53 protein-coding genes and 2 other RNA genes (2 of these 55 only partly in view) are annotated in these 57,671 nt (G+C 35.0%); 28 read left to right on the top strand and 27 right to left on the bottom strand.

The window, feature by feature from the left end; translation table 11 throughout:
- Positions 1 to 14: the 5' portion of a hypothetical protein gene (locus G551_RS0105705; RefSeq protein WP_027884650.1), read on the bottom strand. It extends 1,522 nt beyond the left edge of the window; the window shows 14 of its 1,536 coding nt (coding positions 1-14); it begins with the start codon at positions 12 to 14; its stop codon lies off the left edge, out of view.
- A gap of 5 nt (positions 15 to 19) precedes the next feature.
- The gene (locus G551_RS0105700; protein ID WP_027884649.1) at positions 20 to 1,072 is read right to left on the bottom strand and encodes a glutaminyl-peptide cyclotransferase; all 1,053 of its coding nucleotides are present in this window, start codon (positions 1,070 to 1,072) and stop codon (positions 20 to 22) included.
- Between the two features lie 87 nt (positions 1,073 to 1,159).
- Here G551_RS0105700 and ffs point away from each other — a divergent pair.
- The 3 genes from ffs to fsa all read left to right on the top strand — a co-directional run bounded on the left by ffs (position 1,160) and on the right by fsa (position 2,851).
- Positions 1,160 to 1,259: signal recognition particle sRNA small type (gene ffs, locus G551_RS16400), an RNA gene on the top strand.
- 99 nt (positions 1,260 to 1,358) lie between these two features.
- Positions 1,359 to 2,165 carry an SDR family oxidoreductase gene (locus G551_RS0105695; protein ID WP_036243374.1) on the top strand — a complete coding sequence of 269 codons (807 nt, stop codon included), beginning with the start codon at positions 1,359 to 1,361 and terminating at the stop codon, positions 2,163 to 2,165.
- Positions 2,166 to 2,194: 29 nt separating this feature from the next.
- The gene (fsa, locus tag G551_RS0105690; protein WP_027884647.1) at positions 2,195 to 2,851 is read left to right on the top strand and encodes a fructose-6-phosphate aldolase; all 657 of its coding nucleotides are present in this window, start codon (positions 2,195 to 2,197) and stop codon (positions 2,849 to 2,851) included.
- Between the two features lie 75 nt (positions 2,852 to 2,926).
- Here fsa and G551_RS0105685 read toward each other — a convergent pair whose 3' ends face one another.
- Positions 2,927 to 4,345: a hypothetical protein gene (locus G551_RS0105685; protein ID WP_027884646.1), complete on the bottom strand. Its 1,419-nt coding sequence runs from the start codon at positions 4,343 to 4,345 to the stop codon at positions 2,927 to 2,929.
- A 144-nt stretch (positions 4,346 to 4,489) separates the two neighbouring features.
- Between G551_RS0105685 and G551_RS0105680 the strand changes: the two genes are divergently transcribed.
- The 3 genes from G551_RS0105680 to G551_RS0105670 all read left to right on the top strand — a co-directional run bounded on the left by G551_RS0105680 (position 4,490) and on the right by G551_RS0105670 (position 9,041).
- Positions 4,490 to 6,115, top strand: a complete 1,626-nt coding sequence (locus tag G551_RS0105680) for an ABC-F family ATP-binding cassette domain-containing protein (protein WP_027884645.1) — start codon at positions 4,490 to 4,492, stop codon at positions 6,113 to 6,115.
- 201 nt (positions 6,116 to 6,316) lie between these two features.
- Positions 6,317 to 7,636, top strand: coding sequence for an MFS transporter (locus G551_RS0105675; RefSeq protein ID WP_027884644.1), 1,320 nt, complete (start codon positions 6,317 to 6,319; stop codon positions 7,634 to 7,636).
- 49 nt (positions 7,637 to 7,685) lie between these two features.
- Positions 7,686 to 9,041, top strand: coding sequence for a DUF6252 family protein (locus G551_RS0105670; RefSeq protein ID WP_027884643.1), 1,356 nt, complete (start codon positions 7,686 to 7,688; stop codon positions 9,039 to 9,041).
- A gap of 69 nt (positions 9,042 to 9,110) precedes the next feature.
- Here the strand turns inward: G551_RS0105670 and G551_RS0105665 are convergent, their stop codons facing one another.
- Together G551_RS0105665 and lysA are read right to left on the bottom strand one after the other, a co-directional pair.
- A complete protein-coding gene (locus tag G551_RS0105665; RefSeq protein WP_027884642.1) occupies positions 9,111 to 9,347 on the bottom strand; it encodes a putative signal transducing protein in 237 nt (78 codons plus the stop codon).
- Positions 9,348 to 9,413: 66 nt separating this feature from the next.
- The gene (gene lysA, locus G551_RS0105660; RefSeq protein WP_027884641.1) at positions 9,414 to 10,619 is read right to left on the bottom strand and encodes a diaminopimelate decarboxylase; all 1,206 of its coding nucleotides are present in this window, start codon (positions 10,617 to 10,619) and stop codon (positions 9,414 to 9,416) included.
- Between the two features lie 279 nt (positions 10,620 to 10,898).
- On the opposite strand from lysA, the gene G551_RS0105655 reads away from it, so the two are divergent.
- Entirely contained in the window at positions 10,899 to 11,426 is a 528-nt protein-coding gene (locus G551_RS0105655) for a fasciclin domain-containing protein (RefSeq protein ID WP_027884640.1), read from the top strand.
- Between the two features lie 155 nt (positions 11,427 to 11,581).
- Here G551_RS0105655 and pheT read toward each other — a convergent pair whose 3' ends face one another.
- Entirely contained in the window at positions 11,582 to 14,008 is a 2,427-nt protein-coding gene (pheT, locus tag G551_RS0105650; protein WP_027884639.1) for a phenylalanine--tRNA ligase subunit beta, read from the bottom strand.
- Between the two features lie 177 nt (positions 14,009 to 14,185).
- Between pheT and G551_RS16540 the strand changes: the two genes are divergently transcribed.
- Positions 14,186 to 14,353, top strand: a complete 168-nt coding sequence (locus G551_RS16540) for a hypothetical protein (RefSeq protein ID WP_156876759.1) — start codon at positions 14,186 to 14,188, stop codon at positions 14,351 to 14,353.
- Between the two features lie 54 nt (positions 14,354 to 14,407).
- Positions 14,408 to 14,647: a hypothetical protein gene (locus tag G551_RS0105640; RefSeq protein WP_156876758.1), complete on the top strand. Its 240-nt coding sequence runs from the start codon at positions 14,408 to 14,410 to the stop codon at positions 14,645 to 14,647.
- Here the strand turns inward: G551_RS0105640 and G551_RS0105635 are convergent.
- From G551_RS0105635 to G551_RS0105620, 3 genes are all read right to left on the bottom strand, one after another.
- Positions 14,631 to 15,533: an AEC family transporter gene (locus tag G551_RS0105635; protein ID WP_027884637.1), complete on the bottom strand. Its 903-nt coding sequence runs from the start codon at positions 15,531 to 15,533 to the stop codon at positions 14,631 to 14,633. The genes G551_RS0105640 and G551_RS0105635 overlap by 17 nt on opposite strands.
- Entirely contained in the window at positions 15,533 to 17,638 is a 2,106-nt protein-coding gene (gene recG, locus G551_RS0105630) for an ATP-dependent DNA helicase RecG (RefSeq protein WP_027884636.1), read from the bottom strand. Before recG ends, G551_RS0105635 begins: the two co-directional genes overlap by 1 nt.
- 449 nt (positions 17,639 to 18,087) lie before the next feature.
- Positions 18,088 to 18,525, bottom strand: coding sequence for a hypothetical protein (locus tag G551_RS0105620; protein ID WP_027884634.1), 438 nt, complete (start codon positions 18,523 to 18,525; stop codon positions 18,088 to 18,090).
- A 94-nt stretch (positions 18,526 to 18,619) separates the two neighbouring features.
- Here G551_RS0105620 and G551_RS0105615 point away from each other — a divergent pair, with 94 nt between their 5' ends.
- Both G551_RS0105615 and G551_RS0105610 read left to right on the top strand, forming a co-directional pair.
- Positions 18,620 to 20,704 (top strand): M1 family metallopeptidase, encoded by a 2,085-nt coding sequence (locus G551_RS0105615; RefSeq protein ID WP_027884633.1) that lies wholly within the window; start codon positions 18,620 to 18,622, stop codon positions 20,702 to 20,704.
- A complete protein-coding gene (locus G551_RS0105610; RefSeq protein WP_027884632.1) occupies positions 20,701 to 21,612 on the top strand; it encodes a patatin-like phospholipase family protein in 912 nt (303 codons plus the stop codon). Before G551_RS0105615 ends, G551_RS0105610 begins: the two co-directional genes overlap by 4 nt.
- Positions 21,613 to 21,632: 20 nt before the next feature.
- Here G551_RS0105610 and G551_RS0105605 read toward each other — a convergent pair whose 3' ends face one another.
- A complete protein-coding gene (locus G551_RS0105605; protein ID WP_027884631.1) occupies positions 21,633 to 22,154 on the bottom strand; it encodes a DUF7935 family protein in 522 nt (173 codons plus the stop codon).
- A 6-nt stretch (positions 22,155 to 22,160) separates the two neighbouring features.
- Positions 22,161 to 23,765, bottom strand: coding sequence for an FMN-binding glutamate synthase family protein (locus G551_RS0105600; RefSeq protein ID WP_027884630.1), 1,605 nt, complete (start codon positions 23,763 to 23,765; stop codon positions 22,161 to 22,163).
- Positions 23,766 to 23,918: 153 nt separating this feature from the next.
- On the opposite strand from G551_RS0105600, the gene G551_RS0105595 reads away from it, so the two are divergent.
- The 7 genes from G551_RS0105595 to G551_RS0105565 all read left to right on the top strand — a co-directional run bounded on the left by G551_RS0105595 (position 23,919) and on the right by G551_RS0105565 (position 32,392).
- Positions 23,919 to 26,240, top strand: coding sequence for an ATP-dependent helicase (locus G551_RS0105595; RefSeq protein WP_027884629.1), 2,322 nt, complete (start codon positions 23,919 to 23,921; stop codon positions 26,238 to 26,240).
- A 67-nt stretch (positions 26,241 to 26,307) separates the two neighbouring features.
- Positions 26,308 to 26,517: a hypervirulence associated TUDOR domain-containing protein gene (locus G551_RS0105590; protein WP_027884628.1), complete on the top strand. Its 210-nt coding sequence runs from the start codon at positions 26,308 to 26,310 to the stop codon at positions 26,515 to 26,517.
- A 119-nt stretch (positions 26,518 to 26,636) separates the two neighbouring features.
- Positions 26,637 to 27,314 (top strand): TetR/AcrR family transcriptional regulator, encoded by a 678-nt coding sequence (locus G551_RS0105585; protein ID WP_027884627.1) that lies wholly within the window; start codon positions 26,637 to 26,639, stop codon positions 27,312 to 27,314.
- A gap of 5 nt (positions 27,315 to 27,319) precedes the next feature.
- Positions 27,320 to 28,921, top strand: coding sequence for an ABC transporter transmembrane domain-containing protein (locus tag G551_RS15485; protein ID WP_036243369.1), 1,602 nt, complete (start codon positions 27,320 to 27,322; stop codon positions 28,919 to 28,921).
- A 9-nt stretch (positions 28,922 to 28,930) separates the two neighbouring features.
- Positions 28,931 to 30,289 carry an HlyD family secretion protein gene (locus tag G551_RS0105575; RefSeq protein WP_027884626.1) on the top strand — a complete coding sequence of 453 codons (1,359 nt, stop codon included), beginning with the start codon at positions 28,931 to 28,933 and terminating at the stop codon, positions 30,287 to 30,289.
- A 2-nt stretch (positions 30,290 to 30,291) separates the two neighbouring features.
- Positions 30,292 to 31,716: a TolC family protein gene (locus G551_RS0105570; protein ID WP_027884625.1), complete on the top strand. Its 1,425-nt coding sequence runs from the start codon at positions 30,292 to 30,294 to the stop codon at positions 31,714 to 31,716.
- Positions 31,717 to 31,774: 58 nt separating this feature from the next.
- A complete protein-coding gene (locus tag G551_RS0105565) occupies positions 31,775 to 32,392 on the top strand; it encodes an L-threonylcarbamoyladenylate synthase (protein ID WP_027884624.1) in 618 nt (205 codons plus the stop codon).
- Between the two features lie 13 nt (positions 32,393 to 32,405).
- Here G551_RS0105565 and G551_RS0105560 read toward each other — a convergent pair whose 3' ends face one another.
- From G551_RS0105560 to G551_RS0105550, 3 genes are all read right to left on the bottom strand, one after another.
- Positions 32,406 to 33,446 carry a serine hydrolase domain-containing protein gene (locus tag G551_RS0105560; RefSeq protein ID WP_027884623.1) on the bottom strand — a complete coding sequence of 347 codons (1,041 nt, stop codon included), beginning with the start codon at positions 33,444 to 33,446 and terminating at the stop codon, positions 32,406 to 32,408.
- Positions 33,447 to 33,500: 54 nt separating this feature from the next.
- The gene (gene acs / locus G551_RS0105555; RefSeq protein WP_262492853.1) at positions 33,501 to 35,453 is read right to left on the bottom strand and encodes an acetate--CoA ligase; all 1,953 of its coding nucleotides are present in this window, start codon (positions 35,451 to 35,453) and stop codon (positions 33,501 to 33,503) included.
- A 110-nt stretch (positions 35,454 to 35,563) separates the two neighbouring features.
- Entirely contained in the window at positions 35,564 to 36,478 is a 915-nt protein-coding gene (locus G551_RS0105550; protein ID WP_027884621.1) for a tryptophan 2,3-dioxygenase family protein, read from the bottom strand.
- Between the two features lie 181 nt (positions 36,479 to 36,659).
- Here G551_RS0105550 and trxB point away from each other — a divergent pair, with 181 nt between their 5' ends.
- Positions 36,660 to 37,631, top strand: a complete 972-nt coding sequence (gene trxB, locus G551_RS0105545) for a thioredoxin-disulfide reductase (RefSeq protein WP_027884620.1) — start codon at positions 36,660 to 36,662, stop codon at positions 37,629 to 37,631.
- 87 nt (positions 37,632 to 37,718) lie between these two features.
- Here trxB and G551_RS0105540 read toward each other — a convergent pair whose 3' ends face one another.
- The 3 genes from G551_RS0105540 to G551_RS0105530 are packed head-to-tail and all read right to left on the bottom strand — an operon-like array spanning position 37,719 to position 39,551.
- Positions 37,719 to 38,147 (bottom strand): DUF4268 domain-containing protein, encoded by a 429-nt coding sequence (locus G551_RS0105540; protein WP_027884619.1) that lies wholly within the window; start codon positions 38,145 to 38,147, stop codon positions 37,719 to 37,721.
- Positions 38,148 to 38,149: 2 nt separating this feature from the next.
- The gene (locus tag G551_RS0105535; RefSeq protein WP_027884618.1) at positions 38,150 to 38,815 is read right to left on the bottom strand and encodes a ZIP family metal transporter; all 666 of its coding nucleotides are present in this window, start codon (positions 38,813 to 38,815) and stop codon (positions 38,150 to 38,152) included.
- Positions 38,816 to 38,819: 4 nt separating this feature from the next.
- Positions 38,820 to 39,551 (bottom strand): class I SAM-dependent methyltransferase, encoded by a 732-nt coding sequence (locus G551_RS0105530; protein ID WP_027884617.1) that lies wholly within the window; start codon positions 39,549 to 39,551, stop codon positions 38,820 to 38,822.
- Positions 39,552 to 39,596: 45 nt separating this feature from the next.
- Here G551_RS0105530 and G551_RS0105525 point away from each other — a divergent pair, with 45 nt between their 5' ends.
- Positions 39,597 to 40,757 (top strand): THUMP domain-containing class I SAM-dependent RNA methyltransferase, encoded by a 1,161-nt coding sequence (locus G551_RS0105525; RefSeq protein WP_027884616.1) that lies wholly within the window; start codon positions 39,597 to 39,599, stop codon positions 40,755 to 40,757.
- 3 nt (positions 40,758 to 40,760) lie between these two features.
- On the opposite strand, the gene G551_RS0105520 is transcribed toward G551_RS0105525, so the two are convergent.
- Genes G551_RS0105520 through rlmD form a run of 3 tightly spaced genes read right to left on the bottom strand, consistent with a single transcriptional unit; the run spans position 40,761 to position 43,387 of the window.
- On the bottom strand, positions 40,761 to 41,495 hold the full coding sequence (locus tag G551_RS0105520) for a DUF6048 family protein (protein WP_027884615.1): 735 nt from the start codon (positions 41,493 to 41,495) through the stop codon (positions 40,761 to 40,763).
- The gene (locus G551_RS0105515) at positions 41,461 to 41,973 is read right to left on the bottom strand and encodes a DUF6452 family protein (RefSeq protein WP_027884614.1); all 513 of its coding nucleotides are present in this window, start codon (positions 41,971 to 41,973) and stop codon (positions 41,461 to 41,463) included. The genes G551_RS0105520 and G551_RS0105515 overlap by 35 nt, the downstream gene beginning before the upstream one ends.
- 4 nt (positions 41,974 to 41,977) lie before the next feature.
- On the bottom strand, positions 41,978 to 43,387 hold the full coding sequence (gene rlmD / locus G551_RS0105510) for a 23S rRNA (uracil(1939)-C(5))-methyltransferase RlmD (protein WP_027884613.1): 1,410 nt from the start codon (positions 43,385 to 43,387) through the stop codon (positions 41,978 to 41,980).
- A gap of 144 nt (positions 43,388 to 43,531) precedes the next feature.
- Here rlmD and rocD point away from each other — a divergent pair, with 144 nt between their 5' ends.
- Complete coding sequence (gene rocD / locus G551_RS0105505; RefSeq protein WP_027884612.1) at positions 43,532 to 44,782, top strand: ornithine--oxo-acid transaminase; 1,251 nt, start codon at positions 43,532 to 43,534, stop codon at positions 44,780 to 44,782.
- A gap of 78 nt (positions 44,783 to 44,860) precedes the next feature.
- On the opposite strand, the gene G551_RS0105500 is transcribed toward rocD, so the two are convergent.
- The 3 genes from G551_RS0105500 to G551_RS0105490 are packed head-to-tail and all read right to left on the bottom strand — an operon-like array spanning position 44,861 to position 47,481.
- A complete protein-coding gene (locus G551_RS0105500) occupies positions 44,861 to 45,208 on the bottom strand; it encodes a CCC motif membrane protein (RefSeq protein ID WP_027884611.1) in 348 nt (115 codons plus the stop codon).
- A gap of 40 nt (positions 45,209 to 45,248) precedes the next feature.
- Positions 45,249 to 45,527 (bottom strand): DUF2752 domain-containing protein, encoded by a 279-nt coding sequence (locus G551_RS0105495; protein WP_027884610.1) that lies wholly within the window; start codon positions 45,525 to 45,527, stop codon positions 45,249 to 45,251.
- 1 nt (position 45,528) lies between these two features.
- A complete protein-coding gene (locus G551_RS0105490; protein ID WP_027884609.1) occupies positions 45,529 to 47,481 on the bottom strand; it encodes a T9SS type A sorting domain-containing protein in 1,953 nt (650 codons plus the stop codon).
- A 98-nt stretch (positions 47,482 to 47,579) separates the two neighbouring features.
- Between G551_RS0105490 and G551_RS0105485 the strand changes: the two genes are divergently transcribed.
- Both G551_RS0105485 and G551_RS0105480 read left to right on the top strand, forming a co-directional pair.
- Positions 47,580 to 47,771, top strand: a complete 192-nt coding sequence (locus G551_RS0105485; RefSeq protein WP_027884608.1) for a hypothetical protein — start codon at positions 47,580 to 47,582, stop codon at positions 47,769 to 47,771.
- Positions 47,764 to 48,309, top strand: coding sequence for a Smr/MutS family protein (locus G551_RS0105480; RefSeq protein WP_373294457.1), 546 nt, complete (start codon positions 47,764 to 47,766; stop codon positions 48,307 to 48,309). The genes G551_RS0105485 and G551_RS0105480 overlap by 8 nt, the downstream gene beginning before the upstream one ends.
- Positions 48,310 to 48,311: 2 nt before the next feature.
- On the opposite strand, the gene G551_RS0105475 is transcribed toward G551_RS0105480, so the two are convergent.
- The gene (locus G551_RS0105475; protein WP_027884606.1) at positions 48,312 to 49,322 is read right to left on the bottom strand and encodes a hypothetical protein; all 1,011 of its coding nucleotides are present in this window, start codon (positions 49,320 to 49,322) and stop codon (positions 48,312 to 48,314) included.
- 106 nt (positions 49,323 to 49,428) lie between these two features.
- On the opposite strand from G551_RS0105475, the gene G551_RS0105470 reads away from it, so the two are divergent.
- Positions 49,429 to 50,574, top strand: coding sequence for a cysteine desulfurase family protein (locus tag G551_RS0105470; RefSeq protein WP_027884605.1), 1,146 nt, complete (start codon positions 49,429 to 49,431; stop codon positions 50,572 to 50,574).
- 135 nt (positions 50,575 to 50,709) lie between these two features.
- On the opposite strand, the gene G551_RS0105465 is transcribed toward G551_RS0105470, so the two are convergent.
- Together G551_RS0105465 and G551_RS0105460 are read right to left on the bottom strand one after the other, a co-directional pair.
- Positions 50,710 to 53,175 (bottom strand): TonB-dependent receptor, encoded by a 2,466-nt coding sequence (locus tag G551_RS0105465; RefSeq protein WP_027884604.1) that lies wholly within the window; start codon positions 53,173 to 53,175, stop codon positions 50,710 to 50,712.
- An 11-nt stretch (positions 53,176 to 53,186) separates the two neighbouring features.
- A complete protein-coding gene (locus G551_RS0105460) occupies positions 53,187 to 54,890 on the bottom strand; it encodes a M23 family metallopeptidase (RefSeq protein ID WP_027884603.1) in 1,704 nt (567 codons plus the stop codon).
- Between the two features lie 167 nt (positions 54,891 to 55,057).
- Between G551_RS0105460 and G551_RS0105455 the strand changes: the two genes are divergently transcribed.
- The 4 genes from G551_RS0105455 to rny all read left to right on the top strand — a co-directional run bounded on the left by G551_RS0105455 (position 55,058) and on the right by rny (position 57,453).
- Positions 55,058 to 55,348, top strand: coding sequence for a hypothetical protein (locus G551_RS0105455; protein WP_027884602.1), 291 nt, complete (start codon positions 55,058 to 55,060; stop codon positions 55,346 to 55,348).
- Between the two features lie 9 nt (positions 55,349 to 55,357).
- On the top strand, positions 55,358 to 55,654 hold the full coding sequence (locus G551_RS0105450) for a cell division protein ZapA (protein WP_027884601.1): 297 nt from the start codon (positions 55,358 to 55,360) through the stop codon (positions 55,652 to 55,654).
- Between the two features lie 64 nt (positions 55,655 to 55,718).
- Positions 55,719 to 55,827, top strand: a non-coding RNA gene (gene ssrS / locus G551_RS16395) — 6S RNA.
- Positions 55,828 to 55,881: 54 nt separating this feature from the next.
- A complete protein-coding gene (gene rny, locus G551_RS0105445; protein WP_027884600.1) occupies positions 55,882 to 57,453 on the top strand; it encodes a ribonuclease Y in 1,572 nt (523 codons plus the stop codon).
- A gap of 54 nt (positions 57,454 to 57,507) precedes the next feature.
- Here rny and G551_RS0105440 read toward each other — a convergent pair whose 3' ends face one another.
- On the bottom strand, positions 57,508 to 57,671 hold the final stretch of the coding sequence (locus G551_RS0105440) for an AAA family ATPase (protein WP_027884599.1). Its footprint extends 2,857 nt past the window's final position; the window shows 164 of its 3,021 coding nt (coding positions 2,858-3,021); its start codon lies off the right edge, out of view; the stop codon is at positions 57,508 to 57,510.

Genomic DNA, 57,671 nt, shown 5'->3' with positions numbered 1-57,671 from the left:
TATAAATATCTCATTTAAATTATCTTTCTATGATTTTTACTTCAAAAAGTTTATCCCAGTTTTTACCGGTTACGTAGAGCTTTTTATTGTTTGGGTTGTAGGCAATACCGTTTAGAACGTGATTACTTTTTACTAATTCGTCGTTATTGGTCAGCTTTTCTCGTAAACCACGAAAATCGATTAAACCTTCTACGGCTCCGGTTTTAGGATCGATAATTACCACGCCATCTTTTTGCCAAGTATTAGCGTAGATTTTACCGTCTACCCATTCTAACTCGTTAAGTTTGGTAAGCGTTGTTTTGTGAGTTGCCGGTTGAATAAAACTTTCTTCTGCTAAAGTTTCCGGGTTTAAGATCCAGATTTTTTCGGTACCGTCACTTTTATAGAATTTTTCGCCGTCGTTGCAAAGTCCCCAACCTTCTTTACTTTCGTTATAATTAAAGATCTCTTTTTTCTCGAAGGTGTTCAGGTCATAAATAATTCCGTCGCCGGATCTCCAAGTAAGTTGATAGATTTTATTATTGTAAATCGTTAAACCTTCAGCAAAATAAGTATCGATCAAATCTATTTTTTTAATCACTTTTCCGCTTTCCAAATCTACTTTTCTTAAAGTCGATTGTCCTCTTAAACCGGTACTTTCGTAAAGAGTATCGTTGTAAAACTCTAAACCTTGCGTAAAAGCATTAGGGTCGTGTGGATAAGTATTTATGACCTCATAATTATAAATTTTTGGTTTTACATTACTATGTACGCTAACTTCTTCGGTAAGCGTAGTTTTATCGCCTTCGCTATAAATGTTAGCTTCTAACTTATTTTTACCTAACGGAAGGTTAAACGTAATGCTATTATTTTCAACATTGATCTTTTCACCGTTATAGAAATAGGTAACCGAATCAATTTCTTGTGCTTCTTTTTGATGAAGTTGAATTTTTACTGCTTTTCCTTGCTGAATATTTTCATCTTTCTCACCAATTTGAAGTGAAAAATTAGCTGAATTTTTCTGATTTGGATTTCCGCAAGAAATTACAAAAAAGCCTAAAATAAAAAGGCTCAATAAGTTATAAACTTTCATTTAAATAATTTTAAATTCTTTGGCTAATTTAGGTATTTCATGCTAAAAAATGCTTGCAGAAATAGATAAACCTTGTATATTTGCACCCGGCAAGTCCCACACAACCAGCTCCTGTCGAATTCCCCCAGGGCGGGAACGCAGCAAGGGTAGATGGTCGTAGCGGTGTGATGTGGGTAGCTTGCCTTTTTTTATGCACTTTTCCCACGTATTACTTCCTGTAAATCTTAACGTTTAATTTTATTCTTTCTTATAAATAATCGACATTTGCCTTTCAATTTTTTTAGATATGGCAAATCAAGTAGTCTTAATTACCGGAGCTTCTTCGGGAATAGGCAAATCTATAGGCGAGTTTTTAGCTCAAAAAGGATATAAAGTTTACGGTACCAGTAGAAACCCGAAAACCACTGAATCTAACGGAATTCATTTTGTAGCTTTAGACGTTACTCAAGTAGAAACGATTACAGCTGCTGTTGAACAAGTAATTACTGCTGAAGGAAAAATTGACTTCTTGATTAACAACGCTGGAATGGGAATTACAGGTCCTATTGAAGAAATTCCGGATGCTGAAATTAGAAAGGTTTTTGATACCAATTATTTTGGGGTAATTAATGTGATCAAAGCCGTTTTACCATTTATGCGTAAACAAGGCGATGGTTTTATTATCAATATCACTTCAATTGCCGGTTATATGGGATTACCATATCGCGGAATTTATTCAGCAACTAAAGGAGCGTTAGAACTTACCACGGAAGCTTTTAGAATGGAGCTGAAAGAATTCAATATAAAAATGACCAATATCGCTCCGGGAGATTTTGCGACCAATATTGCTGCCGGAAGATATCACGCTCCGGTAAAAGAAAATTCACCTTATAAGAAAAATTACGGCAACACCTTGAAGCTGATGGATGAGCACGTAGACAAAGGTCAAGATCCTATAAAAATGGCTGAAAAAGTGTTTGCGGTCATGCAAGAAAAAAATCCGACGATACATTATAAAGTAGGAGAGGCGTTACAAAAATTTAGCATTGCCTTAAAGCATATTTTACCTGATAAAGTTTACGAAAAAATGCTTATGAAACATTATAAACTGTAACTTTACTGTATAACTAAAAATTAAATTCTATGAAATTTTTTATCGATACAGCAAACTTAGATCAGATTAAAGAAGCGCAGGATTTAGGCGTCTTAGATGGGGTGACTACCAATCCTTCTTTAATGGCTAAGGAAGGGATTACAGGAAAAGAAAATATTATTGATCATTACAAGAAAATTTGTGAGATCGTTGAAGGCGATGTAAGTGCAGAAGTGATCGCTACAAATTATGATGATATTATAAAAGAAGGAGAAGAATTAGCAAAATTGCACAGCCAGATTGTGGTGAAAGTACCGATGATCAAAGATGGGGTCAAGGCAATTAAATATTTTAGTGATAAAGGAATTAAAACGAATTGTACCTTAGTTTTTTCTGCCGGACAAGCAATTTTAGCGGCTAAAGCAGGAGCTACTTATGTTTCACCATTTATTGGTCGATTAGACGATATTTCTACCGACGGATTAAATCTTATTGCTGAAATAAGACATATTTACGATAACTATCATTTTTCAACAGAAATTTTAGCAGCTTCGGTTAGACACACGATGCATGTGATCGATTGTGCAAAAATTGGAGCCGACGTAATGACGGGACCTTTAAGTTCTATTGAAGGTTTATTAAAACACCCATTAACCGATATAGGTTTAGAAAAATTCTTAGCAGATTACCGAAAAGGAAACAGTTAATAAAACTTTTTCAGTAGAAAATAAAGAAGGCTTTTCAAGATATTGAAAAGCCTTTTTTTGAGGTTGAGTAATTATTTACTGATTTAAATATTCCAGTAATTCATTTTCAAAATTAGGATCGAATAGATTGAGGTTAGCTTTCTCGATCGTTCCTTTTTTGTTGATGAGTAAAACCTTATTTAAAAAGTTTTTGTAAAGTGAAATATCGTTGCCTCGAGCTCTAATTTTAACTTCAAAATTTTTATTGTAGTCAAAATTCTCGAGTGCCTTCATCCATAAATCGTGGTTGCTTTCTTCATCGATATTTACGCCAAGAAAATTAATTTCAGGATAGCGGTTTCTTAATTCATTTACACGTTCGTGCAATTTGGTGTGATTAGAAACATAAACAGACCAAGTGATTGTAATGGTAGGCTGGTCTAAAATATCGATAAGAAAGATTTTCTCTTTTTCAGTCGTTAATAATTTTGATTGAGAAACATCTTTACCAACAAAATAATTTTTCTGTAATCGCCCTAATTTTTTTAGTTCGTTATATTTTTCATTCGGAAAATTGAAACTTTTTAATAATTGTAAAGTAGAGTCGATTTGTTGCGTGTTGGTAGCAGTATTAATTTGTTTTCTCGCAAATCTAGTGAGGTAAAGGTTTCTTAAGTTTTTAATCTTAAAAATACTATCAGAGATGATTAATCGGTTTTTTAAATTAGTTACCGAATTAGCATCAAAGCAATCCTTGGTGTTTTCTATATTTATACAGCGCTCAATAGCTCTGTTTTTTAAGTAATTGTCTAAAAAACGTTGGTAAACGTAATACGATTGTAAGCTTTTATCGTTAAAATCGATGTCTTTACGGTAATGGAAAAAATCTTCAGGAATTTTATTTCTAAACTGATTAAAATAGGTGTTTATTAAAAAAGCGTAGCGTTCGCGTAAATCGTAATATTCGTAATCGATGGTTTTATCAGCAAGTTCAATAAACGCATCAGAAAAATTATTCTCACTTTTAAGTTCAGCTAACTTTTCTTTACGTTTAGCTTTAATAGAATCTGTTTTTGAAATAAATTTTTCTGGACTCACCTTATAATAAGAAAGGATCACATCGTTATCCTTTTCATTCAGCAAATACATTTCCATTAAAAAATTATTCTCTACAGATTTATCGCCGGTAAACATTAACGATTCATCAAATTCTTTCGTGTTTACTCTAAATAATAAACTATCGCCTTCTTCAATAAAAAAAACTTGCCCTTCAGGATTGTGTCGAAAGGTGTAAAGTCCCGGTTCAAAATTATCTTCTTCAAAATTGTAAGTAAAAGTTCCGTCTTCTTCAATAGAAATAGAATCGACAAGCTTACCATTTCTTTCGAGTGTTAAATAAGGAGTATTACTATTTACAATTTCGCCACCCACAGAAGTAGAGGCATTAGCATTAGGATCTTTTTGGCAAGAACACAAAATCAAACTAATAATAGACAAGATGTAGAGTTGCCTCATTGGTGGTTTTATTCATTTAGCTCTCAAAATTAAACCAAAGCTTAGGTTACGCTTGTTAACCTCACGTTAAATAGAAAACTTAAAAAGTTAATGTTTCATGTTATCATTTTAATTAACTATTTTCGCAAAAATTTTTTATAGCCTATGTTATCAGTTTCAAATTTATCGGTACAATTTGGTAAAAGAGTTCTTTTTGATGAGGTAAACACGACCTTTACTCAAGGAAATTGCTACGGAATTATCGGTGCAAACGGAGCAGGAAAATCTACTTTTCTAAGAATTTTATCAGGAAAAATAGACCCAACTTCAGGTCACGTTCATTTAGAGCCGGGCAAACGTATGTCGGTTTTAGAACAAAACCACAACTTGTACGACGAGAGTACAGTTTTAGAAACCGTATTAAAAGGTAACAAGCCGCTTTTTGATGTAAAAGCAGAAATGGATGCGCTTTATGCCGACTATTCAGATGAAAATGCCGATAGAATTGGAGAGCTGCAAGTAATTTTTGAAGAAATGAACGGGTGGAATGCCGATAGCGATGCCGCATCGTTACTTTCTAACTTAGGTATAAAAGAAGAGCACCACTATTCGTTAATGAAAGATCTAGATGGTAAGCAAAAAGTACGTGTGTTATTAGCACAAGCACTTTTCGGCAATCCTGATGTGTTAATTATGGATGAGCCTACCAACGACTTAGATTACGAAACGATCTCTTGGTTAGAGCATTTCTTAGCAAATTATGACAATACCGTAATTGTGGTATCTCACGACCGTCACTTTTTAGACGCGGTTTGTACACATATCTCAGATATCGATTTTGGAAAGATCAATCACTTTAGTGGTAACTACTCTTTCTGGTACGAGTCTTCGCAATTAGCAGCAAGACAACGTGCGCAACAAAATAAGAAGGCTGAAGAAAAGAAGAAAGAACTACAAGAATTTATTCAACGTTTTAGTGCGAACGTAGCAAAATCTAAACAAGCTACTTCTCGTAAAAAAATGATTGAAAAATTGAATATCGACGAGATTAAACCTTCTAGCCGTCGTTACCCGGCTATTATTTTCGAAAGAGAGCGTGAGGCAGGAGATCAAATTTTAAATATTGAAGGTTTGGAAGCTTCGATCGATGGTGAAACACTTTTCAAAAATATTCATTTAAATTTAGCTAAAGGCGATAAAGTAGTAGTGTTCTCAAGAGATTCTCGTGCTACGACTGCTTTTTACGAAATTATTAATGGTAAGCAAGAAGCTGCTGCCGGTAAGTACGAATGGGGTATTACTACCAATCAATCTTATCTTCCGTTAGATAATTCAGAATATTTCGATAAAGACCTAACCTTAGTCGATTGGTTACGTCAATATGCAAAAACCGAAGAAGAGCGCGAAGAAGTTTACATTCGTGGTTTCTTAGGTAAAATGTTATTTAGTGGTGAAGATGCTTTAAAAACTGCAGAAGTACTTTCTGGAGGAGAAAAAGTGCGTTGTATGCTAAGTAGAATGATGATGATGCGTGCTAATGTAGTAATGTTAGACGAGCCAACCAACCACTTAGATTTAGAGTCGATCACGGCATTTAATAACAGTTTGAAAAACTTTAAAGGAACGGTTATGTTAACCACGCACGATCACGAATTTTCTCAAACCGTAGGTAATCGTATTGTAGAGCTTACACCAAACGGAGTGATTGATCGTTACTTATCTTTTGACGAATATATGAGCGATCCAAAAGTAAAAGAACAGCGCGAAAAAATGTACACGGTTAATGCTTAGGGCGTTTCCCTGCGGGTCGGGCTGTACGCTATAACTTTTTTAATTATCGCTATCGCAAAAATTAAAAAAGGGAGAGTTTATCCTGAGCTTAGTCGAAGGGCTGTCATCCCTAACGCAAAAGAATAAACAATTCATAAAAAACCTTTCTAATTATTTAGAAAGGTTTTTCTATTTTTAGACCATCTAATCAAAAGCTTAACCATGCAAGCATTACCAAAAGGAAGTAAAAAGTTACTCAACGCTTGGGCATTTTACGACTGGGCAAATTCGGTTTACAGTTTAGTTATTTCTTCAGCGATCTTTCCTATTTTTTATGGCGCATTAACTATTGTAAAAGAAGATGGAGTAGTAGTAAGCGATACAATCGATTTTTTAGGCTTTGAAGGTATTAATAACGACACGCTTATTAGTTATGTAACCGGAGCAGCTTTTTTAATGGTTTCGATCTTAAGTCCGTTTTTAAGTGGAATCGCCGATTATGTGGGGAACAAGAAAAACTTTATGAAGTTTTTCTGTTATTTGGGAGCAATTTCTTGTATTGGTTTATTTTGGTTCGACCTTGATTATTTATGGTTTGGGTTGCTTTGTTATTTTTTAGCACTCATCGGGTTCTGGGGTAGTTTGGTATTCTACAATTCTTATTTACCGGATATTGCCTTCCCAGAGCAGCAAGATAAAATTAGTGCCAAAGGCTTCTCGTTAGGCTATATTGGTAGTGTGATCTTATTGCTCATTTGTTTATCAATGATTCTATTTTATGAAACTTTCGGGTTTAAAGATGAAGCTTTCCCAACAAGATTATCTTTTATTTTAACCGGAGTTTGGTGGATTGGCTTTAGTCAGTACACTTACTATTACTTGCCTAAAGGAAACAAAACAAATGCTAAAGTTACTAAAGATGTTATGTTTAATGGCTTTCGAGAACTTCGAAAAATTTGGGCTCGCATTCAAGAAAATATTCAACTGAAGCGCTACCTGTATTCTTTCTTTTTATATAGTATGGCGGTACAAACGATTATGCTTATAGCAACTTATTTTGGAATTAAAGAATTAGATTGGGGCGAGCAAGATTCAACCACCGGATTAATTGTAAGTATTTTACTTATACAATTAGTGGCGGTTTTAGGAGCTTTTTTAACTTCTAAAGCTTCTGCTAAATTTGGGAATATTCAAACATTAATCGTCATTAATCTATTGTGGGTTGGTATTTGTATTTATGCCTATTTTATTACGACTCCGTTTCAGTTTTATGGTGCTGCAGCTTTAGTAGGTTTGGTGATGGGAGGTATTCAGTCTTTATCGCGTTCAACCTATTCAAAATTATTACCTAAAGATGCGATCGATACGGCTTCCTATTTCAGTTTTTACGACGTTTCAGAGAAAATCGGAATTGTCATTGGGATGTTCTCCTACGGTTATATTGCTCAGAAATATGATAGTAGAACCGCAATTTTATGTTTTATGACATTTTTTATTTTAGGAGTAATTTTATTATTGCGAGTACCAAAAACAAAATTTTAGTTTAACATAAATTTAATTAAGTTTGTGTGACCCAAATAAATATATCTTTATGAAAAAAATCTTATACCCTATTTTTTTAGCGCTATTCACGTTAATGGCGGTTTCTTGTGATAACGAACCTTTAGAAGGAGAGTTTGGTGATCCTAATGGTGGCGGTTCTGGAGGAGGAAACCAAACACCGGGTGGTAACTTTACTGCTACTATCGATGGTAACTCGTTTGTTGCAGATGGAGCTTTATCGATTACTATTTATAATGGAGATATCGTGCAAACTTCGATTTCTGGAGCAAATGTTTCAGGAAATTCAATTTCTTTACAAATTGAAGCCGAAGGTACAGGATCTTACGTATTATCTAATCCCGTTGATTTTGATAATCCCGGAGATGGCACGGCGATGTACGCGCAATTAGGAACTGAAGGATTTCCTTATACAACTACCGTGAATTCTACAGGAACGTTAGAAATTACAGAATGGGATACTCAAAATATGATAGTTTCAGGAACTTTTTCATTTGAAGCAGAAAGAGAAGTAGATAATGAAGATGGTAGTGTTACTGTTGAAACTGTTAATATTACTGAAGGAGAATTCTCTAATGTTCCATTACAAATAGAAGGAGGAGAAGAACCTACAGACCCTGAACCAGAAGATCCTGAATCTCTATTTGAGGTAGAATTAGATGGAGAACTTTATACAGGTACTACGCAAGCAAATATTAATGAAGATGGTTTAGCAATTGCTGCAAGTTCTGGGGAGCAGGTCTTCGTATTACAGGTATTTGATCCGGCTGTGGGAAGTTTTGATTTAGGTTCTGAATATGAAGCACTAATTTTATACGATTTAGATAATTCAAATGAAGAAAGCGAAGTGTATATTCCTATAGAGGGAACCATTAATATTTCATCTATAGATTATACAAATAACTTGGTTTCAGGTACATTTTCTGGAACTTTAGTAGAAATTATCAGTCAAGAAGAGTTAGTGATGACAAATGGTGTATTTACCAATATTCCTTTTGAAAATCAAGCTCCTGTAGATAATGCTAGTGCTTTAGTAGATGGTGAAGAATTTGTAGCAAATACTTTTGCAGAAGGATCTTTAGTAGGTAGTGATGAAGTGAGTTTAAATTTTATTTCAGATTTAGATAATAGTATTGTATTAAATATACCTCAGAATCCTGAAGTGGGTACGTATTCAATCAGTGAGAATCCACCGTATTCAGCAAGTTATATTGCAGATGTAGATACAGCGAATGAGGTGGTTTATGATGCTCAAGCAGATTCTGGTGAGATCACAATTACTTCTTTTGAGAACAATACAGTAGTCGGTACATTTAGCTTTGTTGGTGAAGCCGATAACGGAGATACAATTAACATTACTCAAGGAGAATTTAGTTATCAGTTTTAATATAAAACTAAACGATAAAAAAAGCCACGATTTTAATCGTGGCTTTTTTTTATTGAAAAATTTTTAATCTTATTCCTGCGGAAATGTAGCTTTAATAATTTTCACCGCTTCATCGTAATGAGAGGTTTGTACTTGCAATTGTACCTGTCCCGGTAAACCGCCACCAAAACCTGCTCTCAAACCGGATTCAAAATTATTTTTTACAATAGAATCAATTCCTGCTTTGTGAAACAGTTCTTGCAAATATTGAACATTTACATCAGAACCGGTATATACGTTTTTATAAGTTGAATTTTCTGTACTCATCATTTTAGTTTTTATCTAAGATAATCGAATCACAAATTATTTCAACTTAATTTAAGCTGAAATTAACTAAAGTTCAACTTCTACTTGATTAGCAATTAAATCCTCAAAAGTTTCTCTTTTTCGAATCAATTTAGCTTCTCCGTTATGCCATAAAATTTCAGCAGGACGATAGCGAGAATTGTAATTACTAGCCATCGAAAAACAATAAGCTCCGGCATTTTTAAAAGCTAGAATATCACCTTCACTAATCTCTGCAATTTGTTTATTGGTGGCAAATGTATCAGTTTCACAAATATAACCTACAACAGAATAAAAACGCTTATTTTTGGTAGGATGACTAATGTTTACCACTTCGTGTTTAGAACCGTAAAGCATTGGTCTTATCAAATGATTAAAACCAGAATCCACTTGAGCGAAAACTGTTGAGGTGGTTTGTTTTATAGAGTTTACTTTTACTAAAAAGAAACCAGATTCACTTACTAAAAATTTACCCGGTTCAAAGGCTAGCGTAAGTTCTTTGCCGTAATCTTTACAAAACTCGTTAAAGCGTTTGCTTAGTTTTTTTCCGAATTCTTCAATATTGGTTTCAATATCATTATCATGATAAGGAACTTTAAAACCACTTCCGAAGTCTAAAAACTCTAGCTCTTTAAAATTTTTAGCGGCATCAAAAAGAATTTCTGAAGCGTATAAGAAAACCTCAATATCCAAAATATCACTTCCGGTATGCATATGTATACCGTTAATATTCATTTTAGTATTTTCAACAATTCTTAATAAATGTGGCATTTGGTGAATAGAAATACCAAATTTAGAATCGATATGTCCTACCGAAATGTTCGTATTTCCTCCTGCCATCACATGCGGATTAATACGAATACAAACAGGAACTTCTGGATGCGTTGTTCCGAATTGTTCTAAGACCGATAAATTATCTATATTAATTTGAACCCCTAACTTTACAGCTTCTTCAATTTCTTCGATAGAAACTCCGTTAGGCGTGAAAATAATTTTCTCTGGTGCAATTCCGGTTCTTAAGCCCAGTTTTACTTCCTGTATAGAAACCGTATCTAAACCGCTTCCGCAGTTAGTAAGTAATTTAAGCACGTTAATGTTAGAAAGCGCTTTTACTGCATAATTGATCTTTAGCTTTTTAACCTGTTTAAATGCGTTGGTTAAGCGTTTAAATTGTGCTACAATTTTTTCACTATCATACACATAAACTGGACTGCCAAAGTCTTCTGCAATTTGTAAAAGGTCTTTGTTTTTCATTATTCAACTTGCTTTAAATTATAAAGCCGCAAAATACTGACTTTTTCTGTAATTGTATACTTAATTTATTTTTCAGTTTGAGTTGCTGCTGAATAATTTTGTGCTATTATTATTAATGGAGTGAGATTTAGTATAAAGTTGAAGAGTAATAATTTTTAAATATTATTTTAAAGTTGAAAATGATTTTAATATAATGATTATCGGTAAGTTATTTAGATTTATAAAAGAAACTTCATAATAATTTATTAAATTCGTTACTTAATAACCCAAAATCCAATTATGAGAACATTAAATTACCTTTCTAAATTATCGTTAGTTGCTTTTTTATTTTTAGGATTAAATGCCTTTGCTCAAGATAGCTCTAAAACTTTAACAGCTAACATTTCTTCAGCTAGTGACCTATCAGAATTTTATGGTTTGCTAGAAACTACTAAAACAGTTAATCTGCTTAATGACGGTAATTCTTACACAATTTTTGCTCCTGTGAATGATGCTTTTGAAAGCTTAATACAAGAAAAGTACGTAAATATGCCTTCTGGTGAAAATAAACTAAGAGCAATAACAACTTATCATATTTTGGAAGGAAGTTGGACATTAGAAAAAATCCAGAATAAAATTAAAGAAAAAGGAGGTAGAACAATGGTGAAAACTGTAGAGGGAACTCCTTTAACGTTTTCTGACAATGAAGAAGGAAATTTAATTGTTGTTGATCATTTAGGTAGAGCAAATGTTGTAATTTCCTCAGAAAATCAATCTTCAAACGGACTAATTTACAAAACGAAATCTATACTTTTACCGGCTAGATAGTCAATTTTTATATATAGTATTAAAAAAAAATCCGGATTCTTATAGATCCGGATTTTTTTTAATTGAATATCTATTAAATCATAATGAGTCGCCGTCACTCAGAAATTGATTCAGGATATTATTTTTAAATATTTTGGTTTTAGTACTGTGAAAAATTATCGTAAACTAGCGCCCAATTGTTTTTCAAATTGCTGCTGAAGTTTATTCATCATTTTATCTACTTGCTTATCGGTTAAAGTTTTGTATTCATCTAAAAAGCTGAAGCTTACCGCATAACTTTTTTTGCCTTCCGGAAGGTTTTCTCCTTGATAAACGTCGAACAATTCTACATTCTTCAACATCTTACGTTCACTTTTAGTAGCGATATCGTAAATGTCACTAAAGCTTACTTTTTCATCTAAAAGTAATGCAAAATCTCTTCTTACGGAAGGATATTTAGGGATCGCTCTAAACGTAGTTTTATGATGCTGAACCAATTCAATAATGGTATCCCAATTAAAATCTGCAAAGATCACTTCTTGATCTATACCAAATTTCTTTAAGATCGATTTTTTAACTACCCCAAAATCGACTACTTTCTTTTTACGAGTAGAAATACTTAATCCTTCAGAAAAAATATCGCTTGTTGTTGGTGTATATTTAAGCTGATTTAAACCTAGTTTTTCTAAAACAGCAACAATGCTTCCTTTGCTAAAGAAAAAGTCGCTTTTCGCAGGAAGCGCATTCCAACGTTCTGCACTTCTATTACCACTAATTAATAGTGATAGATGTTTATGTTCTTCTCTTCCCGATGGGAAATCGTGATACGTCTTTCCGAATTCGAAAAACTTCAGATTATTATTTCTACGATTTAAGTTGTAAGCAATCGCTTCTAAACCGCTAAATAATAAAGACTGACGCATTACCGCTAAATCTTGACTTAACGGATTAAGCATTTCAACGTTATGCGTTTCTTGCAAACCATCACTCAACTCCACATATTCTTTTGTGGTTAACGAGTTCGCCATCGTTTCGTAAAAACCTTGACCAACTAATTGATCGGCAATGATGTTTTGTAAACGATAATCTTCAAACCTGCTTGAGTTTGAAATTGAGGCGTTTAATTTTTCATTGAATTCAACATTATTATAGCCATAAACACGAAGAATTTCTTCAATTACATCTACTTCGCGTTGAACGTCTACACGATAAGCCGGAATGGTAAGTCCCATACCGCTTTCGGTTACGTTGTTTACACGAATGTCTAAAGAAGCCAAAATAGACTTAATAATTTCTGGCTGAATTTCTTGCCCAATAAGACTGTTAATTCGATCGAAAGTTAGAAATACCTGAAAATCTTCAATTTTCTTCGGGTAGATATCGTCGATATCGCTCGTTACAATTCCGCCTGCCGTTTTCTGAATTAACAAAGCCGCTCTGCGTAATGCATATTTTGTAATATTTGGATCGATACCTCTTTCAAATCTAAAAGAAGCATCGGTATTTAAACCGTGACGTTTTGCAGTTTTACGAACACTCACGGGATTAAAGTAAGCACTCTCTAAGAAAACCGTGTTAGTTTTTTCAGTCACTCCAGAATTGAGTCCGCCAAAAACACCGGCTATACAAAGCGGTTTTTCAGCATCACAAATCATGAGATCTTCTTCGTGTAACTCACGTTCCACTTCATCTAAGGTGGTAAACTTAGTTCCTGCAGGAAGTGTTTTCACCTTTATTTTATTGTCGCTAATATAATCAGCATCGAAAGCGTGTAAGGGTTGTCCTAACTCGTGTAAAACATAATTTGTGACATCTACAACATTATTTTTCGGCGTAATCCCGATTGCTTTTAATCGGTTTTGAAGCCAAGCCGGAGAAGTAGTTACTTTTACGCCAGAAATGGTAACGCCACAATAACGCGGAGCCAGATCGTAATTATCAACTTCGATAGCAATTCTTCGACTTCTGTTTTCTACGTGAAAATTACTTACCGATGGCGTATCTAATGGAGTGTTTATTTCTTGCTGAAGTAATCCTGCTTTTAGATCACGTGCAACACCATAATGACTCATCGCGTCGGCACGGTTTGGCGTTAAACCAATTTCGAAAACTTGATCGGTTTCTACTTCAAAAACTTCTTTAAGCGGAGTTCCCGGTTTTAGATCTTCTGCTAAAACCATAATCCCGTCGTGACTTTTACCTAGACCTAATTCATCTTCAGCGCAAATCATCCCATTACTAACTTCACCACGAATTTTACCTTTCTTAATTTTCCAAGGTTCTTGTTTATCATCGTAAAGCGTTGTTCCTACGGTTGCCACAGGTACTTTTTGACCCGCAGCAACATTAGGTGCACCACAAACAATTTGTACAGGTTCTGCTTCACCAATATCAACAGTGGTCACTCTTAATCGATCTGCATTATGGTGTGGTTCACACGTGAGAACGTGCCCAACAACAATTCCTTCTAAACCACCTTTTACCGACTCAAAAGTATCGATACCTTCAACTTCTAAACCTAGATCAGTTAAAAGTTCTCCGGTTTTTTCTGCGTCCCAATCGGTTTTAATAAACTGTTTTACCCAGTTGTAAGAAATCTTCATTTACATGTAATTTTTCAGTAGAAAAATAATTATTTTCTTAATTCTAACGTACTCCAAAGAAGCACTAAATTTTTTTATAAAGTGGCAAAGATACTATTAATTTTGGCAAAATCTAAGATTCTATAACGAGTTACTTATCAAGTTTTTCTTGTAAATTTCAATTATAAAATCTACTTCATGAAAAAAAGTTTTTTAGCAGTATTCTTAAGTTGTATTTTGTTGAATGCTTGTCAGCGATCATCAGTTAATTTCGATTGGTTAGTCGGCAATTGGATAAGAACCAACGGAGATGATTTAGAGCAAACTTACGAGCAATGGCAACAAGTTTCTTCTGAAGAATATTGAGGTTTAGGATTTACTTTGGTTGAAAATGATACCATTTTTAAAGAAAAATTACGTTTGCTGAAAATAAATGAAAATTGGGTTTACCGCGTAGTAGGAGTTCATGAAGATGAAGTCGATTTTCTTATTACTGAAATAAATTCAACTAGCTTTTCAGCAGAGAATAAACAAAACGATTTTCCGAAAGTGATTACTTATAAATTGAAAGCTGAATTTCTGAAAGCTACCATCGCAGACGATAAAAATGCTATCGATTTTATCTTTGAAAGAGAAGGTCGAATTACAAAAACTGAATAATTTCAGACCAAATAAAGGTTGAAAAGAAGCCAATAATAATCCCAACACTTAAAATTAAATTCGCCAATTTCGGGTTTAAGCCGTACTGAGTGGCAATAATTGCGGGAGTAACCATAGGCGACATCGAAGCTTCAAAAACAGCTACTTTTCCGGTGAGGGAGTTGATATTCAATACATATAAAATGCTGAAAATAACCAACGGTGCTAATACTAATTTGTAAATCAACGATAAACTTAACAGCTTTACATCGCTTTTCCATTTTTTAAGCTGAAGTTGCAAACCGACAGAAAACAATGCCATCGGAACTAATGTCGCACCCAACGCTTCTAATAAAGGATCTAGCGGACTCAAATCTAAAAAATGCGGAAGTACAAAAGCAGCGATAAATGCTAAAAAAGGAGGGAAGCTAAATACTTTTTTTAGAATTGAAGAAATCTGAAATTTACCTTGAGCACTTGCTTTTACAGCCGTGATCACACCAAGTGTTGAAACGATAAGAAAGCAACTTTGGTCGCAAAGAATCGCAATTTCTAATCCGTCTTTACCATAATAAGCTTCGGTTAACGGAAAACCCAAAAATGAAGTATTCCCTAAACCGCTTAATAAAATCAATACCGCTTTGGTAGCTTGATTTAGTTGAATAAATCGCGAAATAATTTCAATAAAAATAAAACTGAGCGCAAAAACTACGAGCGGCATTACAAAAGGAATCACCAATTCTGTACTCCATTCTATTTGCGGAATGTATTTTAAAGCAATTGCCGGCAGCGCAATATAAATCACCCAGAAATTGACCGCTACGTAACTATTTTCGGGTAGCTTCTTAAATTTTCGGGCAGCAACTCCGGCAAGAATAGCAATCGCAATAAGAATAAAGTTATTCATTAGCTAATGTAATTCCAGATGGTTTTATTTTTCGCAATTTGTTGGTAGGTGTAATTTACGATTCTGTTTTCTTCTTTTTGCAGTTGCGGATCGTCTTTTAAAAGTTGCATCGCATAATAGCGTGCCGATTTTAAAATTTGATTGTCTTTTACAATATCGGCAATTTGTAAATTAAGCACACCACTTTGTTGCGTACCCATTAAATCTCCAGGTCCACGAAGTTTCAGATCTACTTCGGCAATTTCAAAACCGTCGTTGGTTTGCGTCATCGTTTCCAACCTCGTTTTACTATCGTTAGAAAGTTTATGGCCGGTCATTAAAATACAAAAACTTTGCTCGGCGCCACGACCTACGCGACCTCGTAATTGGTGTAATTGCGAAAGCCCAAAACGTTCGGCACTTTCAATAATCATCACACTGGCGTTGGGTACGTTTACACCCACTTCAATCACTGTGGTAGCTACCATAATTTGTGTTTCGCCATTGGCAAAACGGTTCATTTCATAATCTTTATCGGCAGGTTTCATTTGTCCGTGAACGATCGAGATCTGATATTCTGGCTGCGGAAATTCTCTAGCAATACTTTCGTAACCGTCCATCAAATCTTTATAATCCATCTTTTCTGATTCCTGAATTAACGGGTAAACCACATAAATTTGTCGGCCTTTTTTTATTTCATCTCGAATAAAAGCAAAAACCTTTAATCGGTTATTGTCATAACGATGTACAGTTTTTATAGCTTTTCTGCCCGGTGGTAATTCATCAATTACAGAAATATCTAGATCGCCATATAAACTCATTGCCAAAGTTCTGGGTATCGGCGTCGCCGTCATGACTAGAATGTGAGGCGGATTAATGTTTTTCTTCCACAATTTAGCACGTTGGGCAACACCAAAACGATGTTGCTCATCGATAATTGCCAAACCTAGATTTTTAAATTTCACTTTATCTTCCAGCAAAGCGTGCGTTCCGATAAGAATATCGAGTTTGCCATTTTCTAATTTTTCGTGAATTATTCGACGTTCAGCGGTTTTACTCGAACCGGTGAGCAAAGCAATTTCAATATTCATTTCAGCACAAAGTTCAGACAACCCCTGAAAATGCTGTGTAGCCAGAATTTCGGTTGGTGCCATTAAGCTGGCTTGAAAACCATTATCTAAAGCGAGCAAGCAACTCATGAGCGCCACGATGGTTTTACCAGAGCCTACATCACCTTGTAGTAAACGATTCATTTGCGCACCGGTACCTAAATCGTTTCTAATTTCTTTGATCACTCGTTTTTGAGCGTTGGTAAGTTCAAAAGGAAGGTGTTTTGTGTAAAATTCATTAAAATATTTACCAACTTCCTCAAACGGAAAACCTTTAATTTTTCGTTTATGGAGCAAGTTCTTCATTAATAATTGAAGCTGAACATAAAACAATTCTTCGAACTTCAATCGAAATTGTGCGCGTGCTAATTTTTCTTGCGACTGCGGAAAATGAATGTTGAATAAAGCTTCACTTTTAGAAATAAGCTTTAATTCTTTCCGCAGGTAATCGGGCAAAGTTTCTGCAAAACCCTTTTTGTTTTCTATAAAAACCTGCTGAATCATTTTAATAATTACCCGATTGGTCACGCCACGTTTTGCCAGCGTTTCGGTGGAAGGATAGAGCGGTTGCATCGCAATTTTCATTTGCTTTTGATGCTCTTTGAGCAATTCCATCTCGGGATGCGGCATCGAGAAAATACCGTTGTAGTAATTTACTTTACCGAAAATCACATAAGGTTCGTTGATCTTCAGATTTTCCCGTATCCATTTATGGCCGCGAAACCAAACCAATTCTATTTTTCCGGTTTCATCGATAAAATCGGCAACGAGGCGTTTTCCTCTTTTTTGAGCGACACTTTTTATATGAACAATTTTCCCTACAATTTGAATTTCTGCTGAATTCCGTTGAATTTCATTGATCTTATAATACCGAGTTTTATCGATATATCGGTTCGGGAAAAAATTGAGTAAATCTTGAAAAGTATGAATTCCCACTTCTTTACGAAGCAAATCGGCCCGATTGGGACCAACGCCTTTTAGATAATCGATGGGAGTTTGCAGCGTATTCGCATTCATAAAAACGAAGATAGGATTTTTTGTAAATTCTGTCTTCTAATTTTTATAAATGTAACTCTATCCTGTACTATTTGACTTTAATTCCGTAATGTATTTTTTTTATAAATCCATTTTTGTTAAAACTTATAATAATTGGTAATTTATTATCCTTTAGAATGCTATCTGTTGGAGTAATTTCTACATGAAAAGTATTCCTGTATGACTCGATCCCGAGCGGATTTATACTTGGGCCATAAACAGAATAGTTTAAGCTGTCTGATGTTAAAAAGAAAACATGATTTGTTTTATCTTTAAGAATAAAATCTTTTCCATCTAAAGTGTGGAATGAAATTCTTATGTCTTGATCTTTATAAATTATATTAGAATGATATTTTTTTTCTTCTTTGCAACTAATTAGTGTAAATATTGAGAAGGAAAAAAATAATAGGATTAAATTTTTTTGTACCATTTTACTTGATCCAACTTTTTCGATAAGCAAATTTTGAAAACCAAACTTCAAAAATAGCAATGATGATGACTAAAACAGGCATTACGTAAGTTGCATTGCCGTAAACTTCAGCAGCACTCGTTAAAAATAAATTTTGAAACATTTGTATAAGAATCGCAATCAATGAAATTAGAAATAATGTGATCGCCGATTTTTTCTTTGCTAGTAAAAGAATATTTGCCAATAAAGCTCCGATCGTAGCGACACCAAACGCAATATGCGTCCATAACGGATATTCACCATAAAGTGCGCGTTCATTCTCCGGTAAACCTGCCAAAGCTTCACCTTTCATCACAAGTGAATGAAATACAAAAGAGCCGATGCCCATTAAATTCCAAAGTAAAAGAACAATAGAAATTATCCAAAACCAAGTCGGGATTTTTTGTGAAGAAGTAGTCATTTTGGTACGTATTGGTTAGTTTTTAAAAGTATAAAAATATATAGAATGTAAAAACAAGTAAGTTTCGTATTTTCGAAACAAGAATAAAACACTTATGCAAAAAATAGTTTGGCTGCTTTTATTGGCGAGTCCTTTTTTTATAAACGCGCAACAAACCGAAGTTTTAGATGTTGAAAAAATTTCGGGAACGATTCATTTACTACCGGAAACTGAAAGTGTTGAAGGTAAACTTCAAGTGAAATTTAAAGTTTTACAAGCGACCGATTCTATTTATTTAGACGCGGTAAAGATGAATGCTGAAATCACTAAAAAGTCGAGTTCTAAACCGAAGCTTTTTTTCGCAGAAAAGAAAATTTATTTTATCGATCAATTTGAAGCGGGCAAAACTTATGAAGTTGAATTTTCTTACCAAGCAACTCCTCAACAAACCTTATATTTTGTAGGTTGGGATAATGACGGTAGTAACCAGATCTGGTCGCAAGGACAAGGAAAATACACTTCGCATTGGCTGCCAAGTTTAGATGATATGAATGATAAAATTGAGTTTGATCTTTCGTATCAAGTTCCGCAGGATTATGAAGTTGCCGCCAATGGGAAATTGGTAAATAAAGAAAAAAAGGGAAAAGAGCAGCTTTGGCATTTTGATATGCAACACCCGATGAGTAGTTATCTCGTGGCAGTGGCCGTCGGAAAATTCGAAGCAAAAGAAATTACATCAACAAGCGGAATTCCTATAAAATTATATTACGAAGCTCAAGATGAAGAAAAAGTAGAGTGGACATACAAGCATTCAAAAAAGATTTTCGATTTTTTTGAAGAAGAAATTGGCGTGGCGTATCCGTGGCAAAATTATAAGCAAATTCCTGTTCGAGATTTTCTTTATGCCGGGATGGAAAATACGACGGCGACCATTTTTTCAGATATGTTTATGGTCGATCAAATTGGTTTTATCGATAGAAATTATGTGAATGTAAATGCACACGAATTGGCACACCAGTGGTTTGGCGATTTGGTGACGGAAAAGTCGGGAACGCATCATTGGCTGCAAGAAGGTTTTGCTACATATTATGCGTTATTGACCGAACGTGAAATTTTTGGAGACAACTATTTTTACTTCAAACTTTATCAAAATGCAGAAAAATTAAAAGAATTAAGCGATTCAGGTAAAGGCGAAGCGCTTAAAAATGCCAAAGCCAGCTCGCTTACATTTTACCAAAAAGGAGCTTGGGCGTTGCATATACTTCGTGAAAAAGTAGGAGATGAAGCTTTTAAAAGTGGAGTAAAAAACTATTTAAATAAATATGCTTTTCAAAATGTAAAAACTGAAGATTTTATTGCTGAAATCGAAAAAACCAGCGGAATGGACTTAACTCAGTTTGAAGAAGATTGGTTAGCGCAATCGGCATTTAAATCTTCACAAGCTTTAGCATCACTTCGTAAATCTGAATTTATGGAAGAATACCTTTCATTAATCGCATTGCGGACCATCTCGATGGAAGAAAAATATGAAAGCTTAAATAAAGCTTTAGATTTCCCTGTAAACGATTATTTAGGGCAAGAAGTCGTTGCGCAATTGGCGCAGGAAAATGCCGGAGATGTTATTCAACTTTATCGAAAAGCGTTTGACACGAACGATGTGTTGGTTCGGCAAGCAATTTCAACATATTTACAGAAAATTCCGCAGTCATTGCAGAAAAAATATGAGGGTTTACTCAACGATCGTTCTTACTTAACTTTAGAGCAAGCGTTATTCAACTTGTGGCAAAACTTTCCCGAAAATAGAAGTCAGTATCTAACAGAACTGCAAAACGTAGAAGGCTTCAGCAATAAAAATGTTCGTTTACTTTGGCTAACTTTAAGTTTAGTGACTCCTGAATTTCAACCGGAAAATAACAGCAAGTTTTACCAAGAGCTTTCAGGTTATACGAGTGCAAAATACGCTTATGAAATTCGGCAAAATGCATTTGGATTTCTTTACCAGATTGAATCGTTTACCGGGCAAAATTATTTAGATCTAATGCAAGGTTCGGTACATCCTGTTTGGCGTTTCAGAAACTTTTGTAGAGAACTGTTAACGCAATTGTCAACGAAAGAAAAACACCGCGCGATGTTATTCAGTTTAAAAGAAAAAGCTTCAGCAAAACAAGAAAAAGTATTGACTAAAATTATAGAAGAATGAGAGCTTTAGTGATTTCTGGCGGCGGTAGTAAAGGAGCGTTTGCCGGTGGAGTAGCGGCTCATTTAATGAAGGTGCAACATCGTAATTACGATATTTTTGTAGGTTCTTCAACAGGGAGTTTGTTGCTTACGCATTTGGCCATTGGCGAGATCGATAAATTGCATGAAGTTTATACGAACGTTAACCAGAAAAGTATTTTCAGCTTAAATCCGTTTAAGATCAAGAAGAAAGATAATCGGGAATATGTGAGTATAAATTACCTGAATACGATTCTTCAGTTTATGAAAAAACGAAGAACTTTTGGTGAGAGTAAAAACTTAAGAAAACTAATTAGCCGAAAAATTACAAAAGAAGATTTTTTAAAGGCGAAAAGCACCCATAAAGATGTTGTGGTAACGGTTTCTAATCTTACCAAGAATAACATCGAATATAAATCGATAAAAGATTTTAGTTATGAGGAATTCTGCGATTGGATCTGGATTTCTTGCAATTACATCCCGTTTATGAGTTTGGTGAAGAAAAACGATTTTGAATATGCCGATGGCGGTTTCGGAAGTATGGTTCCTATTCGTGAGGCAATTCGACGAGGCGCTACCGAAGTTGATGCTATCATTCTAGAATCTGAAAATATGGAGCACAACAAAGTTTTAGGTAAAAATCCGTTCTCATTAATGGTGAATTTATTTGGTTTTGTACTCGATCAAGTAGAACGTAGTAATATAATTGAAGGAAAACTTGCGGCAAGTAATAAAAATGTATTGCTGAATCTTTATTACACGCCAAGCCAACTCACCGAAAACTCATTGATTTTTGATAAAAAACTCATGAAAACTTGGTGGGATCAAGGTTTTAAATACGCTAACGATAAAGCCATTAATGTAAAAGAAAATGAACTAAAAGACCGATAGTTTTTAGTTTTGAAGAAAACTTACCAAAGCTCTTTCACTTCATTCTTTAAAAATGCTAATCCGGTTTCACTCGGAGCTTTTTTATCGACAAGATCAGACAAAATAACTTCTCTCAATTTATCGGGAGAATCTACTTTATCGCTCATATTGGTTTGTCTAATTAAAGAAATCGTTGCGTTTTTGGTCGCTTTAATTGCTCCCCAACATTTATCGCTTACATAAATTTGTTGCGCAAGATTATGCTCAAATTCACTTTCGATCTGCTGAATAAGTAAATTCTCGTAATCGTGTTTACTATCGTTATAAGGCTTTACTCGAATTAATAAACTGCCCGGATTTATACGTTCTAAAAAAAGCGTCATACGCTCCAAAGCTTGTAAACGTTGAGGCATCGCACTTTTAGCACTTTCTCTTTTAAGTTCGTAAATACGACGATTATTTTCATTAGTAAGATAGCTACTATAGAAGTAGAAAGAAATTAAACCAATAATTAACGCCGGTAAAAGGTTAAAAAAGATCTGTAAAAAATTTATATCCTGCATAATTCGTTAATAGCGAACGTCATCTTGCTCGAAAGAGTCTTTAGACGCTTGTTTGTTATAATTTCCGCCAAGATACTCACAATTTTGCAAAGAAGAAACTCCTTTAAAAGGAACTTCAACTTTATTGTACGCATAAGAAGCTGCTAAGGTTTTGGTGAAATCTTGATCACTTAAATTAATATCGACATCATCCATCGTGAATTGACAAGGATGCTCGTAACCTGCAGAATGGGTTACTTCAATAAATTCTTTTCTAAAATTTTTGAAGTAATAATTCACTCGTTCAGCTTTATCTTTTACATTAATTCCGGCTTGTAACCATTTACTTTGTGTAGCAATTCCTGTTGGGCAAGTGTTCGTATGGCAAGATTTAGCCTGAATACATCCTACGCTCAACATCGCTTCTCGAGCCACATTAATACAATCAACTCCCATGGCAAATGCCATTGCCGCTTTAGAGGGAAAACCTAACTTTCCGCTACCAATAAATACAATTTGATCGGTTAATTCTTCTTGCTTGAATATTTTATAAATATTTCTGAAAGCATACACCCAAGGTACAGAAACGTGATCGGCAAAACTTGGTGGCGCTGCTCCGGTTCCGCCTTCGCCGCCATCAACGGTAATAAAATCGGGTCCTTTATTTTGTTTTTTCATTAAGCGCGCAAGATCTTTCCAACCGTCTAATTTACCGATCGCAGCTTTAACACCAACCGGTAAACCTGTTTTTGCAGCGATTTCTTCAATAAAATCGATGAGACCTTGATTGCCTTCAAAAGCCGTATGATAAGGAGGAGAAACCACATCTTTCCCTAACGGAACTTTTCTAATTTCAGCAATTTCTTTCGTGATTTTAGATCCCGGTAAAACGCCGCCTTTTCCCGGTTTTGCTCCTTGCGAAAGTTTTATTTCAATCGCCCGAATACAAGGGTTTTCTTCTACTAATTTTACGAGATGATCCATCGAGAAATTCCCTTCTTCATCTCGAATACCAAAATAACCGGTACCTATTTGAAAAATAATATCTCCGCCGTGTTTGTGATAAGGTGATAAACCACCTTCACCGGTATTGTGATAGGCATAAGCTTTTTTTACGCCTTCATTTAACGATGAAATTGCTCTTGCCGATAGACTCCCAAAACTCATCGCAGAAACATTAATTACCGAAGCCGGACGATAAGGTTTTTTGCGTTTATGATGCAGACCCATCACTTTAGCGCAAGGTAAAAAATAAGGATCGTCGGTATTGGGATGCTTTTTGGGCAATTTAAAAGGCATCATTGCATTATTTACAAAAATATAATTGGTTTGATATAGATCTTGATCAGTACCAAAACCTTCATAATTGTTTTCATTTTTTGCTGAAGCGTAAATCCACCCGCGTTCAATTCGGTTAAAAGGAAGTTCTTCGCGGTTATTGGCAACGATGTACTGCCGTAATTCCGGACCGATACTCTCTAGCATATATCTAAAATTACCAACCACCGGAAAGTTATGTTTAATAGTATGTTTTTTGTTGAAAAAAATGTCTTTGATCGCCACTAAAACAATCACGAGAAGAAGCCATTGCCACCAAGAAACTGCTGACAAGAATTGAAGAAAAGCATCCATAAAATTCTAAAATCGATTTTTGAAACACTAATTTATTCAATTAAAAAATTACACTCTACATTTTTATAGACTTTTGTTTATAATTAACCTTTACCAAGCACCTCAGTTTTTGTGTATTTTTGGTAAATTCACGCCCTTAAAATTGTAGAAGATTTGGAAAATTATTTAGCTGAATTGAATGACGCCCAACGAGCTCCTGTTTTGCAAAAAGACGGGCCAATGATTGTAATTGCCGGTGCGGGCTCCGGTAAAACCAGAGTACTTACTTATCGTATTGCTTATTTAATGAGCAAAGGCGTAGATCCTTTTAATATCTTATCGCTAACTTTTACCAACAAAGCGGCGAGAGAGATGAAGCATCGTATCTCTAGTATTGTAGGAAGCAGCGAAGCTAAAAATTTATGGATGGGAACTTTCCATTCTATATTTGCCAAAATTCTTCGAATGGAAGCCGATAAATTAGGTTATCCTTCTAACTTCACCATTTACGACACACAAGATTCACAGAGCGTTTTGCGGGCGATCATTAAAGAAATGGGCTTAGATAAAGATGTTTATAAATATAAACAGGTTTATTCTCGAATCTCTTCTTTTAAAAATAGTTTGATCACCGTAAAAGCCTATTTTCAAAATGGTGAATTGCAAGAAGCCGATGCGATGTCTAAAAAGCCTCGTATGGGCGAGATCTATAAAGAATATGTAGAGCGTTGTTTTAAAGCCGGCGCGATGGATTTTGATGATTTATTGCTGAAAACCAATGAGCTTCTTAACCGTTTTCCGGATGTGCTTCAAAAATATCAGAATCGTTTTCGATATATTTTGGTAGATGAGTACCAAGATACCAACCATTCACAGTATTTAATTGTACGAGCTTTGAGTGATAAATTTCAGAATATTTGTGTGGTAGGCGACGATGCGCAAAGTATTTATGCCTTCCGTGGAGCGAATATTAATAATATTCTGAACTTTCAAAGAGATTACGATAATGTAGAAATGTACCGATTAGAGCAAAATTACCGTTCGACAAAAAATATTGTTCAAGCGGCAAACTCGGTGATCGATAAAAATAAAACCAAACTTGAAAAAGTAGTTTGGACGGCAAATGATGACGGACCAAAAATTGTCGTGAATCGTTTAATAAACGACGGGGAAGAAGGTCGTTTTGTAGCCAGTTCTATTTTTGAAAACAAAATGGAACACCAAATGAAGAATGGTGATTTCGCAATTTTGTACCGTACCAATGCGCAAAGTCGTGCAATGGAAGACGCGCTGCGTAAAAAAGACATTCCGTATCGAATTTATGGAGGGCTTTCATTTTACCAACGTAAAGAGATTAAAGACGTTCTTTCTTATTTGCGTTTAATCGTGAATCCTAAAGATGAAGAAGCCTTAAAACGTGTCATTAATTTCCCGGCGAGAGGTATTGGAGCTACCACGATGGATAAATTAACACTAGCGGCAAACCACTATAAGCGTTCAATTTTTGAAGTGATCGAAAATATAGAAAAGATCGATCTAAAGATCAACAAGGGCACGCAAACCAAGCTGAAAAACTTTACCAATATGATTAAAAGTTTTCAGATTATGGCGAGCAATAAAAATGCTTTTGAAGTGGCTGAAGCGGTTGCTAAAAAAACCGGTTTAGTACAAGAACTTAAAAAAGACGGAACACCAGAAGGGATCGCACGTATTGAGAATGTTGAAGAATTATTAAACGGTATTCAAGATTTTGTCGATGGGCAACAAGAATTAGCCGATGCTGATGGTTCGTTAGGTGAGTTTTTAGAAGATGTGGCGTTAATGACAGATCTTGATCAAGAAACACCAGATGAAGATCGCGTGGCGTTAATGACGATTCACTTAGCAAAAGGACTTGAGTTTCCATACGTTTATATTGTAGGTTTAGAAGAAGATCTTTTTCCTTCGGGGATGAGTATGAATACCCGTTCTGAATTGGAAGAGGAACGCCGTTTATTTTACGTGGCATTAACGCGAGCAGAAAAGCAAGCTTATCTTACCTACGTACAATCGCGTTTTCGTTGGGGTAAATTAATCGATGCAGAACCGAGTCGATTTATAGAAGAGATCGATGATGAATATCTCGATTATATGGTTCCGCAAGACGATTATAAATACAAACCGCTTATCGATCGTGATATTTTTGGAGAAGTCGATAAAAGTAAACTTAGACAAAATAAACCCAAAAAAGGCACGCCGCCACCAGCACACAAACCAACTGAAGATGAGTTGCGTAAGTTGCGAAGATTGAGACCGGCAGATGCATCAACACCGACCAAAGCAGACATCCCTGTTCAACTTGAAGCCGGCCAATTGGTAGAACATATGCGTTTTGGTAAAGGTAAAGTGCTGAGTATCGAAGGCGTTGGGCAAGATAAAAAAGCAGAGATCGATTTTGAAACCGGCGGAATGAAAAAATTACTGCTGCGTTTTGCAAAGCTTAAAATACTTTCTTGATGCGTTAAAATACTGTTAGCGAGTTTCTCTATTCATTTCATTCCATCTATCTTTTGCTCAAAAAGCTATGATACAAGAAGGAAGCGAAGTAAAATGGAAATGGGGTAACGGCACCGCAACCGGTAAAGTTGAAAAAACCTATACAAAAGAGGTTACCAAAACCATTGATGGGAGTGAAATTACTCGAAAAGGTGAACAAGGCAATAAAGCTCTTTTCATCAAACAAGATGACGGAAGCTCAGTCTTAAAGCTCGAAGATGAGGTAGAGAAGCAGTAAAAACTTCAATTTTGAATAAAATAATTAGCTTTTATGTTAAAATAAGTAAAAGCTATTTTTTTAGTCTTTCATTCTAAATGAAAGTATTACTTTTAACCTTGTGAGTAAATATTTTATAAATGGGTACACTACTTTCAAATTTAACCTTAATTATTCCGGAGAATATCTATATTAAAGATCCGCAGTCTTCCAAATTAGGGAGAAGGATTTTAGAGTATTCTATTCAAATTATTCGGAAAGAAGGTTTAGAGAAATTTACATTCAAGAAGTTAGCTGAAGAAATTAGTTCTAATGAAAGTTCTGTTTATCGCTATTTCGAGAATAAACACATGTTAATGCTTTACCTAATTTCTTGGTATTGGGCGTGGCTTGAGTATAAATTGGTATTTAGAATAAATAATATTGAATGTAAAGAGAAAGTCTTAAAGCGTGCCATCTGTGCGATTACCGAAACTCCTCGAAAAGATAAAACGTTTGGTTTTATTAATGAAGAAGAATTACATCATATTATAGTACAAGAATCTGCCAAAGCTTTTCATACCATCGATGTTGATGAAGAAAATAAAAACGGCTATTTTGTAATTTACAGAAGATTGGTAAAGCGTTTAGGTGGAATTATTGCCGATTATAATTCTGAATACAATTATCCCTTAACTCTAGCGAATACTGTGCTTCAGGGAGCTTTAAATCAAAACTTTTTGCATCAACATTTTAAGCAATTATCAGATTTTAAAGAAACCGATGAAGAGCCGTTCACGCAATTTTTTCAGCACTTAACTTTTAAATCACTCAGTTAATTTATATGAGTTCAAACAATAACATTTCCCCATGGACAAAACTCTTCAACCTTTTAAAATTAGAGCGAAGAGATATTTTGCAAGTACTATATTATGCGGTTTTCGCAGGGATTATTAGTTTAACCCTTCCGTTAGGTATTCAAGCAATTATTAATTTAATTCAGGGAGCGCAAGTTTCAACCTCTTGGATTTTACTTACGGTTTTAGTAACGCTAGCCGTTGGTTTTTTTGGAGTTTTACAATTACTTCAATTAGATATAGTAGAAAATATTCAGGAGAAAATATTTGCCAGAGCTTCTTTTGAGTTTATCTATAAATTTCCAAAAATTAGAGTTAGTGAGTTAGAAAATAGATTTCCGCCAGAACTTTCTAACCGCTTTTTTGATGTATTAACGCTTCAAAAAGGAATGGAAAAACTCTTGTTAGATTTTCCGGCAGCGGTAATTCAAATTGTATTCGGTTTGATCTTGCTATCTGTTTATCATCCGTTTTTTATTGGTTTAGGGATTGTCTTAGTGATTTTACTCTATATTTTCTTCAGAATAAGTTTAGAAAAAGCAGTAAATACAAGTATTATGGAGTCGAAAGCCAAATACCAAACGGCTTTTTGGATTCAACAAGTGGCGGCAAATTTTAAAACATTTAAAAATACGCCTAACGAATACGAACAAGAGCGAAACAATGAATATGTAGAAAAGTATTTAGGTTATCGCCAGAAACACTTTAAGATCGTAAAAAATCAATTTAAGCAATTGGTGGCTTTCAAAGTGATCTTAACCTTGGGCTTACTGTTAATTGGTGGTTTGTTAGTATTGAATGAGCAAATGAATATTGGGCAATTTGTAGCTTCAGAAATTATTATTGTACTTATTATTAACTCGATCGATAAAATAGGTTTTAGCTTAGAAACTATTTACGATGTGGTCACTGCAGTTGAAAAAATTGATGAAGTAAGCTCTAAGAAAATCGATCGTAAAGCTCCGGTAAATACTAAAGACCTTATGATTTTCCCTATTGAAACGGAAGATCTTGAGATCAATTACAAAAAGATCAACAACATTAGGGTAGAACAAGGCGAGCTTTTAAATATTGTGGGTAACCATTTACAAATTTATGATCTCTTTCATTTTTTAGGAGGAATGAAAAGAATTACCCGCGGAAAAATTTATTTAGACCGCAAAGAAATTTCTAGCATTAACCTCGATAGTTACCGAAGCAAGATAGGTTTAGTTTTAAACTCTAATTACTTATTTGAAGGTAGCATTTGGCAAAACTTAACCCTAAACAGTCCTTCGATTTCAGAGAAAGAAGTTTACGATTTATTGGAGAATTTTGGCGTTTTAGATGAAATAAAACATTTACCGGAAACGATTAATACATACGTTTTTTCGGGAACTAAAATGCTAAGTCACGTATTAACCCAGAAAATTTGTTTGATACGTGTTTTATTAAAATCTCCGGAATTATTACTTATTGAAGAAGAGTTTATTTTCTCTGATGAAGATATTGAAACTCTTATGAAATTTGCTAAAGATCACAATATGACGATGCTATTGGCAAGTAAAGAGAAAATGAGCAGTAGGTTGAAGGAAGTAGAATTAAACTAAGAAATTAAAATGTTAAACTTATCAAATAGTCAAACCGATGGTAATGTAAACTTTTCGAAGTTTAAAGCCTATTCTTCTATTGTTAACAGAAGTGTACATCGGTTGTTATCTCGAATATTGTTAGGAACAACGATCTTTTTATTGATCTTATTGTTCTTCCCGTGGACGCAAACCATCCAAAGCAAAGGTTATGTAACTACACTAAAACCCGGTCAACGACCACAAACCATACAATCACCAATTCCCGGTAAGATTGAAGAATGGTATGTAAAAGAAGGAGATTATGTAAATAAAGGCGATACGATTCTGCGAATTTCTGAGGTTAAAAATGAGTATTTCGATCCGATGCTTTTAGAGAGAACCGGCGATCAGATCAACTCTAAAGCTAATTCGGTAAAAGCTTACGAGCAAAAAACAGAAGCACTTAGAAATCAATTAGCTTCCGCAAGAAAAGAGCGTGTTTTAAAATTAGAACAAACAAAAAATAAACTCAAACAAGCCAAATTAAAAATTGTTAGCGATAGTATTTCTTTAGAAGCGGCAGAAGTGAATTTGAGCATCGCCATTCGTCAGTACGATCGTATAAAAGAGTTATATGAAGAAGGTTTAAAATCGAGATTAGATTACGAAACCAAGCAATCTAAACTTCAAGAAACCCAAGCAAAAGTAATCGATCTAGAAAGCAAATTGTTAACCAGTAAAAACGAATTGCTTAATGCTCGAATGGAGATTAATCGTATTGAAGCAGAATATGCCAATAAGATTAGTAAAATAGAAAGTGATATTTCAACCACAATTTCTACCCGTTTAGATACCGAAGTGCAAGTGAGTAAACTTGAAAATTCGTTAAGTAATTATACCATTCGTCGAGGTTTGTATTTTGTTCGTGCGCCACAAGACGGTTATATTAACAAAGCGATTATTTCGGGTATTGGTGAAACTTTTAAAGAAGGAGAAAAGCTCGTGAATATCATGCCAAAAGGCTATGAGATTGCTGTTGAAACTTATGTAGATCCTATCGATTTACCATTAATTGGTGTGGGAGATCACGTACGTGTGCAATTTGATGGTTGGCCGGCAATTGTATTTAGTGGTTGGCCAAATGCATCTTATGGTACTTACGGAGCAAATGTAGTAGCTATTGAAAATTTTATTAGCGATAATGGTAAATACAGAATTCTATTAGCTCCAGATCCAGATAGCGAACACGAATGGCCAGATGCATTGCGCGTTGGTTCTGGTGCGAGAACTTTAGCATTATTAGAAGATGTGCCAATTTGGTATGAGATCTGGCGTAAGCTAAATGGTTTCCCGCCAAATTATTATCCTAAAAAGCAACAAAAAGACGAAAACGGAAAAGCTAAATAATCATGAAAAAGTTTATTTATCTATGTATTGCCTTCGTCTTGCCGTTATCAATTTTTGCGCAGGAAGATGAAGCGCTTATCGCAGATGAAACGATCACGCAAGAAGAAAATATTTTCTCGTTAGAAGAGTTTTTAGCGATGGTGAAAAAACATCATCCTGTGGTTGCACAGGCAAATTTAAAGATTTCTGAAGCTGAAGCTAAATTGTTGAAAGCCAGAGGCGCTTTCGACCCTAAATTAGAAGGCGGAATGAAAGAAAAAAATTACCACGGCACCGAATATTATTCGTTATGGAATGGTAGTTTTAAAGTCCCAATGTGGTATGGTATCGATCTTAAAGCCGATTACGAGCAAAACGATGGTTATTATTTAAACGGTCAAAACACCACTCCGGAAGACGGTATTTTTAGCGTGGGAGTAAGCGTTCGCGTACTTCGTGGTTTGCTGTATAATGAACGAATGAATGCCGTTAAACAAGGAAAAATTCTTCAGAATCAAAATGAATTAGAACGAGATATTTTAGTAAACTCTATTCTTGCTGAAGCTACGAAAGCTTATGCAGACTGGAAATTGTATTATGAAAATCGAGAAGTTTATGCCGATTTTGTAGAAAATGCGGAGATTCGATTTAATGGTATTTCAAGATCGAGTGAGTTGGGAGAAACGCGTGCCATCGATACGGTAGAGACAAAGATATTTTTAAGAAATAGAAAGTTAGACCTAGAACAAGCTAGTTTAAAGTTACAAAAGGCCAAATTAAACTTATCAAATTATTTGTGGATCGATGAAATTCCTGTTGAATTAGAAGATCAACTCATTCCGCAAATCACCGAAGAAAGTATTCTGAATAATTTAGGGATCGATAATTTTTTAGGGAATGCTGAAGATTTATCAGATCATCCTGAGTTACGCTCGTTAGAATACGATTTGCAATCTTACGATCTCGATATTCGATTACGCAAAAATAATTTATTACCAACGGTCGATGTAGAATATAATTTTTTAACGGAAGAACCCGACGAGCCAACTTATCTAAATACCCACGATTACAAAGCCGGTGTAAAAGTGAAATTTCCTATATTTCTTCGGAAAGAACGAGGAGATTTACGTTTAGCACGTGTGAAAAGAGAAAATACCGAATATAAATTCGACCAAAAAGAGTGGAATTTAAAGAACAAAATTCGGGCTACCGAGCGTGAAATAATTAGTCTGCAAGATCAGTTAGAAATTATAGAAAATATTGTGATCGAAAGTGGTATTATGGTCGCTTCAGAAAAACGATTATTTGAAGTAGGAGAGAGCTCTATTTTCCTTATTAATTCACGAGAAAATAAGCTCATAGATTCGCAATTGAAACAAAATAAAATTCAGAACGATTATTTTAAAGCTGCCGCTAAACTCTTTGAAAATCTTAGGCTGAATTTATAAGTTGAAGTACCTGATAACTTCAATTTTTTTCGTAAATTTTCAATAAAAACTAAAGCCCATGGCAGAACTTATTAAGATTTACGAAGAAAACCCTAATCCTAAAGAAATAGCAAAAGTAGTAGACGTTTTAAAAAAAGGCGGACTCATTATTTACCCAACCGATACGGTTTATGGTTTAGGTTGCGATATCACGAATAATTCAGCATTAGAGAAAATCGCAAAGATCAAAGGAGTGAAATTAGAAAAAGCAAACTTCTCATTTATCTGCGAAGATTTAAGCAATCTCTCTGAGTATGCAAAACAAATCGATAACAGTACTTTTAAACTTTTAAAGCGAAATTTACCGGGACCATACACGTTTATTCTTCCGGGAAGTAATAATCTGCCAACGGTTTTTAAGAAGAAAAAAACAGTAGGTATTCGTGTTCCCGATAATAAAATTTGTCAGGCAATCGTCAATAAATTAGGCAATCCAATTGTTTCAACTTCAATAAAAGATGACGATGAGGTGATCGAGTATACCACAGATCCAGAATTAATTGCAGAAAAGTGGGATAAGTTGGTTGATATTGTTGTCGACGGTGGTTATGGTGATAATGTAGCTTCTACCGTAATCGATCTTACCGAAGGCGAACCTGAAGTAATAAGAGAAGGAAAAGGAGATTTAGCTTTATAAGCTAATCTCTTTTTTATTGGTTTTGCTTTCGCTCAAGAATTTTGATAATTCGGTTGTAATTAATTTCAGAAAGACTCCATTCATAACCATTAAAATCTGTGGTATTGGTAAATTGAATCACGACAGCGTCGAGCTCTTTGTGATAGTTAGCAATGGTTTGGTAACCCGGGATAAGTCCTGTATGACCATATCTATATAAATCAGCATAAATTTCAGCTTCATTTTCAGTAAAAATACTTCTGTCATTTAAAGCTCGAATAAATTTAGCCACATCTTCTGCAGTGGCGATCATTGAACCGTTATCATCGGTTTTCATATCTTCTTCAATTCCCACATAATAACCGCTCATTAATCGATTCATATCTATTTCTTGAAGAGAACCGTAGGTGTTTTTAAGTTGAAGCGGTTTCAAGATTTCCTCTTTTATATATTGAAACTTAGAGAAACCCACCGTTTTTTCAATTAATTCTGTAAGTAATAAATAATTTGTGTTGGAGTATTCATAATCTTCCCCAGGAGAAAAATTTGCAGGTTGGTCTAAAATAAGCTCAAGTGTTTCCTGATTAGTTTGCGGTGGATTCATCCAAAAATTCGGGACATTGGTATAATTGGGAATTCCGCTACGATGTTGCACCAACATTTTTAAAGTGATCTCATTGGCGTTTTCAATTCGATTAGCTAATTCAGGAAAATAATTGGCAAGCGTTCCACTTAAATCTAATTGATCGTCATTTACCAGTTTAGTAATTGCAACGGCGTCGTAAAGCTTTCCAACACTCGCAATTTTAAATAAAGCATCTGGTCGAGCCGGTATTTTTTGCGCTCGGTTGTGGTAACCGGCAGTATAAAACTGAGGCTCATTTTGAGCTTGATCTACACAAACAATAATCCCTTCAAAACCATAATCGGTAGCAGCATCAACTTGTTGTTGTATAGAATCTGGTAAAGGTTTTAGCCAGACAAAAACAATGGGCCAAGGCACAAAAAATAAAGAAACGACGGTAGAGACCAAGAGTACGACCTGTATAAATCGCTTCGATTTTTTAGTTGCCATGCTTATATTAAATTTACTTTTAGAATGCTGAAAATTTTTTTCAGCAAAACAAAGTTAATCTAAAATGGCCTTATCGATAATTTTTTTGACTATATCGTCATTTTCTAAGGTTGAAATGTCGCCTAGGTCTTCTGTTTGGTTAGCCGCAATTTTTCGTAAAATACGACGCATAATTTTACCACTTCTGGTTTTAGGAAGTTCCGGTACAAACTGAATTTTCTCTGGTTTAGCAATCGCACCAATAACTTTGGCAACTTGCTTTCTAATTTCTTCCTTCAATTTTTCTGAAGCATCTTCATCATTATTCAAAATTACAAAAGCATAAAGCGATTTACCTTTAACTTCGTGCGGATAGCCCACAATTGCACTTTCTGCTATTTTTTCGTGTTCGTTAATCGCATTCTCAATAGGCGCGGTTCCTAAATTATGACCAGAAACGATCACTACATCATCTACACGACCCGTGATTCTGTAATTACCGGAGGCATCGCGATATGCCGCATCGCCGGTAAAATATTTATTTTCGTACGCAGAAAAATAAGTATTCTTATAACGTTCGTGATCTCCCCAAACGGTTCTGGCAATTGCCGGCCAAGGCGCTTTTATAGCTAAACGACCTTCTGCTTGCTGATTATTAAATTCAATTTCTTTTCCGTTTTCGTCCATTAGCGCAGGTTGTACACCGGGTAACGGTAATGTAGCAAAAGTTGGTCGGGTAGCGGTAACGCCAGCCAGTGGAGAGATCATAATCGATCCGGTTTCAGTTTGCCACCACGTATCGACGATAGGGCAATTTCCCTTCCCAATATTATCGTTAAACCAATGCCAAGCTTCTTCATTAATCGGTTCTCCTACTGAACCCAGAACCTTAAGCGAACTTAAATCGTGCTTTTCTACATGAGCAATAGGCTGTTTTGCTAACGCTCGAATGGCGGTCGGAGCAGTGTAGAATTGAGTGATTTTATATTTTTCAATAATTTCCCAAAAACGATTATAATCGGGATAGCTGGGAACACCTTCAAACATCACTGTAGTTGCTCCGGAAGCTAAAGGTCCGTAAACAATATAAGAATGTCCTGTGATCCAACCAATATCGGCAGAACACCAATAAATATCATCTTTTTTAGGCTGAAATACATTTTGAAACGTAAATGCTGTTCCTATTAAATATCCGCCCGAAGTATGCACCATTCCTTTAGGTTTTCCTGTAGAACCGGAAGTGTATAAAATAAATAAAGGATCTTCAGCATCCATCACTTCTGCCTCATTATCATTATAAGCTTTTTGAAGCTCATCGAACCAGAATTTATCACGACCTTCTTTCATTGGTGTTGGGTTTACCGTTCTTCTGTAAACAATTACCGTTTCTATTGAGGGTGTATTTTTTAAAGCTTCATCACAAATATCTTTAAGCTCGATCGATTTTCTTCCGCGGTAATAATTGTTAGCCGTAATAAGCATTTTACATTCAGCATCATTAATTCTGCTGGCAATAGCTTCACTTGAAAAGCCTGCAAAAACAATCGAGTGAATCGCTCCAATTCTCGCACAAGCTAACATCGCAACGGTTAATTCTGGGATCATCGGCATATAAATACAAACCCGATCTCCTTTCTCGATTCCGTTATTTTTTAAAACATTAGCGAACTGACAAACTTTTAAGTAGAGTTGTTTGTAGGTAATATGCCTCGATTCTTCATTAGGGTCGTTGGGTTCCCAAATAATGGCGTCTTTATTGGGTTGTGTTTCGAGATGCCGATCTAAACAATTTTCGGTAATGTTTAATTTTCCGCCTTCAAACCATTTTACTTCCGGCTTTTTAAAATCCCAACTTAAGGTGTTTTTCCATTTTTCTTTCCAAAGGAAGTGATTAGCGACATCATCCCAGAATTTCTCAGGATTTTCGACGCTTTCTCTGTAGGCTTTTTTATAATTGGCGAAAGATTTTATTTGTAGGTTTTCATCAAAGTTCATCAATAGCTGGTTTAGCGTTTGTTTTTCTTTCAATTTAAACAATTGAAACACGCTTTGCTGTTAAATAAATATGAAAGTTGACGAGATTTTTCTTTGCTGAAAAACTACTGAACTGATCTCTAGAAGTGTAAGTCTACTAAGAATTATTCGCTATCTTTTCCCCAATCAATAATGTCTTGCTGCGTCCATAAAAACGGAAAGAATTTTCGCTGCTGAAATTTAGGGTGAAGGTATTTTTTCCATTGCGAACCTCCGGTAGCAGCTTTATTTTCTCCTTTTTTATCTAAGTAATGTTGTGCGGTTTTAAGATGAACCAATGGCCATTCGACATTGTAATAATGATCGAAATCTCGCATAGCAGTTTTTAGATCTTCTGAAGGGTTTTTAAAAGATCTAAATTTATCGGCTAAGGTTTTGCCTTCTAGTTTTTTAGCTAATTGAACAAAGCTCTCTAAATATTTTTCTTCAAATAATCGAAGGGTAAGTGAAGTTTTACCGGTTTCACGATTGTAACCTGCATCACGCCAATAAATATTTTCAAAATATTCTTCGATACTAGGGTTTTCGCTTAAACGCTTTTTACCGTCTTCATTAATCAAATTAATTAGCGGTGTCGTGAAAATCTCTAAATACCTGAACTGCGCACTTTGAAAACCGCTGGCTGGCGCCAAAGTAGATCTAAAAATATTGTATTCATCATAATCCATCCCGAAGCGCATCACATCGAAAGACGTCATTAACATATTGGTATAACGTCGAAGTCGATAAACTTTTTCAATAATAATTTCTTCAGAAGGCTGATTGTCGCCAGTGAGTTGCTTTAACTCGTGGATCATTAATTTTAGAACCAGCTCAGTGATTTGATGATACATAATGAAGATCTCTTCATCTGGATAATCGGTTCTCGGTTTTTGTAACGACAGTAACGAATCAACTTCAATATAATCCCAATAATTTAAAGGTTTTGCTTGAAGTAAACCTTTTAGATAAGTTTCTGGATTTTCACCTAGGTTAGTATATTTTTCTTCAAGCTTAGAAATTAATTCGTTTTTGTTCATTTATTAATGTATTTGTAGCAAATTTACCAAAATATTAAAATGCACAAACAGGAGTTGAGTTTTTATGTAAAATTCGTAGTATTTATTATTTCAATTTATACTGAAATAACAACTCTTCATAACTTTTCTTGTAGGTTTTTTAAGAAACTTACTACTTTTACAATTCTTAAAACTGAATATTATGGCAGACGATAAATTAGAAAGAATAAAATGTTTAATCATAGGTTCTGGTCCTGCAGGTTATACGGCAGCAATCTATGCTTCTCGAGCAGATTTAAAACCGGTAATGTATACAGGAATGGAGCCTGGCGGACAGCTAACTACAACTACTGAAGTTGATAACTTTCCCGGTTATCCTGAAGGCATTGATGGGCCAACCATGATGGTGCAATTACAACAACAAGCAGAACGTTTTGGTACCCAAGTAAGAATTGGGATGGTTACTGAAGTAGATTTTGCAAAAGAGGTAGGAGGTATTCATAAAGCTTGTATCGATAATAAAACTTGGGTTGAAGCAGAAACCGTAATTATTTCTACGGGAGCTACCGCAAAATATTTAGGATTGCCTAGTGAGCAACGTTTACGTGGCGGTGGAGTTTCAGCTTGTGCGGTTTGCGATGGTTTTTTCTATAAAGGTCAGGAAGTAGCGATCGTTGGTGGTGGAGATACTGCTGCAGAAGAAGCTACTTATTTAGCAAATATTTGTTCTAAAGTAACGATGTTGGTGAGGAAAGATGAAATGCGAGCTTCAAAAGCAATGCAACATCGAGTAACCAGTACAAAAAATATTGATTTACGCTACAATTCTGAAGTAGATGAAGTTTTAGGAGAACAAGTAGTAGAAGGTCTTCGTATTGTAAATAACCAAACCGGAGAAAAAGAAGATATCAAAATTACGGGATTATTTATTGCTATTGGTCACAAACCGAATACCGAAATTTTTAAAGGACAATTAGATATGCACGATGATGGTTACCTAATCACCAAAGGAAAATCTACTAAGACAAATATTCCTGGAGTATTTGCCAGTGGAGATGTGCAAGATAAAGAATATAGACAAGCCGTTACTGCAGCCGGAACCGGTTGTATGGCTGCTTTAGATGCAGAACGTTACTTAGCAACTGTAGAAAGTGAAGAAGAAGTTTCTGCATAAGGTTGAAATAGATTTTAATTATAACGAGAAAGCTACTCTTTATGGAGTAGCTTTTTTTTATAGAAAATATCCTTAAAAAGAGTTGTTTTACCCCTCAATAAAATCTTTATATTCTAAAAAGAATATTTCAAACTTGGGCATATAGGTATTGAAAAACTCAAAAACCTGTGTCCAAGTTTTTTTGTTATGAATGCTAACCTTATATAGTTGCAGAAAGATATAAGCTACCATTTTACCAACTTCGGTTTCGTAATATTCTTCAAACACAATATCTTCATCAATGTCAGATTGGATGAGCGTTTTTAGACTGGTGAATTTTTCGAAATAATAAGGTTTTAGAACTTCATCTTCCGTATCGATTAAAAAACCTAAGGAAGCCTTTTTGTTATCAAAATGAAACTTCAAATTCACTTCTTTTATACCCGTGTTGTAGAGGATCCATTTTTTCGGACTTTGCTTGCCGAATTCTGTCCAGAACTCTTCTCGTATTTTTTTAGATTCTTCTCTGCTAAACATAATTACAAGAGATAAGCAATGATCACCCCAACGATAATCACCAAAATTTTAGAAAGGTTGAATTGATGATTTTTTGAAGATTCAAACAAAATAATGGTAGAAACGTGTAAAAATATACCAATCACTAAGGCATTAATGTACCTTTCAATATTTTTTAAAAATTCAAAATTTTCTTGCAAATAGCTTCCTAAAGGTGTCATTAAAGCAAACAATAATAAAAATGCTGCGACTTTAGTTTTACTAAGTTTAGAATTCAGTAAAAAAGAAGAAATAATAATTGCGATCGGTATTTTATGAATCACCACGCCAATAAGTAAATGCTCGTTGTTATGAATAGGCGAACCTTCTAGTAAAGAATGCAAACACAAACTCGCAAACAAAGCCACTGGAAAACTGCTTCGCTCTTTATTTTCGTGTAAATGTCCGTGCTCGGCACCTTTCGATAAAAACTCTAAGAAAATTTGCAGTAAAATACCTGCCATGATCAATAAACCAATCGCTTGATCATAATTTTGATAAACTTCAGGTAGAAATTCAAAAACGGTGATCGAAAGTAAAAACGCTCCGCTAAACGAGAGTAAAAGTTTAATTGTTGTACTACTCGCTTTAATAAAATAAGCAATAATAAAGCCGATAACGACCGCAATAATGGGTAAAAGTATATTCATTTACTTACTGAAAAATTAAAATAAGTCTATCTGAGGTTTCTTCATCAAAATCTTGAAGATGATAGTCTCCAAAAACATTTAAAAGTTGAATGCCTGCTTGGTCGAAATAATTCTTAAAATCTTTCAGACTTAGTGCTTTTACACGTTCTGTAAACGAAAAATATTCGCCATCATCTTTAAAATCAATTTGTTTGAAGATAAAATTATTTTCAACCCAGCGTTTTTGATGAAACTTAATTCCATTTACAGTTTTAGTGTCTTCAGCAACCAATTCACGAATCACTTTTTTGGCATTCATAAAATCGATCACCCCATAACCACCGGGTTTTAATTCAGCTTTAATTGCTTTTAAGGTGTTGAGGTTATTGGTTTCATCTTTAAAATAGCCAAAGCTTGTAAATAAATTAAAAACCGCATCAAACTCTTCAGATAAAGGTTTGCACATATCCTGAATTTTAAATTCAAGTCCCGGTTTTTCGTGTTTTTTGGCAAAAGCAATGCTATTTTTAGATAGATCTGTTCCTGTAACTTGAAAACCTAATTGATGTAAATAAATGGAATGTCGACCTTTACCACAGGCGAGATCTAAAACTTTAGCTAAAGGATCAAGCTGTAAGAAATCGACTAGATTTTGCATAAATAGTTGCGCTTCTTCGTAATCTCGATCTTTATATAAAATATGGTAATACTTGGTGTTGAACCATTCTGCATACCATTTTGAATTAACCTTTGTCATAGCCGCCAAAATTAATGTATTTTTGCGGCTAAGAGAACTTCTGTTATGGGAAATAATTATAAAATGGTTGCTAAAACCTTGTTTGGTTTTGAGCCGTTATTAGAGAAAGAATTAAAAGATTTAGGCGCGATGGATGTGAAGCCCGGCGTGAGAAACGTGAGTTTTTCTGGCGATAAAGGTTTTATGTACAAAGCTAATTTGTGTTTGAGAACAGCCATAAAAATTTTAAAACCCATCAAAAGCTTTAAAGTTTTTTCTGAAGAAGATCTTTACAAGAAAATTTACAGCATCGATTGGAGTCGATATTTAAACGCTACCGATTCTTTAGCGATCGATGCGACGGTGCATTCTCGTAGATTTACGCACAGTAAATTTATAGCTTTAAAAAGTAAAGATGCGATTGTCGATTATTTTAGAAATACCACCGGAAGAAGACCGAGTGTCGATCTTCAATTTCCGCATTTGAGGATTAATATTCATATTGAAGATGTACAATGTACCGTTTCTTTAGATAGTTCAGGACAATCGTTACATAAAAGAGGTTATAAATCTGCCACCAATATTGCACCGATCAACGAAGTCTTGGCTGCCGGAATGCTTTTAATGTCGGGTTGGGACGGAAGATCAGATTTTTTAGACCCGATGTGTGGTAGCGGAACTATTTTAGCTGAAGCAGCAATGATCGCTTGTAACATTCCGCCGAATTTGAATAAAAAAGAATTTGGATTTGAAAAATGGAAAGATTGGGATGTAGATCTATTTGAAAAAATTGAAGCATCTGCGCTCAATAAAATAAGAGGATTTGAGCATAAAATTATCGGTTACGATAAATCACCTTCAGCAGTAGCAAAAGCAAAAGATAATATTAGAAATGCGAATTTAGAAGAATTTGTTTCTGTAGAAAGAAACGATTTTTTTCATACTGAAAAGTATACCGATAAGCATTTGCATATGGTTTTTAATCCGCCTTATGGGGAACGATTAGAACTGTTGAATTTAGAGGAATTCTATAAGAATATTGGTGACACGCTAAAGCAAAGTTACCCGGGAACGCAAGCTTGGTTTATTGTTTCTAATCTAGAAGCAATTAAAAACGTAGGATTACGTCCCTCAAGAAAAATAAAACTTTACAACGGAAAACTAGATTCTAGGTTATTGAAATATGAAATTTACGAAGGCACTAAAAAGGTTCATAAATTAAAATAGAACCTAATTAGCTACTTCTTGTTTTCTATCTTTTTTGGTAATTGGGATCATATAAGAAAGTCCATAACCCCAACCAACGCCAATATTGCTATCTTGGTAAGTACGATGGAAACCAGGAATGTAAAGACTTTCAAAATCGTCTAGTTCGGTGTCGCCAATGGCAACTTTAAGCTGAACGTGTGCGCTTAAAAATAAGTTGTTGAGCACTTCCACCTTCATCCCTAACTGAAATTCTGCCCAACTAGTCGTAAGTCCGTCATAATCGCGGTAAACTTCACGTACATCGTCTTGAAAATAGTTGTCTGAAGTGTACACGCGGTAGCGCTCTAGCGTATGGTTATAATTAGCAAAACCGTAGCGTAAACCGGCATATAATTCGTTTTGCATCCCTAACCAGTTATCGTAAAAATTATAATTACCACCAATTTTAATGTAGCTTCCTTGCGTGTTAGCTTCGATAAAAGGTTCGGTATAGGTGTAATTTTCATTTCCGATTTCTGCGGCTAAATAGTAGGTTTTATAAATACGATAATCACCCATAATTTCGAAACCCTGATAATCGTCGTCAACAAACGATCGAGCAAGCTTTACAAAATCTACTCCGGCTCTAATTCCATATTTATCTTTGTACGCAATTATCGTATCGATAGGATTTTCTTTTTCTTCTTCCTGAGAAAAACCTAAAGCTGAAAATAACGAAAAACTAATGGAAAATATATAGATGTGTATCTTGTTCATTTAAAATATCGTTAGGTTGAATAACTTGAATACCTTGAATCCAGTTTACAGATTCTTCTTCATTTACTAAAACCGCATTAAAATTGATAAATTCTGCTTTGTAACCACAAGACCTGCTTACGTATTCTAGGTTTACCGTATAACTAAACTGAATTTCGTCTGCATTAGAGGTCAAGTTACTATCTTCCGGTAAATCGTGATTTCTTACAAAGCTAAAATTCGTAAAATTCTCGGTAGTTCTTAGCGGAATACTGATAGTCGATCTATTTTCTGTCGTTTCAAAATAAAATTCAGATTCACCTTCTGCGATCACATTAAGTCGAGGCACCGATTTTGATTGCTCAGGAAAATCGATATCAAAAAACTCGATCACCAATTTAGGTGTGGTTTGGGTCGATTCTGGGCAAATATCATCTCTTTGGCAGCTACTTGTACAAATTAGCGCCACAAAAAGACTTAAAAGAAGGTATTTTTTCATGAGCTTATCTTAATTCTAATCGAACTACATTTTCTACGTGATGCGTCTGCGGAAACATATCGACCGGTTGTACTTTTGTTACTTTATAATGTTCGTCTAACAAAGCTAAATCTCTGGCTTGTGTGGCAGAATTACAGCTTACATAAACGATTTTCTTTGGTAAAATACTAATAATTTGCGCAACAACATCTTTATGCATCCCGTCACGTGGCGGATCGGTAATAATTACATCGGGTTGCCCGTGGGTATCGATAAAGTCTTGCGTGAAAACTTTTTTCATATCGCCCACATAAAACTCAACGTTATCGATCTCGTTTAATTGTGCATTTTTCTTAGCATCTTCAATTGCTTCAGGTACCGCTTCAACACCAATTACTTTTTTAGCCTTTTTGGCCACAAACTGCGCGATGGTTCCGGTACCGGTGTAAAGGTCGTAAACCAGATCGTTTTCATCTAAATCGGCAAATTCTCGAGTGATCTTATAAAGTTCGTAAGCTTGCTCAGAATTAGTTTGGTAAAAAGATTTTGCGTTTATTTTGAATTTTAAACCTTCCATTTCTTCAAAAATATGATCTCTTCCCTTAAAGCAAATCACTTCTTGATCGTAAATAGTATCATTTCCTTTTTCATTCACTACATATTGAAGCGAGGTGATCTCCGGGAAACGTTCTGCTATGAAGTTCAGTAATAATTCGCTATTTTCTTTGTCTTCATAGAAAAACTGAACCAACACCATAATTTCTCCGGTAGAAGAAGTTCTAATCATTAGCGTTCTTAACAGACCTTCTTGGTTTCTTGCATTAAAAAACGGAATATTGTTTTTGCTTGCAAAATCTCGAACTTCATTTCTAATGGCGTTGCTAGGATCTGCTTGTAGGTGACATTTTTCGATATTCAGAATCTTGTCCCACATTCCGGGAATATGAAAACCAAGTGCATTCTTGTCTTCAATTTCAACACCACTTTTAATTTCATCTAGCGTTAGCCATTTACTATCGCTAAATGAGAATTCCATTTTATTGCGGTAAAAATAAATCTCTTTACTACCGGCAATAGGCGTGGTTTCTGGTAAATCGATCTTCCCTAAACGTTTTAGGTTATTTTCAACTTCTTGTTGCTTGTAAAAAAGTTGATATTTATAGTCCATATTTTGCCATTTGCAACCACCGCAGGTTCCAAAATGTTGGCAAACAGGTTCTGTTCTTTTATCGGAATACGAAACGTAATTAGCAACTTTACCGTAATAATACGCTTTTCGTTTCTTATAGGTCTGTACATCGGCCACATCACCAGGAACGGCGTTATCGATAAATACCACTTTCCCGTCTGGAGCCTTAGCAATTGCTTTACCCTTTGCACCCGCGTCGATCACTTCTAAAGCGGGAAATACTTTTTTTTTATTTTTTCTTGCCATAGCTGCAAAAGTAACAAGATTTTATAAGTTGAAGAGTTTAGATTTCAACAAAGATTTCTTATTTTGCCAACAAGTGATTTTGGGATGATTTCTCTCCCTTTTTAAGAAGGAATCGATAAAGTAAAATTGAAAAGAATTTAACAAATGTCAGTTGTAGAAATTTCTTCATCAGAAGAAGCAATTAAATTAGAAGATAAATATGGAGCGCATAACTACCATCCGCTTCCTGCTGTATTGAGTAGAGGAGAAGGTGTTTTTATGTGGGATGTAGAAGGGAAAAAATACTATGATTTTTTAGCTGCATATTCTGCAGTTAACCAAGGGCATTGTCACCCTAAAATCGTAGATGCGATGAAAAAGCAGGCAGAAACTTTATCATTAACCTCTCGTGCGTTTTATAACGATATGCTAGGGAAGTTTGAAAAATTTGCTTGTGAGTATTTTGGTTTCGACAAATTGTTACCGATGAATACCGGAGCTGAAGCCGTAGAAACAGCAATTAAAATCTGTAGAAAATGGGCTTACGAGAAAAAAGGAATAAGAGAAACTGAAGCACAGATTATTGTTTGTGAAAATAACTTCCACGGAAGAACTACGACTATTATCTCTTTTAGTAACGATGAAGATGCCCGTAAAAACTTTGGTCCGTACACTCCGGGATTCTTAAAAATACCGTATGATAATACTGAAGCTTTAGAAAAAGCTTTAGAAGAAAATGATAATATCGCAGGTTTCTTGGTAGAGCCAATTCAAGGAGAAGCGGGAGTTTATGTGCCTTCTGAAGGATATTTAAAAAGAGCAAAAGAGTTATGTGAAAAACATAATGTACTTTTTATCGCTGATGAAATCCAAAGTGGTATTGCAAGAACAGGTAAATTACTAGCTGTTGATCACGAAGATGTAAAACCAGATATGGTTACTTTAGGGAAAGCAATTTCTGGTGGAGTTTATCCGGTTTCTGCGGTATTAGCGAAAAATGAAGTGATGGATGTAATTAAACCTGGTCAACACGGTTCTACTTTCGGAGGAAATCCTGTTGCAGCGGCTGTTGCTATTGCATCATTAGAAGTAGTTCGAGATGAAAAGCTAGCTGAAAATTCAGATAAATTAGGGAATCTTTTTAGAAAAGAGTTGAATAACTACATTAGAAATTCTAAAGTAGTAGATCGTGTAAGAGGTAAAGGTTTAATGAATGCAATTATCATTAATGATACGGAAGATAGCTCAACCGCTTGGGATATTTGTGTGGCATTAAAAGAAAACGGACTTCTTGCAAAACCAACGCATGGTAATATTATTCGATTTACGCCACCATTAGTAATTACCGAGGAGCAAATATTAGATTGCGTTTCTATTATTACAAAGACTTTAGAAACATTTGAAGATAAAATCTAAGGTTGAATTTTAATCTAGAGATAAAAAAAATCCCGATGAAATATCATCGGGATTTTTTTATGCTTGATGTAAGTGAAATTATTCACTTTGCATACTTTGTTGTCTTTCCATTTCAACTTGAAATTGCTCAATAGCTGTTTCGTAAGCTTCTACACCTCCTAGGAAAAAGAAATTTACTGCTGTGTAAATTAGCCATACAGAAGAAATTACTAAAGCAATAATTGCGACAGTTCTTGCAGTATTTGCCTGTTTATAATTGCTATAAAGTTCTGGGTTTTCTTCATACTTCTTTTTGTCTTTATTAGCTAAATAAAGCGCAACTCCTGCAGGAATTACACCACCAATACCAAAGCAGCAACATCCAACAAATGCTACGATAGCTAAGACAAGCGATACGGTAGTGTTAGGTAATTTTTGTTGTTCCATAATTAATAGATTAAGTTAGTTTTTGTCAAATATAAAAAACTTATAGAATGAATTGCTTAAAAATATAACTGATTACTATAGTAGCAATACTTATTATTGTTAAAGATGAAACCATTTTTCCGTAATACTTGAAAGGAGAGATAAGATTTACCAAAATGCTTAAGCCTAATAAAACTAAAGGGTAAATAGCCGGATACATGAAAAAAGCTTCGGTAAGATCTCCATGAAGAAGCATTACCAAAGCTCTTTGTCCTCCGCATCCCGGGCAATCAAAACCAAAAAGTTTTTTATGCAAACAAGGAAGCATATATTTTTCCATATTAACCTCTATTTAAGACGCTAATTTTTTTAGTTGAAACAACATTGTCTTGAGTTAGAATTTTAACCACATAGACTGATGCTGCTAAATTAGCGGTAGAAAATGTGTATCTATCATTTGTCCCAAGATTTACTTTTTGAATTACTTGTTTACCGGTCATATCGTAAACTGTAACCGATTTTAAATCTACTCCCATTGGGTTAGCAACTTCTAATAATTGGCTGCTGTTATTTTGAAAGATATCAAAACTTTCAGCGATATCGTTACTGACAGAAAGGTTTTCATCGTTTTTGAATGTGATTTCATATTTATTCAAATGATAGCCTATAGGTAAAGTTACATAATAGGTGTCGTTTTTAATTGAGTGGTAGGTGTCGTTTTCTAGGTCATGTAAATAAACCTCTTCGGTATCGAAATTTTCAAAACTATGAACTTTAATGGCAAGATCTTTTTGTTCAAGTAATTTGATGTAAAGTGGAATATGATCATTTTCATCAAAAGGTCTAATGTCGATCGTGTAATTTTTATTGTCTAATTTAAAACCAGCATCAGAAGCAACAGAGTTTATATTGAAAGCATCACGAGCAACATCGATTCCTGTTGTAGCTTCATTATTAAAGGCTAAGGCAATCTGTCTTGTATAGTCATCATCAAAAGCAATATTGAATCTGATTTTTGGAACAACGTTTTCTGAATTCAAGTCATTATTAGTACTAGCAGCAGTATTCTGACTTGAGTTTCTTCCAAATACAGAGTTATTAGCCGTACCTTCTTCCATATACAAACGATGCGTGTTCTTAAATTGAATATCTACACCCGCATAATTATCAGAACCATCTAAGGTGTTATTAGCTCTAACAACAAATCCTTGTCCTATTGCTAAAAATCTTCTAAATTCTGTTACCCCAGTTTGTTCAGCACCAGAACCATCAACAGGAACACCACTTCCTGTGTAATTATAATAGGTTGGTGGAGTAAAAACCCCGTCAGAAGTACAATTCCCGTCTGGTGAATAGCTAGAATAACCTCCAACATAATCAGAAATATTGTGAGACTGTACAGAAGGGTCACTTGACCAAAAATATGCAATTCCGGTGGTAGCATCTTTTCTTGATACTATTTCGCCACCTGTACAATCTGGATTTACGTTGCTAGGTACAAGATTTCCTTCTTCATCGAACACCGCTGAATTTTCAAGTAAAAAATAATTAAGGTTAAAAGCAGATGGGTAAGGGTTACCTACTAAAATAGTTTCTCCTATCGATGTTGTAGGGACAGTAATAAGCCCATCATTTGGTCTTCCTCTAAAATCATACCTTTGATTTGCTCCACTATTATTTAAAACTCCATTTACCTCTGTGTTATCTGAACCATTCACCCCTTTCATAGTAAATCCTTCTCCCGCGTTAATAGTTTGTGATTCTTGAACGTGAACCCAGTCTGCATAGTCATTACTACCGGTGCTAACATATTTCCAAATCCAATATCTCGCAATATTTAGTATACCTCCATTCGCACTAAAACCATTATTGGCAGTGGTCATAGTTACAGGATTACTCGTTAATGTGGTTAAAGGCGCGCTAAGTGAAGCTACTGAGAATTGACGATTTCCATCAATAGAACCGCTTCCTTGATTACTTACCGGCGAAGACCAGTAATTATAATCGTAAGCGTAAGTTGTACCTTCTTGATAGACAGAAATAGAACCATTACCAGAGTTTTGAGAAGCGTCTGTTCTTCCCTGAACAATCTGACCATCTTCTCTCAAATAAATACTTGCGATATCAGTATCGCTATTTCTTGTTAAATCAATGTCGTCGTTAACGTATAATACAGTTCCTTTAATATACATATAATTGTCTGAACCAGAATCACCTGTGGTTGGTCTTACCGATAATTGAGCAAAACTCGAAGTAGCAACTAATAAAAATAGAAAAAGATATAAGTTTTTCATATGCGCAAATTTTAGTCAAAAGTAATACTTTTGTATTAAAGTACATAAAAAAAACCTGAATATAAGGTTTTTATAACATTTTATTAGCTATACTTTTTATGAGTACCAAGAAACAACTTTTTTCAACTCTATTAATTTTAATTGGCGGAGTGCTACTAGTTTATACTATGATTAACGAACAGTCAAGTGTTTATTTTAAAATTGTAGGGATTATTTTTTTAATGATCGGTTTATTTAGAGCAACCAGAGTTTGGGTAGACGATAATAAAAAAGATGAATCTAATGAGTAGTTTTAATATAGGTGATTGGGTAGAGGTACTCGATGATGATATTTCGGGTACTGTAAAAGGTTTTAACAGTGATGGTCGAATCTCTATTGAAACGGAAGATGGTTTTGAATTAACGTTTTTATCTAATGAATTGGTTGGCCATTTCGATGATGCTATAGAAGTAGATAGATCTGCTCTTCAAGATGTAATTGTTGAAGAAACTTCTTCTAATTCCAAAAAAAGAAAAAGTACTAAAAGGCAAAAATCTATCCCGCCAATGGAAGTAGATTTGCATATTCACCATTTAACAAATTCTACTAAAAATATGACAAATTTCGAGATGTTAAATCTTCAGTTAGATACAGCTCGAAGTCAGTTAGAGTTTGCCATTCGTAAACGCATACAAAAAGTTGTATTTATTCACGGAGTCGGTCAAGGGGTTTTAAAGGCAGAATTAGAAACGCTCTTAAGTCGCTACAATAATGTAAATTTTTATGAAGCTAGTTTTAGCGAATACGGTGCAGGGGCAACCGAAGTCTATATTTACCAAAACAGCTAAACCTAGTTAACCTCCAACACTTGGGTGATCGTTACATCAAACCTACCTAACACTAAAGTTTCAACTGTAATTTGCTCATCACTATTATTATTGTTGAGCGTAATGTCGTTTGCAATAACAATAGTTCTATAGGTTCTGTTGAGTGTTACATTTCTGTATTGATCGATCACTAATTCTGTCGTAGAACTGTCGTCTAAGTATAACGGAACACCACTGTTATTTAAATCGTCAGTTGGGTTTAAAATAATATTGCTGTTATCTAATGCATTTAGATCTTCGTATCTGGTAATTACGCCGTCACCATCATCATCTTCATCTAAATAATTTAAAATTCCATCTTGATCGGTATCGGGTAAATCTGTTGCCGGATCACGGAAACCTTCAATATTATCAGAAATTTCAATAGACGTTGGTACATTATCATTATCGTCATCTTGATCTAAAAAGTTAGGAATCCCGTCACCATCGGTATCAAAATCAGGATCTAACGGATCGGTAGCTTCATAAGGACCATTATAACCATCGGGCGCATTGGCTAAGGTTGGAATACCATCATTATCATCTTGTGCGATAACTCTTGTTGTAAAAGTCACCGTCCCGCCATTCACGCTTGTATATTCTTGCGAAACTTGTGGAGAACTTGGCGGAATGTTCTGGCAGAAATAATCGTTCGGGATATCGGCATTAAATCTTCGGTAAACAATTCTGTTCGAGTTACTAAGTTCTATGGTTTGTGACGTGTCGATCTGTACATTTCCGTTTTCATCTAAAATATTTACAAAACTTCCGGTGAAACCATTTCTATTGAAGTTTAAAACAATACTTTCTCTCGAATCATTATTGATATTGTAGATCTGAATATCATTTGTGAGATTAATCATATCTAAAGCTCCACTGCAATAACTTAATTGGGTTTCATTATCATAATCAAAAGTAGTGACAATAATATCGCCATCATCACAAGAAGTAATGGTAACAAGTAGAAGTAGAAAAAAAGATAAATTTTTGATCATCGCTTTCATTTTGCACAAAAATAATTGAAATACGTATTTATAACGTCTAATACCTTAAATAATTTTAAAAGTTTTATTTTTGCGGGCATTAGAAAAAACGACACCCATGAAAAACGTTTATTTAGATAGCGCAGCCACTACACAAATGCGAACAGAAGTAATCTCTAAAATGACAGAGGTAATGCAGGTTTACGGTAACCCATCTTCAACGCATACGTTTGGGAGAACTGCCAAATCTTTAATAGAAAACGCAAGAAAAACAGTTGCCAATTATTTAAAGGTAGAAGCTAAAGAAATCGTTTTCACATCGGGTGGTACAGAAGCCGATAACCTTATTTTAAATAGTGCGGTAAGAGATCTTGGAGTGAAGAGAATTATCACTTCAAAAATTGAACATCACGCCGTTTTGCATTGCGTCGATCAATTAAAAGATTGTTTTGAGGTTGAAGTTGATTATGTGAATTTAGATGAATTTGGTTCGGTAGATCTTCAACATCTAGAACAATTATTACAGCAAAACGATCAGAAAACCATCGTGAGTTTAATGCACGTGAATAATGAAGTTGGTAACATTTTAGATATCGAAAAAGTAGGGAATCTTTGTCACCAGTACAACGCACTTTTTCATAGCGATACTGTACAATCGGTGGGGCATTTTGAACTGAATCTAAAAGAACTTCCTGTAGATTTTGCTGCCGTAAGCGCACATAAATTTCACGGACCAAAAGGCGTTGGTTTTGCCTACATTAAAAGTAATAGCGGACTCAAATCCTTAATTTTCGGCGGTTCGCAAGAACGTGGCGTAAGAGCAGGAACCGAGTCGGTGCATAATATTGTTGGATTAGAAGAAGCCTTAAAATTAGCTTACGATAATTTAGCAGAAGAGCAGCAGCAAACCACAGCGCTTAAGACACACTTTATCGATCAGTTAAAAAAAGAAATTCCCGGAGTAAAATTCAACGGAAACTGTTCAGATCTAGAAAAAAGCACCTATACTTTAGTGAATGTTTGTTTGCCCATCCCGGCAGATAAAGCCTTAATGTTATTGTTTCAATTAGATCTAAAAGGGATTGCTTGCTCAAAAGGTAGCGCCTGCCAAAGCGGTAGCGACAAAGGCTCGCACGTGTTAACCAACATTCTTTCCGAAGAAGATCTTCAAAAACCATCGATCCGTTTTTCATTCTCGAGATTCAACACCAAAGAAGAATTAGATTATGTGGTTCAGGTTTTAAAAGAATTTATCGAAGCTTAATCAATCTATATTTTGGGCGTTTCCCTGCGGGTCGGGCTCTCGGTAGTCGCTTTTTTTATTTGTTTTTCAAAAACAAATAAAAAAGAGCTCCAACAAAACCTCGATCCCTAACGCGAAGCTAAATTCAACTTCCGCTTAAAACTTCATACTCAGTTTTAAATTAAAAACTCTTGGCGATAAATAATTAGGTACCGAATATAAATTCTGTGAATAAACATCGCGCACAAAAGTATTGGTAATCGCATTTTGGTTATCAAATAGGTTAAAGATCTCGAAACCAATACTCAATTCTTTAAAACGGTTTAACCAATGCCCTTCAGGATGTTGATTATTTCTATCGGCAAACACATAAGAGAAACCGGCATCGGCTCTTCGGTAATCACGTAAACGCGTTTGGTAATCGTAAGGATCTGCATAACTTGGCGAACCTCCCGGTAAACCGGTGTTGTAAACCATATTTAGGTAAAACTTCAACGCAGGGATCGCCGGCACATAATCCTGAAATAACACTGCAAATTTTAACCGCTGATCGGTCGGCCTAGCAATGTAACCTCGATCGTCAATATTTTCTTCCGTTTTCATATAACCAAAACTTACCCAACTTTCTGTCCCCGGAACAAACTCACCGTTCAGTCTTAAATCTAATCCGTAGGCATAAGCTTCAGCATTATTTCTGGCGCGATAACGAATACGTACATTCTCTATCGTATATGGGTTTACATCGGTGATCGATTTGTAATAAGCCTCAGAAACCAAAGTAAAAGGTCTTCCGCCTAATTTAAAACTGTAATCGTTGCCTAAAACAATATGTGTCGATTTTTGTGCTTTCACCTCTGGTCGAACCGCTCCGGTAGAATCTCTTAAAGCTCGGTAAAATGGTGGTTGATAGTATAAACCACCCGAAAGTCTAAAGATCATATCTTTTTCCCAATTGGGTTTCCAAGCTAATTGACCACGAACACTGGTGACTTGCTGAGTATTACTTTCAATATTTTCTCCGCTAATATTCCACACGTGTGTTCTGGCACCGGCGTTGATGTAAATTTCTGCGCTATCAATTTCAGTTTTGTAACTCCACTGCGCAAAAGCTTGAAATCTATTAATTTGAGTTTCGTTAAAAGCTCTTATATTGTTGTAAGGAGCAATTTGCGCATCGTAAGGCTCGTAAGGCTGATTATTCTGAAAATCGTCAAAAGGCGGACGAATAGAAAATCCTGCAGAATCGATAATTTCATATTCTCGAACACGATCCCTAATATCTTCGTGGGTATATTTAATTCCGTAGTCAATTTTATGATCTTCTTCAGTAATCGTTCCTAAATGCTGAAGGTTAAAAATTAAAGCATCTAAATCGTTACGCGCGTGGGTAAGTTGAGAACCAACACCTTCGCTAAATTCTACTTCACCTACATTTTCACCACCAATATCGGTATTCACTTCGCCTAAACGGTATTGTGCCAAAATATCAAAATATTCTTGTTCTTGGGTGTTGTAAGCAGAAGCGATCAACTTGGTCGTATAATTATCTGAAACCTCGTAAGTCGCTTTAAAAGCTCCGAAATAAGTTTCATATTGATCCTGTTCTTGACCTTCATAGAATATAAGCAAGGCCATTGGGTCTGAGATCGTTCCGAAATTGGTTTGTCGCGTTAAAGGCTCATAATCGTATTGGTTAATAGCGATATTTCCTAAAAAACTCAATTCAAACTTTTCACTAAACTGGTAAGTAAGGTAAGTTTGTGCATCGGCAAAACGAGGTCTAAAATTTGTTTCGGTTTCTTTTGCGTTTACAAACAAGCTGTTATCTCGGTAACGAATACCGGCGATACCGGAGAATTTTCCGTTTTCAGAAACGTTTTCTATAGAAGCGCTTCCGCCTAATAAACTTAAATCTAACGAAGCTCCAAAATCTACCGGACGACGATAAGTAATATCGAGCACCGAAGAAAGTTTGTCGCCATATTTTGCTTGAAAACCACCGGCAGAAAACTCAACATTTCTAACCATATCGGTGTTCACAAAGCTTAATCCTTCTTGTTGCCCAGATCGAATTAAAAACGGACGATATACTTGAATTTCATTTACATAAACCAAATTTTCGTCGTAATTACCACCACGTACAGCGTATTGAGAGCTTAATTCGTTGTTAGAAGTAACTCCAGGTAAAGTCTTTAAAAGATTTTCTACTCCGGCATTTGCTCCCGGAATTTTACGTATCGTTTCCGGGCTTATCGTGGTAATACCTTCTACACGGTTATTTCTGTTTCCGGTAATGGTTACTGTTCCAATTTGTTCGACGTCGGTTTTTAAGACAAAATTGAGTTCAACCTTTTTATTTGCGGTAATTGGTGAGATAGTTGTTTCAATTTTTTTGAATCCTACATAAGTAATCGTTAAAACTACTTCTTGGTTTGCCGGAAAATTTAATTCGTAGTAACCATTTTCGTTGGTTTGTGTCCCGCCGTTTGTGTAGCTTATGTTAGCACCGGGAACAGGGACGTCGTTTTCATCGAGAATAATACCTTCGATGGTAGCTTCTTGCGCGTTAATGTATGTCGATATAAATAGAAATAGAGGGAGTAAAAAAGAAAAATTTCTCAAGAGATCGTGCTTTAATTTTTTCTGAAAAATGTGCCTTCAAATGTAGTACTATTTCCAACATTATCAACGACAATAATCTTCAAATTGTTTTCTGTTTCGGTAGTATTTACTTCATCATTAAAATCGTAAACCAAGCTATTGGTTTTATAATCGTATTCCATTAATATAAATTTTCCGTTAATGGTGCCACGATAACTGCTAATACCCGATAGATCATCAGAGATTTTAAACTTAAGGTAACGGTAATTCGACATCCATTTTTTATTTCTGAAATTTACCGGTTGCACTAACGGTGGTGTATTGTCTACCGCTAATTTGTAAGTTCCGAAGTTTTTGGTTCGGGTCGTAAAACGATTTTTCTTTTTATAGGTGGTTGAATAATACGGTCGACCCCAATCGCTCATTCTTGCAATAAAAAGCTGTTCTTTATCTTCATCATTAAATCGACTAACATCAAAACCAATGGTAATATTTTGATGCAGCGCGGTTGTTGGATGGTGAACATTTATACTTTCGCCATCGGTACTAATGTCTAAATATTCATCTTTATATAAAGCGCCTCGCGGAATATAAACATCGAAACCATCTTCATCAAAAGCCGTAGCTTGCGATGATTTTACAAAATAATTGGTCTTTTTTGTTTCTGGTTTTTCTATATTTTCTGAAGGAATTTCTTTAGGAGTAATTGGTATTCTTACTACAGAAGTGTTGCCTTCGTAGTCTTTAATTTCAATCTTATAATTGTAATCTAAACTATCGTTCACTTCAACATAACCTTGGTCTTCTTGATATTTAAAAATACTAAGTGGATTGTTATTAGTGATGAATAACTTCTGCACCGTTTCATTTTGACTTTCTTCCAGCTCATAATCGATATAATCATTAATGTAACGAGATTCAGCAAAAGAGAATTTATTAAAATCGACAGTAAGTAATTTTTTACCGTTTAAAAAGGTTTCAATCGTATTTACGCCATTTTTGTTAGCAGCATAATTCAGTAAGTCAACGCTATTAATTCCGAAGCCAATTTTACCGTAAGCCTGAAGATGTTCTGTTTTATATTCGCCATTTCCCATAGGGATCACGCGAAGTTTCTTGCGTTCTGCTTTGGTATCGATATGTGCGTTTTCAGAAATAGGATACACGTACATTCCACGAACAATAGGGTAGTGAGCGTCTTTAATATCGATCCCAAATTGCATAGGATTCATAGGTCTGGCTTGACTATCTCTAATTTCAAAGTGTAAATGTGGTCCGCCGCTTCCGCCGCTGTTTCCGCTATAAGCGATAAGTTCTCCTTGATCAACGCTTAATTCATTTGCCTGCGGAAAAACCTCGATCTCATAACTCTCTTTCGCGTACTGACGCTCTTTAATATATTTTTCAATTTCTGGCGCAAATTCTTTTAAATGTGCATAAACGGAAGTATAGCCATTAGGATGCTGTATGTAAAGTGCTTTACCGTAACCAAAATGAGAAATTTTAATTCTGCTCACATATCCCGATGCCGATGCCACCACAGACAAGCCGGTTTGTTGATGTGTTTTAATATCCATCCCGCTATGAAAATGATTTGATCTTAACTCACCAAAAGTTCCCGACAGAATTAATGGTATTTCCAGCGGACTTTCAAAGTAATCTTGCGGAAGGTTTTCTTGTGCCAAACCAAATTGAATACTGAATAAAGCAAAAAAGACCAAAAAATATAATTTCATAAAAAGTAATGTTAGCGTTGTAAGGGGCTGGGGTTTAAATATAAAAACTTCTATTTAATCTAAAAACACATTTTTTACCTGTTTTAGTATAAAAATTAGAAAGAAAACTGTTGGCATATTGGTAAAGGTATGTTAACTTTGTCTGTGAAGTATTACGTGAAGTGCAGATGAGTAAATTGGTAGAAACAGTTGATTCACTAGAGAATAAGATTAGTAAATTATTACATAAATACGAGATTTTAAAGCGTCAGAATCGAGAATTAGAAGAAAGCTTAGAGATCGAAAAACAAAATAATCAACAACTAATAGTAAAAATTAGTTCTTTAGAAAATCAAACCCAAACACTCAAAGCTGCTAACGCAATGCTGGGCAGTAATGAATATAAAAGAGAGACGAAACTAAAAATAAACAGCTTAATTAGAGAAATTGATCAATGTATTGTTCAACTTTCTGAATAAACATTCTGTATGAAGAATGAAAAGTTGAAAATAAAGATTTCGATTGCCGATAGGGTTTACCCGCTTACGGTTTTTCCGCAACAGGAAGAAGGTTTGCGTAAAGCGGCTAAAGAGATCGAACGAGCAATTAAGCAATTTGAACAGAGTTATGCTGTTCGTGATAAGCAAGATGTATTGGCCATGTGTGCCTTGCAATTTGCAGCTAAAAACGAGCAGAAGTCCATCGATAATAGTAACCAAGTAACTGAAGCAGAAGAGAAACTAAATGCGTTAAATCATCTGTTAACCGAGTTCTTGGCCAATTAATAAAATACGTTCTTTAAAATAAATTAAGGTTTACTGCCTGTATTAGTTATTATCTATTTGATAAACTCAACACTTATCAATTAAAAAGGGTGAGTCTAAGTTGTAAAAGCAAGCCGTCTTCGAACGGATCCTTGATCAGCTTGTTAGCCCTAAACCTGTTTTATACGGAGTTTATACAAAAATCAATGCTAATACAGGCTTTTTTTATACATATACATCAATAAATTATGGAAATATTATCAATAGTTATCGGCGTTGTAGCGCTTATTATAGGTCTGGCAATAGGCTTTGTGATCTCTAAAAATTTAGAGAAAAACAAAGCAGATTCTGTAGTGAAAGAAGCTGAAAAAGAAGCAAAATCGATCATAAAAGAAGCCACTGCAGAAGGCGAGAGTAAGAAAAAAGATAAAATACTTCAGGCAAAAGAAAAGTTCATCGAGCTTAAAGCAGAACACGAAAAAGTAATTTTATCGAGAGATAAGAAAATTGCTGATGCAGAAAAAAGAACTCGCGATAAAGAATCTCAAGTTTCTAGTGAATTAGCTAAAAACAAGAAACTTAATAAAGACCTTGACGAAAAAGTAAAAGATTACAATTATCGAAACGAATATTTAGAAAAGAAGCAAGAAGAGATCGATAAACTTCTTGAAAGTAAGGTTAAGCAATTAGAAGTAATTAGTGGGTTAAGTGCAGAAGAAGCCAAAGAACAGTTAGTAGAATCGTTAAAAGAATCTGCGAAAACAGATGCAATGGCATTGATTCAAGATACTATTGAAGAAGCCAAACTTACTGCTCAACAAGAAGCAAAGAAGATCATTATTAATACCATTCAAAGAATTGGTACCGAAGAAGCCGTAGAAAATTGCGTTTCTGTATTCAATTTAGAGAGTGATGATGTAAAAGGTAGAATTATTGGTCGTGAAGGTCGAAACATTAGAGCGATCGAAGCGGCAACAGGCGTAGAAATTATTGTAGACGATACTCCGGAAGCAATTATTCTTTCTTGTTTCGATTCCGTGCGTCGTGAAGTAGCTCGTTTATCGTTACACAAATTAGTAACCGACGGAAGAATTCATCCTGCGAGAATTGAAGAAGTAGTGAAGAAAACCCGTAAGCAAATCGATGAAGAAATTATCGACATTGGTAAACGTACGGTGATCGATCTTGGAATTCACGGATTACATCCAGAATTAATAAAAACAGTAGGTAGAATGAAATATCGTTCTTCTTACGGTCAAAACTTATTACAACACTCGCGTGAAGTTGCTAAACTTTGTGGAACAATGGCTGCAGAATTAGGCTTGAATCCTAAGTTGGCTAAAAGAGCAGGATTGTTACATGATATTGGTAAAGTGCCGGAAACAGAAACAGAAGTACCTCACGCTATTTTAGGAATGCAATGGGCAGAAAAGTATGGTGAAAAAGAAGAAGTGTGTAACGCGATCGGAGCTCATCACGATGAGGTTGAAATGACATCGCTACTTTCACCTATTATTCAGGTTTGTGATGCGATAAGCGGAGCGAGACCGGGAGCAAGACGCCAAGTATTAGATTCTTACATTCAGCGTTTAAAAGACCTAGAAGATATTGCTTTTGGTTTTGGCGGAGTGAAAAAAGCTTATGCGATCCAAGCGGGTAGAGAATTACGTGTGATCGTAGAAAGTGAAAAAGTTTCAGACGATAAAGCCAATAACTTATCGTTCGAAATTTCTCAGAAAATACAAACCGATATGACTTATCCTGGTCAGGTAAAAGTGACGGTAATTAGAGAGACAAGAGCAGTGAATATTGCGAAGTAAAAACCCTAATTAAGATACAAAAAAGCCACGAATAAATTTCGTGGCTTTTTTTATTTATACAATTGTCAAACTACTATAACCTTGTCCGTTTTGCGTGAGTTGAATCTGCGTTGCGATACGCTCTTTTAAACTTTCTACGTGACTAATCACCCCGATCATTTTAGAAGATTCTGCCTGTAAAACCTCTAAGGTGTCGAGCGTTTGGTCTAAAGTCTCGG

Source organism: Mesonia mobilis DSM 19841 (assembly GCF_000423405.1).
GTDB classification, from domain to species: domain Bacteria; phylum Bacteroidota; class Bacteroidia; order Flavobacteriales; family Flavobacteriaceae; genus Mesonia; species Mesonia mobilis.
The sequence above is the reverse complement of the archived record's forward strand: the minus strand, read 5'-3'. Positions and strand labels throughout refer to the sequence as shown.

Excerpts from the sequence above, each read along its gene's own strand:
- G551_RS0105700 (WP_027884649.1), bottom strand. The coding sequence starts at position 1,072 with ATGAAAGTTTATAACTTATTGAGCCTTTTTATTTTAGGCTTTTTTGTA.
- G551_RS0105695 (WP_036243374.1), top strand. The coding sequence starts at position 1,359 with ATGGCAAATCAAGTAGTCTTAATTACCGGAGCTTCTTCGGGAATAGGC.
- fsa (WP_027884647.1), top strand. The coding sequence starts at position 2,195 with ATGAAATTTTTTATCGATACAGCAAACTTAGATCAGATTAAAGAAGCG.
- G551_RS0105685 (WP_027884646.1), bottom strand. The coding sequence starts at position 4,345 with ATGAGGCAACTCTACATCTTGTCTATTATTAGTTTGATTTTGTGTTCT.
- G551_RS0105680 (WP_027884645.1), top strand. The coding sequence starts at position 4,490 with ATGTTATCAGTTTCAAATTTATCGGTACAATTTGGTAAAAGAGTTCTT.
- G551_RS0105675 (WP_027884644.1), top strand. The coding sequence starts at position 6,317 with ATGCAAGCATTACCAAAAGGAAGTAAAAAGTTACTCAACGCTTGGGCA.
- G551_RS0105670 (WP_027884643.1), top strand. The coding sequence starts at position 7,686 with ATGAAAAAAATCTTATACCCTATTTTTTTAGCGCTATTCACGTTAATG.
- G551_RS0105665 (WP_027884642.1), bottom strand. The coding sequence starts at position 9,347 with ATGAGTACAGAAAATTCAACTTATAAAAACGTATATACCGGTTCTGAT.
- lysA (WP_027884641.1), bottom strand. The coding sequence starts at position 10,619 with ATGAAAAACAAAGACCTTTTACAAATTGCAGAAGACTTTGGCAGTCCA.
- G551_RS0105655 (WP_027884640.1), top strand. The coding sequence starts at position 10,899 with ATGAGAACATTAAATTACCTTTCTAAATTATCGTTAGTTGCTTTTTTA.
- pheT (WP_027884639.1), bottom strand. The coding sequence starts at position 14,008 with ATGAAGATTTCTTACAACTGGGTAAAACAGTTTATTAAAACCGATTGG.
- G551_RS16540 (WP_156876759.1), top strand. The coding sequence starts at position 14,186 with ATGAAAAAAAGTTTTTTAGCAGTATTCTTAAGTTGTATTTTGTTGAAT.
- G551_RS0105635 (WP_027884637.1), bottom strand. The coding sequence starts at position 15,533 with ATGAATAACTTTATTCTTATTGCGATTGCTATTCTTGCCGGAGTTGCT.
- recG (WP_027884636.1), bottom strand. The coding sequence starts at position 17,638 with ATGAATGCGAATACGCTGCAAACTCCCATCGATTATCTAAAAGGCGTT.
- G551_RS0105620 (WP_027884634.1), bottom strand. The coding sequence starts at position 18,525 with ATGACTACTTCTTCACAAAAAATCCCGACTTGGTTTTGGATAATTTCT.
- G551_RS0105615 (WP_027884633.1), top strand. The coding sequence starts at position 18,620 with ATGCAAAAAATAGTTTGGCTGCTTTTATTGGCGAGTCCTTTTTTTATA.
- G551_RS0105610 (WP_027884632.1), top strand. The coding sequence starts at position 20,701 with ATGAGAGCTTTAGTGATTTCTGGCGGCGGTAGTAAAGGAGCGTTTGCC.
- G551_RS0105605 (WP_027884631.1), bottom strand. The coding sequence starts at position 22,154 with ATGCAGGATATAAATTTTTTACAGATCTTTTTTAACCTTTTACCGGCG.
- G551_RS0105600 (WP_027884630.1), bottom strand. The coding sequence starts at position 23,765 with ATGGATGCTTTTCTTCAATTCTTGTCAGCAGTTTCTTGGTGGCAATGG.
- G551_RS0105590 (WP_027884628.1), top strand. The coding sequence starts at position 26,308 with ATGATACAAGAAGGAAGCGAAGTAAAATGGAAATGGGGTAACGGCACC.
- G551_RS0105585 (WP_027884627.1), top strand. The coding sequence starts at position 26,637 with ATGGGTACACTACTTTCAAATTTAACCTTAATTATTCCGGAGAATATC.
- G551_RS15485 (WP_036243369.1), top strand. The coding sequence starts at position 27,320 with ATGAGTTCAAACAATAACATTTCCCCATGGACAAAACTCTTCAACCTT.
- G551_RS0105575 (WP_027884626.1), top strand. The coding sequence starts at position 28,931 with ATGTTAAACTTATCAAATAGTCAAACCGATGGTAATGTAAACTTTTCG.
- G551_RS0105570 (WP_027884625.1), top strand. The coding sequence starts at position 30,292 with ATGAAAAAGTTTATTTATCTATGTATTGCCTTCGTCTTGCCGTTATCA.
- G551_RS0105565 (WP_027884624.1), top strand. The coding sequence starts at position 31,775 with ATGGCAGAACTTATTAAGATTTACGAAGAAAACCCTAATCCTAAAGAA.
- G551_RS0105560 (WP_027884623.1), bottom strand. The coding sequence starts at position 33,446 with ATGGCAACTAAAAAATCGAAGCGATTTATACAGGTCGTACTCTTGGTC.
- G551_RS0105550 (WP_027884621.1), bottom strand. The coding sequence starts at position 36,478 with ATGAACAAAAACGAATTAATTTCTAAGCTTGAAGAAAAATATACTAAC.
- trxB (WP_027884620.1), top strand. The coding sequence starts at position 36,660 with ATGGCAGACGATAAATTAGAAAGAATAAAATGTTTAATCATAGGTTCT.
- G551_RS0105540 (WP_027884619.1), bottom strand. The coding sequence starts at position 38,147 with ATGTTTAGCAGAGAAGAATCTAAAAAAATACGAGAAGAGTTCTGGACA.
- G551_RS0105535 (WP_027884618.1), bottom strand. The coding sequence starts at position 38,815 with ATGAATATACTTTTACCCATTATTGCGGTCGTTATCGGCTTTATTATT.
- G551_RS0105530 (WP_027884617.1), bottom strand. The coding sequence starts at position 39,551 with ATGACAAAGGTTAATTCAAAATGGTATGCAGAATGGTTCAACACCAAG.
- G551_RS0105525 (WP_027884616.1), top strand. The coding sequence starts at position 39,597 with ATGGGAAATAATTATAAAATGGTTGCTAAAACCTTGTTTGGTTTTGAG.
- G551_RS0105520 (WP_027884615.1), bottom strand. The coding sequence starts at position 41,495 with ATGAACAAGATACACATCTATATATTTTCCATTAGTTTTTCGTTATTT.
- G551_RS0105515 (WP_027884614.1), bottom strand. The coding sequence starts at position 41,973 with ATGAAAAAATACCTTCTTTTAAGTCTTTTTGTGGCGCTAATTTGTACA.
- rlmD (WP_027884613.1), bottom strand. The coding sequence starts at position 43,387 with ATGGCAAGAAAAAATAAAAAAAAAGTATTTCCCGCTTTAGAAGTGATC.
- rocD (WP_027884612.1), top strand. The coding sequence starts at position 43,532 with ATGTCAGTTGTAGAAATTTCTTCATCAGAAGAAGCAATTAAATTAGAA.
- G551_RS0105500 (WP_027884611.1), bottom strand. The coding sequence starts at position 45,208 with ATGGAACAACAAAAATTACCTAACACTACCGTATCGCTTGTCTTAGCT.
- G551_RS0105495 (WP_027884610.1), bottom strand. The coding sequence starts at position 45,527 with ATGGAAAAATATATGCTTCCTTGTTTGCATAAAAAACTTTTTGGTTTT.
- G551_RS0105490 (WP_027884609.1), bottom strand. The coding sequence starts at position 47,481 with ATGAAAAACTTATATCTTTTTCTATTTTTATTAGTTGCTACTTCGAGT.
- G551_RS0105485 (WP_027884608.1), top strand. The coding sequence starts at position 47,580 with ATGAGTACCAAGAAACAACTTTTTTCAACTCTATTAATTTTAATTGGC.
- G551_RS0105480 (WP_373294457.1), top strand. The coding sequence starts at position 47,764 with ATGAGTAGTTTTAATATAGGTGATTGGGTAGAGGTACTCGATGATGAT.
- G551_RS0105475 (WP_027884606.1), bottom strand. The coding sequence starts at position 49,322 with ATGATCAAAAATTTATCTTTTTTTCTACTTCTACTTGTTACCATTACT.
- G551_RS0105470 (WP_027884605.1), top strand. The coding sequence starts at position 49,429 with ATGAAAAACGTTTATTTAGATAGCGCAGCCACTACACAAATGCGAACA.
- G551_RS0105460 (WP_027884603.1), bottom strand. The coding sequence starts at position 54,890 with ATGAAATTATATTTTTTGGTCTTTTTTGCTTTATTCAGTATTCAATTT.
- G551_RS0105455 (WP_027884602.1), top strand. The coding sequence starts at position 55,058 with ATGAGTAAATTGGTAGAAACAGTTGATTCACTAGAGAATAAGATTAGT.
- G551_RS0105450 (WP_027884601.1), top strand. The coding sequence starts at position 55,358 with ATGAAGAATGAAAAGTTGAAAATAAAGATTTCGATTGCCGATAGGGTT.
- rny (WP_027884600.1), top strand. The coding sequence starts at position 55,882 with ATGGAAATATTATCAATAGTTATCGGCGTTGTAGCGCTTATTATAGGT.